A 55,868-nucleotide genomic window follows, 5' to 3' on the forward strand; every position below is an offset into this window, starting at 1 on the left:
GGCCGCGAGGCCCTGGACGGCGACGCGGACCAGGTTCACCTCGGGCTGCTGGGCGGTGAGCTGCACGCCGGCGGTCTGGGTGTGGAAGCGCAGCATCAGCGACTTGGGGTTCTCCGCGCCGAACTCCTCCTTCATCACCCGCGCCCAGATCCTGCGGGCCGCGCGGAACTTGGCGACCTCCTCCAGGATCGTCGTGCGGGCCACGAAGAAGAAGGAGAGGCGGGGCGCGAAGTCGTCGACGTCCATGCCGGCCGCGACCGCCGTGCGCACGTACTCGATGCCGTCGGCGAGGGTGAAGGCGATCTCCTGCGCGGGGGACGCGCCGGCCTCGGCCATGTGGTAGCCGGAGATCGAGATGGTGTTCCACTTCGGGATCTCGGCCTTGCAGTACTTGAAGATGTCCGCGATCAGCCGCAGGGACGGCTTGGGCGGGAAGATGTACGTCCCGCGGGCGATGTACTCCTTCAGCACGTCGTTCTGGATCGTGCCGGTCAGCTTGTCCGCGCTGACGCCCTGCTCCTCGGCGACGAGTTGGTAGAGCAGGAGCAGCAGGGCGGCGGGGGCGTTGATCGTCATGGACGTGGAGACCTTGTCCAGCGGGATCCCGCCGAACAGCACCCGCATGTCGTCGATCGAGTCGATGGCCACGCCGACCTTGCCGACCTCGCCCGAGGCGATCGGGGCGTCGGAGTCGTGGCCCATCTGGGTGGGCAGGTCGAAGGCGACCGACAGGCCCATCGTGCCGTTGGCGATGAGCTGCTTGTAGCGGGCGTTGGACTCCGTCGCCGTGCCGAAGCCGGCGTACTGGCGCATGGTCCAGGGGCGGCCGGTGTACATCGTCGGGTACACGCCGCGGGTGAAGGGGTACGTGCCCGGTTCGCCCAGTTTCTCGGCCGGGTCCCAGCCTTCCTGGGTGTCGGGCCCGTAGACCGGTTCGATGGGCAGTCCGGACTCCGACTCGCGCGCCATGTGTGATGCCTCCCGCTGAGCATGTGTTCGATGTGCTCGAACTACCCGTCAGTTACTCGCCAGTACAGACCAACCCTCCGACGGACTGTATCGGCGGGCGCGCGCCCCGGTGGAGGGGCACACGCTGGGACCTTGCTCACAACCGCGTTGCGGTCCCGGTCACAACGATGCCGTGCCGTTCGCGGCGCGTCATCCGCGGGGAACATAGTTCGTGAAGTCCGTGCGGAGCCGCGAGACGACGGGGGGCCGTGATGCCTGCGTGGGCCATGGGGAACGTGCGGTGCGGGAAGGGGGCGGTCGCCGCGGCCCTGGGCGCCGTGCTCGCGGCGGGCGGCTGCACGGTACAGGGCCCCGGCATCGACGGCCCGGGGAGCCCGCCGCTGCCCGGCACCGCCGGGACGCCGTCGCAGCGCGGCCCGTCCGACGGCCGTCCGCCCGGCGCCCCGCCCGCCGGGGCCCCGGGCCGGGTGCTGTGGGCGCCGGGCGACTCGGGCCGGGACGTGCGCGAGCTGCAGGCCAGGCTGCGGCAGGTCGACTGGCTTGTCGACGGGCCGACGGGGACGTACGACGACCCGACCGAGCGGGCGGTGCGCGGCTTCCAGGGCAAGCGCGGACTGCCCAGGACGGGGCGGACGGACACCGTGACCTGGCGGCGGCTGCTGGCGATGACGCGCGAACCGGGCAAGTGGGAGCTGTACCTGATGGGCGGGCAGCCCGCCGCGGCGCCCGACCCGCGCTGCCTGACCGGGCGGGTGCTGTGCATCAGCAAGTCGAGCCGGACCCTGCGCTGGATGGTCGACGGGCGGACGGTGTCCACGATGGCGGTGCGGTTCGGCTCGCGGTACACGCCGACCCGCGAGGGCGTCTTCCACGTCTACTGGAAGTCCCGCGACCACTGGTCGACGCTCTACGACTCCCCGATGCCGTACGCGATGTTCTTCAGCGGCGGCCAGGCCGTGCACTACTCGTACGACTTCGCCGCCCGCGGCTACGCCGGGACCTCGCACGGCTGCGTCAACGTGCGGGACGAGGGGGCGATCGCGGAGCTGTACGCGCGGGTGCGCGACGGCGACAAGGTGGTCGTGTACCCGTGAGACCGGGAAGCGGGGAATGGGCGCGGGCGGGACCGGGGGAACGTGTCCCGCCCGCGCCAGGTGCACGAGCCGTAGGTACGGGGGGAACCCCGGCTCGGTGCGAAAGCCGATGACCAGTCGGCTCACTCATTACTGCGCCGGAGCCCCGAAAAGTGTCACACCCCGGCGGAAGAATTTCCGTGCACCGGCAAAAGCGCAGGTCAGGGAGCCTTCGTCTGAGCGGGGGGCTGCTGGGGCGCGGAGCCCGGACGCCGGTCCGGCGGGGGCGCGGGCGTCCCCGTGGCGCGCGCGGGGCGGGGAACCGTCGTGCCCTGGGCGCGGGGCGCCGGCCGGCGGGCGGTGTCGCCCTCGCCCCGCGCGCCCCCGCCCTGCTTCCGGCCTCCGTCCTGCTTCCGGCCGCCGTCCTGCCCGCCTTCGCCGCGGTCGCCGTTGTCGTCGCGTCCGTCGCCGTCGTCGTCGCGTCCGTCGCCCTTGGTGTCGCCCGGAGTGCCGGCCTCGTCGCCCCGGCCGTCGGCGGCCTGCCCGGACTCGCGGCCGGGCGCCGTACGGCCCCGGCCGTCGTCCGCCGTCGGGCCGCCGCTACCGCCGCCGGTGCGGTCGCGGGCCGCGGAGTCGGCGGCGGCCAGGATGTTCCGGCAGTACGCCGCCACCCGCGCGTCCCCGCCGGCCGCCTGCGTCAGCGCGCGTCTGCGCACTCCGTCGAGCGGCTTGCCGGTGCTGATGTCGCGGCAGGACGCGGTGAGTTCGCGCCGCCGCTCGCCCGAGGCGCCCGCCGCGCGGCCGCCGGCGTCCGGGACGTGTTCGCCGGACGTGGCGCCGGGGGCGGCCGACCGGGCGGAGGGGCCGGGTGTGGCGCCGTCCGGGCCGGTTCCCTCGCCCGGACCGTCCAGCGGTGTGGGCGACCCGAGGGTGCTGTCCGGCGTCGCGGCCGCCGAGACGGAGGCCGCGGGGGCGTCCGGCCCGTCGCCGCCGAACGGCGTCGGCAGGACTCCGGTTCCGGCCGCGACCGCGACCCCGCCGACCATCCCGGCGGTCAGCGCGGCGGCCAGACCGAGGCGCAGGGAGCGGCCCCAGCCAGGTCGCCCGGCGCCGTCGCCGCGGGTGCCGAGGCGGACCAGCCCGGCGTCGGAGCCGAGGCGTCCCGAGGCGGCCGGGGCGCCGGCGGGCACCTGGGTGCGCTCGGCGCGCGCCGAGCGGAAGGCGGCCAGCGCGGCGGCCTCGCCGGGCAGTTCCCCGCCTGTCCGCCGGGGGTGCGCGGCGAGTGCGTCCAGTGTTCCGGCGAGCCGTTCGGCCCGCTGCCGGACCACGGGGTCGACAGCTTGCAGTGGCTCTCCGCGCAGCAAGATCTCCGCCGTTTCGCGGTCCAGCCACCTGTCCTGCTCGTCGGCCATCACATGTCCTTCTGCGTCCGCGTACGCGTATGCGTCACAGTCGCGGACGTCACCGCGCGGCCGCGCGGTTCTCGCTGGGGCGGCAGGGCGTCGAGGCCCCGCGCCGATTCCGGATCGCCGCCGAGCAGCTCGGCCAGGCGCTTGAGCCCGCGGTGCGCGGCGGTGCGGACGGCGCCGGGGCGCTTGCCCAGCGTCTCGGCGGCGCTCTTGGCGTCGAGGCCGACGACCACGCGCAGGACGACCGCCTCGGCCTGGTCCTGGGGCAGCCGGGCGATGAGCGACAGGGCCCGGTCGGTGGCCAGGGCCTCGATGGCCTCGCCGGCGGTGTCCGACTCGGCGGGCTTGCCGGTCAGCTCCGTCTCGTCCCCGCCGATCGCGGGCCGGCGTCCGCGCATGCGGATGTGGTCCAGCGCACGGTTGCGGGCGATACGGGCGGCCCAGCCCCGGAACCGGTCCGCGTCGCCGTCGAACCGCTCCAGGTCGCGGGCTATCTGCAGCCACGCCTCGGAGGCCACGTCCTCGGCGTCCGGCTCTCCGACCAGTGTCCGCACGTAGGCGAGCAGCCGCGGGTGCACCGTGCGGTACACGGTCCGGAACGCGGTCTCGTCCCCGCCCTGTGCCGCACGCACCGCGGCGGTCAGCTCCGCGTCGTCCCCCAGCACCGAACGTGCCCTTCTCTGCGCCTCAACCGGCGCCGCTCTCGCGGACGCGGTTCTCGCCGTCGTGGTTCCTCAATGGATGGTCGCGGTGGCCTCTCCCCTGTGTGACGCGGGAGGGAGCCCCCGCTGGTCGGCGCGAAAGGCACGTTACGTCTTCAAACCACCGCCCGTCCATGTCCTCATCGCATTGCCGTACAAGACGCAACTAAGCCGTGACGCGCTGGGTGTGACAGAAAACGCAGTGCCGGCGCTGTAGGGAGTACGGGCCGCCGCGCGGCCCGTGCCGCGCGACGGCCGGGGCCTCTCCTGTGGGGGGTGGCGGCCCCGGCCGTTGCCTCGGCACCGCCGTCGCCCACGGCGCGGCGCTACTCGCCCTCGCCGCGGTCCCGCTCCGCCTTCTGCCCGCCGTCGTCGCCGTTCGCGGGCGCGGTGCCGGGGCTGCCGCCGGTCCTGGCGGGCTCGGACACCTGGTCACCGGCGGAGCCGGGGTTCTCGGGGGTCTCGGGGCCCGCGTCGTTCTGGGGGTTCTCGGTGTCGCCCGCCTTCTCCCCGCTCTCCGGGTTCTCCGCCTTCTCCCCGTTCTCCGCGTCCTCACCCGCCGTGGCGCTCTCCCCCTCCGCGCGCTGCCGGGCGCAGTAGGCCTCGACCCGTCGTTCGCCGCCCGCCGCCGCGACCAGCCGCTGCCAGGCGGCGCCGTCCAGCACCCCGTCGCGGTCCTCGGCCCGCTCGTAGGCCCGGCAGAGGGACTCTGTGCCGTCGCCTTCCGCGGTGCCCGGTGCGGTCGCCGGTCCGCCGGGGCCGGTGGTGGCGCCGGAGGACTTGGTGGCGGGGAGGGGCGTGGCGGGCGGGCGGTCCCCGGTGCCCGTGCCGGGGGCGGTGGGCGAGGGCCCGCGGTGCCTGTCGTCGGCGGCGTCCGGGGCGGAGGAGCCGGCCACGCCGATCGCGGCGTACGCGACGCCGCCGAGGGTGAGGCTCGCCAGCAGGACGGAGAGGGTCGTCTTCAGGGAGCGCCGGGCGCGTCGCCGCCGCCGGGGCCGCCAGTCGTCCCGTCGGCGGACCCGGGCGGTGCGCGCGGCCCGGTGCGCACCGGCGTCCCGCGCGCTCCGGAAGGCGGCCACCGCCCGCCGCTCGCCCTCGGCGTCCACGGGGACACCGCTCAGCGCGGCCAGGAGCAGGGCCTCGGCACGGAGGATCCCGGCACGCGGGTCATCGTCGCGCGGGGGCCGCGAGGCGCCGGATTCCGAGGGCGCTCCCACGCGGGAGCCCTCACCCGGCGCGGCATCGGCGTCGGACGGGGTGGGCCGGCGGGCGAGGGAGCCGCCGTCGCTCTGTTGTGCACCCATGTCCGCTTCCGTTCCCGCTCTTCCCGCCGGGCCGCCGCCGTCGGCGCCCCTCATGTCGACTCCCCCAGCGTCCTGGTCCCCTCATCCGTCACACCGTCGCCGGTGCCCAGCTCCCGGGCCAGCCGCTTCAGCCCCCGGTACGTCGCCGTGCGCACCGCGCCGGGCCGCTTGCCGAGGACGCGCGCGGCGGCGGGCCCGTCGAGGCCGACGACGACGCGCAGCAGCACGGCCTCCGCCTGGTCGCGGGGCAGCCCCCGCACCAGCCCGAGGGCCGCCCGGGTGGACAGCGTCTCCAGCGCCTGGTCGTGCGTGGAGTGCGGTCCGGGCAGGTCCAGCAGGTCCTGTTCCAGCCCCGACGAGCGCGGCCGCACCTTCTGCCGGCGCAGGTGGTCCAGCGCCCGGTGCCGGGCGATGGTCGCCGTCCAGCCCCGGAAACCGGCCCCGTCGCCGCGGAAGCGCCCCAGGTCGCGGGCTATCTCCAGCCAGGCGTCGGAGGCCACGTCCTCGGCGTCGTCCCCGACCAGCCCGCGCAGATAGCCGAGCAGGCCGGGCTGCACGAGCCGGTAGGCGACCGCGAAGGCGGCCTCGTCGCCCTCCTGGGCCCGTGCCACGGCCGCGCCCAGTTCCCCGTCGTACGCCTGTACGCGGCGGGGTTCCCCTCCCTGGCCCAAGAACCGTCCTCGTTCGTACCGGACTCTCGGCGCGCTCGGTGAGCCCGCCCCCACGGTCATCAGCGTCGGCCCGCGCGGAAGTGTCACAGCGCGCGGCCGGCGCCCCCTCCCCGGTGCCCGCCGGTCGACGGCCGGACGCGCCGGGCCCTGCCGTGCAGCGTCAGGTAGAAGGTGTGCAGCGACTCCTCGGGGGCGCCTGCCACCAGGCGGTTGTGCACCTTGCCGAGCGGGTTCCAGACCCGCCCGTCCGGCATCCGCACCCCGACCGGCTGGCCGAAGTACGCCCGCTGGTCCGCGTCGAAGTCCACCCACACCGCGCCCGCCCGGCGCACCAGGACCTCTCCGACGTACGCGCCGAGCCCGAGCAGCGCGCCACGCGCCCCCTCGCCGCCCGCACCGCCCCTGCGTACCCCGTCGACCAGGGAGTCGACGATCCGCAGGCTGGCCGGGGAGTAGTCCAGCGGCAGCCGGTCGCGGGCGGTGGCCCGGCCGACGAACGCCGCGGCGCAGGTCCGCATGTCCCGTGCGCGCGGCGGCCCGCCGCGCCCCTTCTCCCGCTGCTCCAACCGGACCACCCGCCCCTTCGCTCGGTACGGGGAACCGTCGGCGGCCCCCGCTGGTCCAGCGGACGGGGCGTCCGGGGCGTCACCGGCCCGCCGTCGCCTCCCGGCACAGCAGGCGCAGCGAGCCGTCCCCGGTGAAGCAGCGTCGCGCCTCGTCGATCGGGTCCCACAGGCGGCCGTCGGGGGTGCGGACCCAGTGGTCGCCGCCGGCCGACCACCACTCGGCGCCGGTCTCCCGCACGATCACCTCGCCGGCGTAGGCACCGAGTCCGCGCAGCGCGCTCTCCACCGCGGCGTACGGGGCGCCCTCGCCGCGGATGCCGTCGATCACGCGGTCGACGCGCCACAGGCTCTGGGCCGAGTAGTCCAGGCGCAGCCGCGCGCCCTCGCGCATCATCGCCACGGCGTCGGCCGCCCACCGCACCGGTCTGGCGGCGGCCCCGGGCCGGTTCTCCCGCCGCCGGCCCACCTGTGCCCCGGCGCCCGGCCTCGCGGCGCTTAACTCCGAGGCGTTCGTCTCACTGGTCCCAGTCGTCGTCACATCCGCAAGAGCGTCGCCCGGCGGCGTTTCGTCACACGTACCGGCCGGTGGTCCGGCAACCGCCGCAGGACCGCCCCACCTCCCCCTCAACCCCCGCGGGACGGTCACAGGCCGGGGGCCGGGGGCGGTCAGCTCCGGCCGCGGGCGCCGCGTGCCCTGCGGGAGACGACCGCGCGCAGGACGCGGCGGCCCTCCGTGGACACGTCGACGGCTCCGCGCAGCCCTGCCACGCCGTGGCCCGCGAGCAGTTCCAGCACGGCGATCTGGCGGCGCAGCTCCCCGGCGGCGAGCGGTGACGCGTCCCTGGCGGGGGCCGTCCCGGCGCGGGAGGGCGCGGAGCCGGGGAGCGCGGGGTCGAGGATCCGGTGGATACGCAGCGAGGCCACGGAGCAGGCGTCGGCCCAGGCCCGCAGCTCGGCGCCGGTGCGGTCGGCCGGGGCGGCGGCCAGCATCCGCCGGGCGAGCAGGACGGCCTCGTCCTCCCCGGTGGCGCCGGGCCCGGCGAGGCCGTCGCGCGCCCGTCCCAGCGCCTGTGCCCAGGCGTGCCCGTCCCCGGCGGGGCCGGTGCCCGCGAGGGCGGCCCACAGCGGGCGCAGCACCTCGTCGTCGCCGTCGAGCAGCGGCAGGCAGCGGTCCAGACAGGCCAGTCCGCTCGCCGCGAGCCCGCGGTCGTCGGCCCGCGCGATCAGTTCCACCAGGCTCATACGGCGCCTCCTCGTCCCGGCGGCCGCGCCCGTGCCCGGCCGCGGAGCCCGCGTTTCCCCTTACTGCGCGCTCCGGGCCGCGAGTGTCACAGCGGCACGGCGCCCGGGTGGTCGGAGTGGGTGGTCGGAGGACGCGATGGCCCGGCACCCGGGCGCCGAGGAGGAGGCGGACGCGGGTGCCGTCGGCGGAGAGGTCCGGAGCACGCGGCGGGACGGGGCGATCCGCGCCCGTCCGCGCGGGGTCAGTCGAGCCGGTTCGCCAGCGCCTTGAAGTCGGCCCAGGACAGCTCGGGCTTGTCCGGGTCCCACAGCTTCTGCACCGTCGCGGCGAGCGGCAGCCGGATGCCGGCGGCCACCTGGGCCTGCGTCTGGGCGTTCGGCAGGTCACCCCAGACGGCGAAGCTGCCGCCGAGTATCTGGGCGTCGTACTTCGCGTCGACCGCCGTGGTGCCGCGCAGCACGCGCGGGGTCCACTGCTCGTAGATGCGCTCGCCGGTCGGGTAGACGAAGGTCTGCGGCTCGCCGAGGACGTAGTAGAGGAACTCGTCGTTGTAGTTGAGGACCTTCCGTCCCGCGCTCAGGTACGCCGCCGGCGGCCGGGCGCCGATCTCCTTGCCGGTCCAGTAGGCGACCTGGATGTCCTTCAGCGGTTCGACGGAGGTGTCCTTGAAGAAGCCGTCGTTCCAGGCGCGCGGGGTGCGGTCGTGGGCCATCACGGTCTTCGCGCGGCCGTTGAGCCAGCCCGTGGTGAGGTCGGCGACGGTGCCGCCGGAGCCGTAGGCCTCGCGGGCCGCGGCGGCCAGGGTCGGGTAGGACGCCTCGGGGTCCGGCACGACGAGCGCCTGGTACTCGTCGGCGCCCAGGTGGAACTGGGAGCCGGGGAACAGGTCGGCGTACTCGTTCAGCAGGTCGTCGACGATCCGGGCGGCCTCCGGCTTGGAGATGTCGATGGCGCCGCGCGTCGCCCTGCCCTGCGCGTTGCGGAGCTGGAGGTCGGGGTGGGCGGCGATGACGGCGCCGAGGTGGCCGGGCGAGTCGATCTCGGGGACCACGGTGATGTGCCGGGAGGCGGCGAGGTCGGTGATCTCCTTGACCTCGGTCTTGGTCAGGTGGTCCGAGGAGACGACCTCGGGGTGCGAGTCGGACTCGATGCGGAAGGCCTGGTCGTCGGAGAAGTGCAGGCCGAGTTCGTTGAACTTCAGGTCGCCCAGCTCGCGTATCCGGTCCTTGATCCAGTCGGCGGTGTAGTGCTTGCGGGCTATGTCGAGCATGAACCCGCGCCGCGGCTTGGCCGGCTCGTCCTTCACGACGCCCTCGGGCGCGGTGCCGCCGCCGTCGACGGCCTGCTTGAGGGTGCGGGTGCCGTAGAAGACGCCCGCCTCGGCCGGCGCGCTGACGGTGACCCGGCCGCCGCCCACGGTCATGGTGTACGACTCCGGGTTCGCCCCCTTGTCGGCCTCGACCTCCAGCCGCAGGTCCCCGGCGCGCTCGTCGTCCTTCTCACCGGCGTACGCCATCCCCAGCTCGCCGGCTATCAGGCGCCCCTCGTCGGCGAGCGAGGCGTCGGTGACGACGACCCGGTGGCCGGAGGCGGGCCGCCAGCCGGGGCCGCGGGCCGGCGTGTGCTGCCGTACGGCGGGTATGGTGCCCGGTTCCTTCGACAGGGGGTAGGAGCGGCTGGGGCTGGGCGAGGTGGAGGGCGCGGCCGCGGCTTCGGAGGACTTCGCGGCCGGTTTCCCGGACCCGCCGTCGCCGTCGGTGGCCCACAGGCCGACTCCCACGCCGAGCGCCGCGACCGCCGCGCCGGCGATGACGGCCCGCTGCCTGACCTTGTGCGCCGGAGACCGGCGTGCGTGCTGGCTCACATCGCCAACCTACGGCCGCGGTCTCCACCATGCGTCCACCACATGTTCCGAAACTCTCCCGTTCGAGTGAAATTCGGGCACCGTACGGACAAGCGATGCCCTCCCTCGATAACGTGACGCCACTTCTTCGCACAATTTCCCGCCGACACACACGTGACGCCCACAAGGACCCACGCTGCCTGTGCACCGTCTCCCAGACCTTCCCGGCCGAGTCGCCGCACCGGTACCGGTGCAAACCCGCACCGCACCGGTCAGCCGCTCCGCACTGGAGCGCTTCAACGACGCCCCCGCCGACGAGGCCGTCCGCACCCTCCTGGCCTGCCTCGACAGCCGCCCCTGGGCCGAGCGCCTGGTCTCCCACCGCCCCTACCCGGACCTGCCGTCCCTGCTGGCGGCGGCGGACGAGGCGGCGTACGACCTGCCCCCGGCCGATCTGACCGGCGCACTGACGGCGGAGGCCCTGCCCGCCCTGCCGCAGGACACCTACGCGGCGGCCCACACGGCCCTGAGCGCGGCCACCGCGGCATACGAGGCCCGTTTCGGACACGCGTTCGTCATCTGCCTGGACGGCATGCCCGCGGACGAGGCCCTGGACCACGCCCTGGCGGGCATCCGGTCACGATTGGCGAACGATCCGGACGAGGAGCGCGCGGTCGCGGCGGACGAACTCAGGCGCCTGGCCAGAGGCCGGCTGACCGCCGCCCTCCAGGGCCGCGGGGCCGTGACGTCGGCCGCTTCGCCGCGCGGGCCCGACGAGCCGGCGACGGCCCACGCCCGGCAAACCGCCCACACCCCCACCAGCCGGTCCGGCCACTAGCCCGCCCGCTGCTCCTTTGAGTGCAACTTTGATCACATAGGCAGGCCCCCTGTAAGAGCCACGGACAAGCGTCGCTACGATGCTGGGGGCCGGTGGACCGTACCCGGCCGGGCCCGACCGACACGAGAAAGCCGGCGCGGCCCCAATCCCCGCTCCCGGAGGAAACTTCCGTGCCGGCTGGAACGCTGTACCGCGGCCGGGAAGGAATGTGGTCCTGGGTGGCTCACCGAGTCACCGGCGTCCTCATTTTCTTCTTCCTGTTCGTCCACGTGCTGGACACCGCTCTCGTCCGTGTGTCCCCCGAGGCCTACGACAACGTCGTGGCCACGTACAAGTCGCCGATCGTCGCGCTGCTGGAGTACGGCCTCGTCGCCGCCATCCTCTTCCACGCGCTCAACGGTCTGCGCGTCATCGCCGTCGACTTCTGGGTCAAGGGCGCCCGCTATCAGAAGCAGATGCTCTGGACCGTCGTCGCCCTGTGGCTCGTGCTGATGCTCGGGGCGATCTACCCCGTCCTCGGCCACGCCGCTCGTGAACTGTTCGGGAGCTGACGCGCATGTCCACCTCTGAGAAGACCGCTTCCGGGATCGGCCCCGTCGAGGGCGCCTCGCTCTACACGGTCGACAACCCGGCGCCGCTGATCGAAGCCCCCCGTCAGCGCACCAAGAAGACGCCGAAGTCCACGCGCGGCAACTTCGAGCTGTACGGCTGGCTGTTCATGCGCCTGTCCGGCGTGGTCCTGGTCGTCCTGGTCGTCACGCACCTGCTGATCCAGCTCGTGCTGGACGGCGGCGTCTCCAAGATCGGCTTCGCCTTCGTGGCCGGCCGCTGGGCCTCGCCGTTCTGGCAGGTCTGGGACCTGCTGATGCTGTGGCTCGCGATGCTGCACGGCTGCAACGGTCTGCGTACGGTCATCAACGACTACGCGGAGCGCGCGAACACCCGCCTGTGGCTCAAGGGCCTGCTCTACACGGCCACGGTGTTCACCATCCTGCTGGGCACGCTGGTGATCTTCACCTTCGACCCGAACATCCGCTAGGCACGGGGCTGCGAGAATCATGAAGATCCACAAGTACGACACCGTCATCGTCGGCGCCGGCGGCGCCGGTATGCGGGCCGCCATCGAGGCGACCAAGCGCAGCCGCACGGCCGTCCTGACGAAGCTCTACCCCACCCGCTCCCACACGGGCGCCGCGCAGGGCGGCATGGCCGCCGCGCTGGCCAACGTGGAGGAGGACAACTGGGAGTGGCACACCTTCGACACCGTCAAGGGCGGTGACTACCTGGTCGACCAGGACGCCGCCGAGATCCTGGCGAAGGAGGCCATCGACTCGGTCCTCGACCTGGAGAAGATGGGCCTGCCGTTCAACCGGACGCCCGACGGGACGATCGACCAGCGCCGCTTCGGCGGTCACTCCCGCAACCACGGCGAGGCCCCGGTCCGCCGCTCCTGCTACGCGGCCGACCGCACCGGCCACATGATCCTCCAGACGCTGTACCAGAACTGCGTCAAGGAGGGCGTGGAGTTCTTCAACGAGTTCTACGTCCTGGACCAGCTCATCACCGAGGTCGACGGCGTCAAGAAGTCGGCCGGTGTGGTCGCCTACGAGCTGGCCACCGGCGAGATCCACATCTTCCAGGCGAAGTCCGTGATCTACGCCTCCGGCGGCACCGGCAAGTTCTTCAAGGTGACCTCCAACGCGCACACGCTGACCGGTGACGGCCAGGCCGCCGTGTACCGGCGCGGGCTGCCGCTGGAGGACATGGAGTTCTTCCAGTTCCACCCGACCGGCATCTGGCGCATGGGCATCCTGCTGACGGAGGGCGCCCGCGGTGAGGGCGGCATCCTCCGCAACAAGGACGGCGAGCGCTTCATGGAGAAGTACGCGCCGGTCATGAAGGACCTCGCGTCCCGCGACGTCGTCTCCCGCTCCATCTACACGGAGATCCGCGAGGGCCGCGGCTGCGGTCCCGAGGGCGACCACGTCTACCTGGACCTCACCCACCTCCCGCCGGAGCAGCTCGACGCCAAGCTGCCCGACATCACGGAGTTCGCGCGGACCTACCTCGGCATCGAGCCCTACACGGACCCGATCCCGATCCAGCCCACCGCGCACTACGCCATGGGCGGCATCCCGACCAACGTCGAGGGCGAGGTCCTCGCGGACAACACCACCGTCGTGCCGGGCCTGTACGCGGCCGGCGAGGTCGCCTGCGTGTCGGTGCACGGCGCCAACCGCCTGGGCACCAACTCGCTGCTCGACATCAACGTCTTCGGCCGCCGCGCGGGCATCGCCGCCGCGGAGTACGCCCAGAAGGCGGACTTCGTCGAGCTGCCGGAGAACCCGGAGTCCCTGGTCGTCGAGCAGATCGAGCGGCTGCGCTCCTCCACCGGCAACGAGCGGGTGGCGACGCTGCGCCGCGAGCTCCAGGAGACCATGGACGCCAACGTCATGGTCTTCCGCACCGAGCAGACGATCAAGACGGCCGTCGAGAAGATCGCCGAGCTGCGCAAGCGGTACCAGAACGTGGCGATCCAGGACAAGGGCCGCCGGTTCAACACCGACCTGCTGGAGGCCGTCGAGCTGGGCAACCTGCTCGACCTGGCCGAGGTGATGGCGGTGTCCGCGCTCGCCCGCAAGGAGTCCCGCGGCGGTCACTACCGCGAGGACTACCCCAACCGCGACGACGTCAACTTCATGCGCCACACCATGGCGTACCGCGAGGTGGGCGACGACGGCACCGAGTCCATCCGTCTGGACTACAAGCCGGTCGTCCAGACCCGCTACCAGCCGATGGAGCGTAAGTACTGATGGCTACCCCTGTCATGGAGAAGAGCGACAAGGCCCCCGAGCCCGGTTTCGCCGACTCCCCCTACATCACCGTCACCGTGCGGGTCCGCCGGTTCAACCCGGAGGTCTCGGCGGAGGCGACCTGGCAGGACTTCCAGCTCGAGATCGACCCGAAGGAGCGCGTCCTCGACGCCCTTCACAAGATCAAGTGGGACCTGGACGGCACGCTGACCTTCCGCCGTTCCTGCGCCCACGGCATCTGCGGGTCGGACGCCATGCGGATCAACGGCAAGAACCGGCTGGCCTGCAAGACGCTGATCAAGGACATCAGCCCCGAGAAGCCGATCACGGTCGAGCCCATCAAGGGGCTGACGGTCCTCAAGGACCTGGTCGTCGACATGGAGCCGTTCTTCCAGGCGTACCGGGACGTGATGCCCTTCCTGATCACGAAGGACACCAACGAGCCGACGCGTGAGCGCCTCCAGTCCGCCGAGGACCGCGAGCGCTTCGACGACACGACGAAGTGCATCCTGTGCGCCGCCTGCACGTCCTCGTGCCCGGTGTTCTGGAACGACGGGCAGTACTTCGGCCCGGCGGCCATCGTCAACGCCCACCGCTTCATCTTCGACTCGCGCGACGAGGCCGGAGAGCAGCGGCTGGAGATCCTCAACGACCGCGACGGCGTCTGGCGCTGCCGCACGACCTTCAACTGCACGGACGCCTGCCCGCGCGGCATCGAGGTCACCAAGGCGATCGCCGAGGTGAAGCGGGCGCTGATCACGCGCCGCTTCTGACGTCCGTCGGTGCGACGCCGTAGTCCGCAGGGCCCCGCTTCCCCAGGAAGCGGGGCCCTCCGGCATATGCCGCACCCTCGGGTGGCGGGCCGACGAAGGGCCTCGCCGGTCCGCCTTCCGGGCTACCGCGTCGAGATCATCGGAGGCCGGCTCCTCGTGACCCCACCGCCGGACGGCCCGCACCCCGTCGTTCTGACCGAACTGATGATGCCGTTGGCGGCGTCCGGCCTGCACGGCGCCGACTCCAAGGTCGTCCAGGGCATGGGTCTGTGGCTGCCCACCGGAGCCGAGGACTACGCCATCCCCGACCTCACGGTGGTGGACGCGGACTTCGACGACCACCTCGTCGAGAACAACTGCCACGACCCGGTCCGCTTCCGTCTGGTCCTGGAGACCTGCGCACCAAGGTCGCCGCCTACGCCGGCGCCAAGATCCCCGTCTACGTCGTCGTCGACCGCCGGCACGAGCGCCTGCACGTCCTCAGCGACCCGGACGGGGCCGACTACGCGACCCACCGAGTCCACTCCCCCGGCGAGAAGGTCACCCTCCCCGGCTCCCTCGGCGGCGACGTCACCCTGGACGTCGCCGAGGTCCTTGCGGCCGGACGGCGGAAGTCCGCGCACGGCGAGGGCCGACATCGGCCGTTCCGGGCCGTGGGCTCCCTAGCCTGACGCCATGTCAGATGACGAGTCGTACGAACTGCTCGGGTTCGACAACGTGCTGCTGCCCGTCGGGGACCTCGGTGAGGCCGTCGGGTTCTACGAGCGGGCCGGGTTCCCGGTCGCCTACCGGCTCGACGAGGCCGGGATCGCGCTGCTGAAGGCCGGGGGCGAGACACCGGGACTGCTGCTGCGGGCGGAGGAGGAGTTCGGGCCGCGTCCGCCGATGTGGCCCTCGGCCCGGGTGTGGCTGGAGGTGCCCGACGCCCGCGTCGCGGCCTCGGCCCTGCGCGAGGCCGGCATCGCGCCGATGGACGAGCCCTTCCCCGTGGCCACCGGCTGGACCGTCGAGTTCGCCGACCCGTGGGGCAACGTCATCGGCCTCACGGACTACTCCAAGCGCCCGGAGCTGGGCCGCCGCCCGTGACGCGGACCACTCCCCCCTTGAGTTGAACGTGTTCAAAAGCAGGTCTACAGTCTCTCACGTCAGCGTTTTGAACGCGTTCAAGAAGGGGTGGGGCATGGACCGCACCGTCATCGCCTACGTCATCTACCTGGTCGTCAGCATCGGTCTGACCGTCTGGGTGGCCCGCACGCTCAGCCGCAACGGCCGGGTCTTCCTCGCCGACGTGCTGCACGGCAACGAGAAGCTCGCCGACGCCGTCAACCACCTCCTGGTCGTCGGCTTCTACCTCGTCAACCTCGGCTTCGTCGCCCTGTACCTGAGCGGCGACGAGACGATCACCGACACCCGGGGGATCTTCGAGGCGCTGTCGACCAAGCTGGGCGTGGTGCTGCTGGTGCTCGGCGTGATGCACCTCGGCAACGTGTACGTGCTCAACCGCATCCGGCGGCGCGGGGTGATGGAGCGGGAGCAGGTGCCCCCGGTGCCGCCGCAGGGCTGGGTGGCCCCGACGGCCGGGGCCTGAGCCGATGGCTCCCACCGGGACGGCCGGCGCCCCCGTGCGCCGGCTCACCGTCCTCTACGACGCGGAGTGCTCCCTGTGCACCCATGTACGGGACTGGCTGCTGCGGCAGCCCCTGCTGGTGCCGATGGAGCTGGTCCCCGCCGCCTCCGAGGAGGCCCGGCGGCGGTTCCCCGGCCTGGACCACGGGGCCTGTCTGGAGGAGGTCACCGCCGTCGGCGACGCCGGGCAGGTCTACCGGGGCGCCGCCGCCTGGGTCGTCGTGCTGTGGGCGCTGCGCGACCACCGGCGGCTCGCCCACCGGCTCAGCACGCCCGCCGGGGCCCGGCTGGCCCGGGGGGCCGCCCTGGCCGCGGCCCAGTGGCGCCGGGCCGGGCAGTGGGGCGGCGGGAGCTACCGCCGCGCCGACGGGTGGGTGTACGACCCGCGGCTCGGCTGGTCGTACTCCCCACCCGGCTGTGGCGACGGTGCCTGCACCACTCGTTAGGCTCTGGTCGTGCCTGCGAAGAACGACGGCCCCGACGACGGTGCCCCCCTCAGCAAGTCCGAGCAGACCCGCGCGCTGATCCTGGAGACGGCCATGCGGCTGTTCCAGGAACGCGGCTACGACCGGACGACCATGCGGGCCATCGCCCAGGAGGCCGGCGTCTCCGTCGGCAACGCGTACTACTACTTCGCGGGCAAGGAGCACCTGATCCAGGGCTTCTACGACCGGATCGCCGCCGAGCACCAGGCGGCGGTCCGCGAGGTGCTGGCACGGGAGACCGACCTGGAGGCGCGGCTGGCGGGCGTGCTGAAGGTGTGGCTGGACATCGCGACGCCGTACCACGAGTTCGCGGTGCAGTTCTTCAAGAACGCCGCCGACCCGGACAGCCCGCTCAGCCCCTTCTCCCCGGAGTCGGAGCACGCCCGCCTGGAGGCCATCGGCGTCCACCGGCAGGTGCTGGCGGGCGCGAAGACCAAGGTGCCCGAGGAGCTGCGGGACATCCTGCCCGAGCTGATGTGGCTCTCCCAGATGGGACTCGTCCTGTACTGGATCTTCGACCGCACCCCGGGCCGCGAGCGCAGCTACCGGCTCGCCGAGCGCGGCGCCCGGCTCACCGCGCGGGGTGTCGCGCTGGCCCGGTTCCGGGTGCTGCGCCCGCTGGTGCGCGAGGTGCACGAGCTGTTCACGGACTTCCTGCCCGGGATGACGAGGGCGCTCCCGGACCCCGCGAGGAGGCCGACCCCGGCCGGGAAGGGCACCGGGACCGGTCAGGCCTGACGGGACGCCAGCTCGATCACCGTGATGTCCGACGGCGCCCCCACACGGGTGGGCGGTCCCCAGGCGCCCGCGCCCCGGCTGACGTAGAGCTGGGTGTCGCCGTAGCGTTCCAGGCCCGCCAGCGTCGGGTTGGCGGCGCCCGCGATCAGGTTGCCGGGCCAGAGCTGACCGCCGTGGGTGTGGCCGGAGAGCTGGAGGTCGACGCCGTGGTCGACGGCGTCGTGGATCTGCACCGGCTGGTGGGCGAGGAGCACGCAGGCGCGGGCCCGGTCGCGGTCGCCGAGGGCCCTGGCGTAGTCGGGGCCCTGTCCCTCGTCCTCGCCGGCCACGTCGTTGACGCCGGCCAGGTCGAAGTGGGGCAGCTCGGTGCGGGCGTTCTCCAGCGGGATCAGGCCGAGCCGTCGCACCTCGGCGACCCACTGCTCGGCGCCGGAGAAGTACTCGTGGTTGCCGGTGACGAAGTACGCGCCGTGCCGGGCCCGCAGTCCGGCCAGCGGGGCCGCCGCCGGGCCGAGGTCCTTCACGCTGCCGTCGACCAGGTCGCCGACGACGGCGATGAGGTCGGGCTGCGTGGAGTTGACGGTGTCGACGACCGTCCGCGCGAAGCCGCGGCCCAGGACCGGGCCGAGGTGGACGTCGCTGACGACGGCGATGCGGAAGCCGTGCGCCGCGCGCGGCAGCTTGGCCAGCGGCACGGTGACCCGCTTCACCTTCGGCCCGCGCAGCACGCCGTACGTACCGTGCCCGACCGTTCCGACGGCCGCCGCGACCGCGGCACCGGCGACGACGCGGGAGACGAACAGGCGGCGCGAGGGGACGGCGAGGGCGCTCGCGGACGTGGTGCCGGGCGCGTCGGCGGGCGGCCCGTCCGCCGGGGCCGGCGGCACGGGGTCCCCGGCGGGCGTCCTCGGCGGTGCGGACCCCGCCGGTACGCGCTCGGGGTCCGGGGCCGGCAGCTCACCCGGCCCGGCCGCCCGCGCGGCCGCCCGCCGTTCCAGGAGGCGGCGCAGCAGCGGTCGTACGGCCTCGCCCGCCAGCACCGCCAGCAGCAGGTAGACCGAGAGCGCCAGCCACAGGAAGCCCGGCCAGGCCAGGACGCGCTGGAGCCAGAACGGGGCGCCCGCGCGCTCGGCGACCAGCGCGCCGACGGCCAGCGCCCAGCCGCCGGCGATCAGCACGGCGCCGGCGCGGCGCACCGTGCCGGGCCCGCGGGTCGTGTCGCGGAACAGGCGCCGCCACACGTACCAGTTGGCCGTCACCAGGACGCCCACCACGGCCAGTGCGACGAGCGCGAAGACGACCACCATGCCGTCGGATCCCCTCGGTTGTGACGTCGGTGACGTTATGACGTTCGGCGCAGTGCGCGCACTGAGCGCAACCCGATGACCCCGACGACCGTCCCCAATACGAAGGAGACGACGGCGAGCAGCAGGTGGACCCAGAAGTACCCCGTGGGATCGCCGTCCTCGAAGGCCAGCCCGCTGGCGTCCTTGACCAGGTTTTTGACGAAAGTGATCCAGATGATCCAGCTCCACACCCCGAAGGCGAGCAGGAACCAGGAGACGGGGCGGCTGAGCTTCATGACCCCAGTATCGCCGCCGCCCGTCCCGTTCCGTGCCCGGGGTGGGGTGGGGGCTGGGCCGGTGCGGCGTCCGGGCGGTACGTTCTCGCTCGTGCCCGCACCCAAGAAGACCGGCAGGCGATCCGCGCTGGTCGCCTCCGCCGCCCTGACCGCCCTGACCGCCCTGTCGTCCCTCGTCGTCACCGCGCCCGCCGCGCACGCGGCCCCGGGCCCCTCGGCGAGTCCGTCGGCGAGCCCCTCGGCCACTCCCCCGGCGAAGATGTCGACCGTGGGCGGGGCGCGGCTCGGGCTGCCGGGCACACAGGTCGATCTGGCGGGCGGGGCGCCGGTGCTGCCCAAGGACCTCACCGCCCGCTCCTGGATCGTGGCCGACGCCGAGTCCGGCGAGGTCCTCGCCGCGCACAACGCGCACTGGCGGCTGGCCCCGGCGAGCACCCTGAAGATGCTGTTCGCGGACACGCTGCTGCCCAAGTGGCCGGGGACCACGCGGCACAAGGTGGCGGTGTCCGACCTCGCGGGCGTCGGTGCCGGGTCGAGCCTCGTCGGCATCAAGGAGGAGGAGACCTACACCGTCCACGACCTGTGGCTCGGGGTGTTCCTGCGCTCCGGCAACGACGCCGTGCACGTGCTGTCCGCGATGAACGGCGGTGTCGACAGGACCGTCGCGGAGATGAACGAGCACGCCGCGGAGCTCCAGGCCCTGGACACGACCGTGGTGAGCCCCGACGGCTACGACGCGCCGGGCCAGGTCTCCTCCGCGTACGACCTGACGCTGTTCGCCCGCTCGGGGCTCCAGAAGAAGGACTTCCGGGAGTACGCGTCGACGGTCCGTGCGAAGTTCCCCGGCGCCACGACCAAGGACAAGAAGGGCAAGACGTCCCGCGAGGCCTTCGAGATCCAGAACACCAACCGGCTGCTGGCGGGGGACTCGGACATCGGCGTCTACCCCGGCATCGCGGGCGTGAAGAACGGCAACACGACCAACGCCGGCGCCACCTTCACCGGGGTCGCCGAGCGCAACGGCAAGGTGCTGCTGGTCACGGTCATGAACCCGGCGAAGGCCGGGCACAACGAGGTCTACAAGGAGACCGCCCGGCTGTTCGACTGGGGGTTCCGGTCGGCCGGCAAGGTGAGGCCGGTGGGTGAGCTGGTGCCGCCGAGGAGCGCGGTGGCGGCGAGCCCGGGGCCCGGCGTCTCCGCGGACCCCGTCGACGGCGGCGGTGCCGTGGGGGCGAAGCCGGTGGCGGGCGCCACGGCGGCGGACGGCTCCAGCGGTGTCGGCATCGCGGCCGGCATCGCCGCGGGGGCGCTGGTGCTGCTGGGCGGCGGGGTGTTCCTGGTCAACCGTCGCTGGCCGCTGCCGGAGCTGGTGCGTCGCCGGTCCCGTCGCTGAGTTCCTCGGCCTTGCTGCCCGTGGCCGTCCAGGCGGCGCAGAACAGGACCAGCTTGGTGGTGAAGTTGATCCACAGCAGCAGGGCGACGGGGACGCCGAAGGCGCCGTACATGCTCTTCGCGGCGACACCCTGCATGTAGCCGCTCAGCAGCAGCTTCAGCAGCTCGAAGCCGACGGCGCCGATCAGCGCGGCCACCATCAGACGGCGGCGGGCCGGCTGGACGCCGGGCAGCAGGGTCAGCACGTACAGCAGGAGCAGGAAGTCGGCGAGGACGGCGACGGCGAAGGCGGCGATGTGCAGCAGGACGCTGCCGAAGCCGCCCTCGGCGATGCCGAGCTGGCGGATGATCCAGCCGACCAGTGCCGAGGCGACCGTGGAGATGCCGACGGTGACCAGGAGCGCGCCGCCGAGCCCGACGAGGACACCCGCGTCCTTGCCCCGGCGCAGCACCGGGTTCTCCTCCTCGTCCGGCAGCTCCCACACGGCGCGCAGACAGCCCCGGGTGGCGTCGACCCAGCCCATGCCGGTGAACAGCAGCAGGAAACCGGCGATGAGGCCGACGGTGCCGGCGTTGTCGACCAGGCCCTGGATGTCGAGCTGGTCGGAGATGCCGGGCACCTGCTCGGCGATCTTGTTCTGGAGGGTGTCCTGCTGCTCCTTGCTGAGCAGGGCCGCGGCGACGGCTGCGGCGAGGCTGAGCAGGGGGAAGAGCGCGAGGAAGCTGGTGAACGTCATCGCGGCGGCCAGCCGCGTCCACTTCACCCGGTCCAGCCGTTCGTACGACCGCCACGCGTGCGTGGTCATCAGCCGCGCGATCCACGGCCCCACCACGGGCAGCTTCTTCAGCCAGTCCATGATCCGACTCTGCCCCCGGTCGTCGGGTTCCATGACCCCGGCGTCCGGCCGGGGGTCTCCCGGGCGCGGAAGACCAGTGTTCTGGTTCCCCAAAAACGCAGGACGGTGGCCAGCGCCATGCCGATTCCCGCCCCGGAGACGGTGTCGGCGCGCTGCGAGGTGAGTCCGAGGCCGTAGTGGCTGACGGCGAGGCACAGCAGTTGGACGGCGGCTCCGGCGGCGTTGACCGCGAAGAACAGGGCGTACGGGCGCAGGCCGCGCGGGCGGGTGTGCCGGTAGGTGCCCAGCGCGTTGCCCGCGTAGGCCACGGAGCAGCCGGCGACGAAGGAGAGGGCCTTGGCGGTGAGCGGGCCGAGGCCCACCGGTCCGCGCAGCACGGTGAACAGGCCGAGGTCGACGGCGTAGGCGAGCAGGCCGGCGCAGGCGAAGCCCAGCAGTTCGCGCCGGCCCGCTACCAATTGGCCACCGCCAGGCCGTACATCGCCATCCACACGACGCCGATCAGGGCGAGGGCCCGGTCGCGCAGGACGACGTCCTCGGGTTCGCCGGCGGTGCCGCGGTCGGCGAAGACGGCGTAGCGCAGGACGGCGAGGATGAAGGCGACCATGGAGAGCTGGCGCCAGGGCAGCACGCTGGTGTGCGGGACACCGCCCTCCTCCATGGCCCACAGGCAGTAGCCGAGGACGGCGACGCCGGCCGCGAGCTGCCAGACGAAGCGGAGGTAGCCGGTGGTGTACTCGGTGAGCAGCGCGCGGGTGGCGCCCGCCTTCCCGGCCATCTGCACGGCCTCGGAGTAGCGCTTGGCGGAGACCATGAACAGGGCGCCGAAGCCGGTGGTGATGAGGAACCAGCGGGACAGCGGGATGCCGAGCGCGAGTCCGCCGATCATGGCGCGCATCAGGAAGCCGGTGGTGACGACGACGAGGTCGACGACCAGGACGTGCTTGAGGCTGACGCAGTACGCCAGTTGCATCGCGAGGTAGGCGGTCAGCAGGGCGGCGACGGGGGGCGGGCAGAGCCAGGCCGCGGTGAGGGGCGCGAGGACGCCGAGGGCGCCTCCGGCCGCGTAGGCGACCGGTACGGGGACCTGTCCGGCGGCGACCGGGCGGTGCCGTTTGACCGGGTGGGCGCGGTCGGCCTCGGCGTCGCGGGCGTCGTTGACGAGGTAGACGGCCGAGGCGCAGGCCGTGAACAGGACGAAGACCAGGGCGAGCTGGGACAGGGCCTGCCGGGAGAACAGGTCGCCGGCGGCGGCCGGGGCGGCGACGACCAGGACGTTCTTGACCCACTGGCGGGGACGCGCGGTCCGCAGCAGACCGCCGGCGAGGCCGCCCCGGCGGGGAGGTGCGGGCCGCGGGCGCTGCTCGGGGGCGCGCTGCCGCAGGACGGCCGTCTCGGTCACCGGGTGCCTCCCCGCATCCAGTCGGCGCCCAGACGGGCCGTGAGCGCGCCGAGGGCGGCGCCCGCGACGACGTCGGTCGGGTAGTGGACGCCGGCGACCAGCCGGGACGCGCACACCGCGGCGGCCAGCGGCCAGACCGCGCGCACGCCGAGGGTGCCGAAGACGACGGCGGCGGCCACGGCGGACGCCGCGTGGGAGCTGGGGAAGGAGTGCCGGCCGGCGGTGCGGACCAGGGGCCGGACGTGTGCGGGGCGCGGACGGCGCACGACGCGCTTCACGCCCATGCTGGTCAGGTGCGCGCCCGCGGTGAGCGCGGTGCCGCGCAGCCAGGCCGTGCGCCGGCCGCGGTCCGCGGCGGCTCCGGCGAGGCCCCCCGCGAGCCACAGCGCCCCGTGCTCCCCGGCCCAGGACAGGGCGCGCGCGCAGGCGGCCACGCGCGGGTCCGTGCCGCAGGCTCTGAGCGCCGTCACGATCCGGTGGTCCATGTCGTCGAGGTCGTCCATGTGGACTCACTGTTCACGCAGACGGCCCGGTAAGTCCGACATGATCGAGCGACATACCATTAATCACCCGTTTCGGGGAGAGAGTGAATGTTCCGTAACTGATCGCCCGGACACGGACGATACGGTCACCGGCATGTCTGCCGACACCGTTCCCGTCGCCGAGTGGGGTCACGTCACCGGCTGGGGCCGTACCGCTCCCACCGTGGCCCGTCTGATCCGGCCGCGGACGTACGAGGAGGCCGCGACGGCCGTCCGGGAGTGCGGGGCGCGCGGCAGCATCCCGCGCGGGCTCGGGCGGGCGTACGGCGACGCCGCGCAGAACGCGGGCGGTGCCGTGCTCGACATGACGGGCCTGGACCGGATCCACGCCATCGACGCCGACGGCGGCACGGTGCTGTGCGACGCGGGCGTCTCCCTGCACCGGCTGATGGAGGTGCTGCTGCCGCTCGGCTGGTTCGTGCCGGTGACGCCCGGCACCCGCTACGTCACGGTCGGCGGGGCGATCGGCGCCGACATCCACGGCAAGAACCACCATGTGTCCGGGTCCTTCGCCCGGCACGTGCTGTCCCTGGAGCTGCTCACCGCCGACGGCGCGATCCGCACCGTGGAGCGGGGCACGCCGCTGTTCGACGCCACCGCCGGCGGCATGGGCCTGACCGGGGTGATCCTCACCGCGACCGTGCGGCTCCAGCCGGTCGAGACCGCGCTGATGTCGGTGGACACCGAGCGCGCCGCCGACCTCGACGACCTCATGGCCCGGATGACCGCGACCGATCACCGCTACCGCTACTCGGTCGCCTGGATCGACCTCCTGGCGCGCGGCCGGTCGACCGGGCGCGCGGTCCTCACCCGCGGCGACCACGCCCCGCTGGACGCGCTGCCGGCCCGTGCCCGCCGCGAGCCGCTGGCCTTCCGCACCCCCCGTCTGCCGGCCGCTCCCGCCTTCCTGCCGGAGGGGCTGCTCAGCCGCACCAGCGTGGGCCTGTTCAACGAGCTGTGGTACCGCAAGGCCCCCCGCTCGCGCAGCGGGCAGCTGCAGCGGATCTCCACGTTCTTCCACCCGCTGGACGGCGTGCCCCACTGGAACCGGATCTACGGCCGCGGCGGTTTCGTGCAGTACCAGTTCGTCGTCGGCCACGGACGCGAGGAGGCGCTGCGCCGGATCGTGCGGCGCATCTCCGCGCACCGCTGCCCGTCCTTCCTGGCCGTCCTCAAGCGGTTCGGCCCGGCCGACGCGGGCTGGCTGTCCTTCCCGGTGCCGGGCTGGACGCTCGCGCTGGACGTCCCGGCCGGGCTGCCGGGGCTCGGCGCCTTCCTCGACGAACTGGACGAGGACGTCGCCGCGGCCGGCGGCCGGGTCTACCTCGCCAAGGACTCCCGGCTGCGGCCCGAGCTGCTCGCCGCGATGTACCCGCGCCTGGACGACTTCCGCGCCCTGCGCGCCGAGCTGGACCCGCGCGGGGTGTTCACGTCCGACCTGTCCCGGCGCCTCGCCCTGTGACCCCCTCTGGAGCTGTCGTGAAGGACGCCTTCGGCCTCCCCCAGTCCCTGCTCGTCCTCGGCGGCACGTCCGAGATCGCCCTGGCCACCGCGCGCCGCCTGATCGCCCGCCGCACCCGCACCGTGTGGCTGGCCGGACGTCCCTCCCCCGCCCTGGAGGCGGCGGCCGGGAGCCTGCGCGAGCTGGGTGCCGAGGTGCGCACCGTCGCCTTCGACGCGCTGGACCCCGAGTCGCACGAGTCGGTGCTCGGCAAGGTGTTCGCCGAGGGCGACGTCGACCTGGTGCTGCTCGCGTTCGGCATCCTCGGCGACCAGGCGCACGACGAGCGCGAGCCGCTGAACGCCGTGCGGGTCGCGCAGACCAACTACACGGGCGCGGTCTCGGCGGGCCTGGTCAGCGCCCGCGCGCTCCAGGCACAGGGGCACGGTTCTCTGGTGGTGCTGTCGTCGGTGGCCGGGGAGCGGGCCCGCCGGGCCAACTTCATCTACGGGTCCAGCAAGGCCGGCCTGGACGCCTTCGCGCAGGGCCTGGGCGACGCGCTGCACGGCACCGGCGCGCACGTCATGGTCGTACGCCCGGGGTTCGTGCGGTCGCGGATGACCGCCGGGATGGAGGAGGCACCGTTCGCGACGACGCCCGAGGCGGTGGCGACGGCGATCGAGCTGGGGCTGCGGCGCCGGTCGGAGACGGTGTGGGTGCCGGGAGCGCTGCGGGTGGTGATGTCGGCGCTGCGGCATCTGCCGCGGGCGGTGTTCCGGCGACTGCCGGTGTAGGGCCCTAGCGGGTGGGCAGGGAGCCGCTCTCCACACGTCCGGCCTGCGGCGGTACGACGGCGCTGCCGAAGGGGAACTCCCGCAGCTTGCGCCACACCCCGTCGGGGCCCTGCTCGTAGAGCGCGAAGCCGGTGCACGGCCACTGGGCCTCGTAGTCGGCCAGCTCCTCGAAGGCGCGGTCCATCGCGGCCTCGTCGATGCCGTGCGCGACGGTGACGTGCGGGTGGTACGGGAACTGGAGTTCGCGCGGGACCGGCCCGGAGGAGTCCCGGACCCGCTTCTGGAGCCAGGAGCAGGCCGCGGCGCCCTCGACGACCTGGACGAAGACGACGGGCGAGACCGGGCGGAAGGTGCCGGTGCCGGACAGCCGCATCGGGAAGGGCCGGCCGCGGGCCGCCACCTCCGCCAGGTGCGCCTCGATCGCCGGCAGTGCCGCGCCGTCGACCTCGGTCGGCGGCAGCAGCGTGACGTGCGTGGGGATGCCGTGCGCCGCGGCGTCGCCGAAGCCCGCGCGCAGCTCCTGAAGCCGGCTGCCGTGAGGCTCCGGGACCGCGATCGACACGCCGATCGTTACGGTCCCCACGTCGTCTCCCTGTCGTTCTGTCGGTGCCGCCCGCCCACCGGCGCGCGACGGTGGCCGCCGGTGCGGCCACCCGGTTATCGACTGTACGGCCACGACCCTGTCCCGGGCAGGCGCAACCGGAGTGATGTGCAGCGCTACGGCGGCGTGCCGGGCGCTCGGGGTGGTGCCTCGGGTCAGTGCTTGGCGGGCAGGAAACCCACGCCGTCGTACGCCCGCGCGAGGGTCTCGGCGGCGACGGCGCGCGCCTTCTCCGCGCCCTTGGCCAGCACGGAGTCGAGCGTCTCCGGGTCGTCGAGGTACTGCTGGGTGCGCTCCCGGAAGGGCGTCACGAAGTCGACCACGATCTCGGCGAGGTCCGTCTTGAGAGCGCCGTATCCCTTGCCCTCGTAGCGCTGCTCCAGTTCGGGGACGGCCGTGCCCGTGAGGGTGGAGTAGATCGTCAGCAGGTTGCTCACGCCGGGCTTGTTCTCCCGGTCGAAGCGGATCACCGTGTCGGTGTCGGTGACCGCGCTCCTGACCTTCTTCGCCGTGGCCTTCGGCTCGTCGAGCAGGTTGATCAGGCCCTTCGGGGTGGCCGCCGACTTGCTCATCTTGGCGGTCGGTTCCTGAAGGTCGTAGATCTTCGCCGTCTCCTTCAGGATGTAGGCGCTCGGGACGGTGAAGGTGTCCCCGTAGGTCTGGTTGAACCGGTCGGCGAGGTCGCGGGTCAGTTCGAGGTGCTGGCGCTGGTCCTCGCCGACGGGGACCTGGTCGGCCTGGTACAGCAGGATGTCGGCGACCATCAGCATCGGGTACGTGAACAGGCCGACGGTGGTGCGGTCGCTGCCCTGCTTGGCGGACTTGTCCTTGAACTGGGTCATCCGGGACGCCTCGCCGAAGCCGGTGATGCAGTTCATCAGCCAGCCGAGCTGGGCGTGCTCGGGCACGTGGCTCTGCACGAACAGCGTGCAGCGCTCCGGGTCGAGTCCGGCCGCGAGGAGCTGGGCGGCGGCGAGGCGGGTGTTCTCGCGGAGTTCCTTCGGGTCCTGCGGGACCGTGATCGCGTGCAGGTCGACGACCATGTAGAACGCGTCGTGGGTGTCCTGCATGTCGACCCACTGGCGTACGGCGCCGAGGTAGTTGCCGAGGTGGAACGAGCCGGAGGTCGGCTGGATACCGGAGAGCACGCGGGGTCGGTCATTCGCCATGCCCACCATTGTCTCAGAGAGCACGGGGGGCTCTGTGCGTGGGCGACCGCGGGAAGCGGGGCCGGTCGCGCCGCGCGGCGGCGGCCGCGGACCGGCCCCGCGGTCCTCACCGGGCGCCTCAGCCCAGGTCGATCTCCGGGTACAGGGGGAAGCCCCGGACCAGGTCCGTGGCCCGCTGGGCGATTTCGTCCGCCACCTTGCGGTCCAGCACGTGCGAGGCCTTGGAGGGGGCGCCCGACTTGACCGTGCCCGGTTGCGTGGTCGTCAGGACGCGGTCGATCAGGCCCGCGACCTCGTCCATCTCCGCCGTGCCGAGGCCCCGGGTGGTCAGGGCGGGGGTGCCGACGCGGATGCCGGAGGTGTACCAGGCGCCGTTGGGGTCGGCGGGGATGGCGTTGCGGTTGGTGACGATGCCGGAGTCGAGGAGCGCCGCCTCGGCCTGGCGGCCGGTGAGGCCGTAGGAGGACGCGACGTCGATCAGGTTCAGGTGGTTGTCCGTGCCGCCGGTCACCAGGGTGGCGCCGCGGCGCGTCAGGCCCTCGGCGAGGGCGCGGGAGTTGTCGACGATGCGCTGGGCGTAGTCCCGGAACGCGGGCTGCCGGGCCTCGGCGAGGGCGACGGCCTTGGCGGCCATGACGTGCGGGAGCGGGCCGCCGAGGACCATCGGGCAGCCGCGGTCGACCTGCTCCTTGAGGGAGTCGTCGCACAGGACCATGCCGCCGCGCGGGCCGCGGAGCGACTTGTGGGTGGTGGTCGTCACGATCTGGGCGTGCGGGACCGGGTCGAAGTCGCCGGTGAGGACCTTGCCCGCGACCAGGCCGGCGAAGTGCGCCATGTCGACCATGAGCGTCGCGCCGACCTCGTCGGCGATCTCCCGCATGATCCGGAAGTTCACCAGGCGCGGGTACGCGGAGTAGCCGGCGACGATGATCAGCGGCTTGAACTCGCGGGCCTGGGCACGCAGGGCCTCGTAGTCGATCAGGCCGGTGGCCGGGTCGGTGCCGTAGGAGCGCTGCTCGAACATCTTGCCGCTGATGTTCGGGCGGAAGCCGTGGGTGAGGTGGCCGCCGGCGTCGAGGGACATGCCGAGCATGCGCTGGTTGCCGAAGGCCTGGCGCAGCTCGGCCCAGTCGGCCTCGGTGAGGTCGTTGACCTGGCGGGCGCCCGTCTTCTCCAGGAAGGGCACCTCGACGCGGGCGGCGAGGACGGCCCAGAAGGCGACGAGGTTGGCGTCGATGCCGGAGTGCGGCTGGACGTAGGCGTGCCGGGCGCCGAAGAGTTCCTTCGCGTGCTCGGCGGCCAGGGACTCGACGGTGTCGACGTTGCGGCAGCCGGCGTAGAAGCGGCGGCCGACGGTGCCCTCGGCGTACTTGTCGCTGAACCAGTTGCCCATCGCCAGCAGGGTGGCCGGGGAGGCGTAGTTCTCCGACGCGATCAGCTTGAGCATCTCGCGCTGGTCGGCGACCTCCTGGCCGATGGCGTCGGCGACGCGCGGCTCGACGGCGCGGATCACGTCGAGGGCGGCGCGGTAGGCGGTGGAAGCGGGGGTGGGTTCCGCGGACACGGGGACCTCCGGACGTAGTGGTCGGCGTTCGGGTCGGCCCAGGCGCACGGCTCTCGTCACTCGGGCCGCTCCCCGATGGTCGGTCCCATCCCAGCGCGCCAGTCACGGCCCGTGGCCAGCCTACCGGTGCCCGGGGACGGGTGCGGCGGGTGTCCGCCATGCGGGAGTGCGGGACCGCTAGAGGATCACGTGGGGCAGGAACCTCGCGTACTCGTCCGTCACCAGGCCCGACGACTCCCTGATGCCCAGGCCCGCCGACTCGTTCTCCACCACCCAGGCGCCGAGGACGACCCGGTTGCCGTCGAAGTCGGGCAGCGGGGCCAGTTCCTGGTAGCAGCAGGGCTCGTCGCGGAGCACGGGGGGCGTGCCGGGCTCGTGGATCGTGACGCCGGCGCCCTCGCGGCCGAGGAGGGGCTTGGCGACCCAGCCCGTCGTGGCGGCCAGCTCGCGCGGGCCGTCCAGATAGGCGGGCAGGAGGTTCGGGTGACCGGGGTACAGCTCCCACAGGACGGCCAGCAGGGCCTTGTTGCTGAGCAGCATCTTCCAGGCCGGCTCGATCCACAGGGTGGTGCCGGTGCCGCCGCCGTTGTCGAGGGTGTCCAGGACGTGGCCGGCGAAGCGGTCGGTGGTGAGCCACTCCCAGGGGTAGAGCTTGAAGATGCTGCGGATGAAGCGGAGCTTGTTGTCGACGAAGCGGCCCGAGAGGCGGTCCCAGCCGATCTCCTCCATGGAGATCCAGTCGGTGGCCAGCCCGGCCTGCTCGGCGGTCTCCTTGAGGTAGGCGACCGTCATCAGGTCCTCGCCCAGCTCGTCGTCCGAGGAGTGCGCGAAGTACAGGGGGCTGCCGGGCGGGAGCAGCGCGGCCTGCTTCTTCCAGGCGTCGATCAGCCGCTCGTGCAGGGAGTTCCACTGGTCGGCGCCGGGGAAGCGCTCCTCCATCCAGAACCACTGCGGGGAGGCCGCCTCGACCAGGGACGTCGGGGTGTCGGCGTTGTACTCCAGCAGCTTGGCCGGGCCGGTTCCGTCGTAGCGCAGGTCGAAGCGGGCGTAGACGGACGGGAGTTCGGCGCGCCGCTGCCAGGCCTCGGTGACGGCGCGGACCACGCGCGGGTCGGTGATGCCGAGGTCGGCGAAGCGGCCCTCGGCGACGATGTGCCCGGCGGCCGCCAGGCACATGCGGTGCAGTTCCTCGACGACCTCCTCCAGTGCCTCCACCTCGTCCAGCGGGAACACGTAGTAGGCGCTCTCGTCCCAGTAGGGGCGCAGGGAGTCGTCGGGGTAGCGGGTCAGCGGATAGATGAGGCCCTGTTCCTCGACGGTCTGCTGCCAGCCGGGGCGGGGGGTGGTGGTGCGGCGTTCCACGGGGGTCAGCCGCCGCCGCTGCCGGAGCCCGAGCAGCCGAAACCGCCCCGGTCGACGGCCTCGTCGCGGCTGAAGGTGCCGTAGTCCGCCCAGCCCCTGGAGACGTCGGCGTCGTAGTACCAGTCGGCGTTGACGCGGGAGGTCTTGCGGCCGCCCGCGACCGACGTGCTGCCGGAGGCGCCGGACTTGCAGTTCTTGTCGGCGACGACCTTGTAGCCGTTCAGGTAGTCGTAGCTGTCGCGGTCCACGCAGCGGCGGTCGGGGTCCGAACCGCACGCGCTGAGGGCCGCGGCGAGCACTCCCATGCCGCCGAGCACCACGGTGCTCGACCGCAGCCGCCGCCGGGTGTCTGCCATGTCCTTGTCTCCCCGTTGTCCACGCAGGTGTACGACAGTTGGGCCGTTCGAGTGTACGGACCGTGCCGCCGGTGGACTCTACGGCAGCGCCCGGCACAGCGCGTCGAGAGCCCCCGCCCAGGCGTGGTCGGGCGGGGTGCCGTAGCCGACGACCACCGCGTCCAGGGGTTCCGTCACGGCCTCGGGATGCCGGAAGAGGGACAGCGCGTGCAGGCCGAGGCCCTGCCAGGCAGCCGCCCGGACCACCTGCCGCTCGGTGCCGGGCGGCAGCCGCAGGACGGCGTGCAGACCGGCCGCGATCCCGGTGACCCGCACGTCGGGGGCACGGTCGGCGAGGGCCGCGACCAGGGCGTCCCGGCGGCGCCGGTAGCGCAGGCGGGCGGAGCGGACGTGGCGGTCGTACGCGCCGGAGGTGAGGAACTCGGCCAGGGTGAGCTGGTCCAGCACGCCGCTGGTGTCGAGGCCTCCGCGGCTCGCCGTGAGGTCGTCGGCGAGGCCCGGCGGCAGCACGGCCCAGGCGAGCCGCAGGCCGGGGGCGAGGGACTTGCTGGCGGTGCCGAGGTAGACGACGCGGTCGGGGTCCAGGCCCTGGAGGGCGCCGACGGGCTGGCGGTCGTAGCGGAACTCGCCGTCGTAGTCGTCCTCCAGGACCAGGCCGCCGGTGCGCCGCGCCCAGTCCACGACGGCCGCCCGCCGGTCGGGGTGCAGGGGCACGCCCATCGGGAACTGGTGGGCGGGGGTGAGCAGGACGGCGCCCGCGTCGTCCGCCGCGCCGGGGTCGGTGCCGCGTGCGTCGAAGGGCAGCGGCACCGTGCGCAGCCCGGCGGCCGTCAGCAGGTCGCGGTGCACGTGGAGGCCGTACGACTCGACGGCGACGGTGTGCACGCCGCGCGCCCTCAGCACGGCGGCGAGCAGGGTCAGGGCGTGCGCGAACCCGCCGCAGACCACCAGGCGTCCGGGGACGGCGCGCACGCCCCGGGCCCGGGCGAGGTAGGCGGACAGGGCGGTGCGCAGCTCCGGGCGGCCGCGGGGGTCGCCGTAGCCGAGGGCGTCGTGGGGGGCTGCGGTCAGGGCGCGGCGGGCCGCCCTGAGCCACTCGGCGCGCGGGAAGGAGGCCAGGTCGGGGGTGCCCGGGCGCAGGTCGTAGGCGGGGCGGGTGCGGGTACGGGGGCCGGGGGCCTCGCCGCTCGGCGGGGCGACGGCGCGGTCCGCGACGCGGGTGCCGGAGCCCTGGCGCGCGGTGAGCCAGCCCTCGGCGACGAGGTCGGCGTAGGCGTCGGCGACGGTGTTGCGGGCGATGCCGAGGTCGGCGGCGAGGGTGCGGGAGGAGGGCAGCCGGGTCCCGGCGGCCAGGCGGCCGGTGCGTACGGCCTCGCGCAGGGCGTCGGTCAGCCCGCGCCGCAGGCCCGGACCGGCCGGTTCCAGGTGCAGGTCGATGCCGAGAGTGGCCCAGGGTTTCGCCATGGAAATGGACCATACCCGTGGGCTGCTTCGTTCCTATGGTCGAGGCATGACGACGCACACCGATGACCCGAAGAGCACGGAGTACGCCTCCGAGCTGCCCGTACGCCTGGAGTGGGCCAAGCACGCCCCGGACGTCTACAAGGCGATGATCCGGCTGGACACGGCGGCGCGGAAGGGACTGGACCCGGCCCTGTACGAGCTGGTGAAGATCCGCGCGTCCCAGATCAACCACTGCGCGTTCTGCCTCGACATGCACACCAAGGACGCCCTCGCGGCCGGCGAGAGCGTGGAGCGGATCGTGCAGCTCGGCGCCTGGGAGGAGTCGCGGCACTTCTACACGGAGAAGGAGCTGGCGGCGCTGGAGCTGACGGAGGCCGTGACCGTGCTGACGGACGGTTTCGTCCCCGACGAGGTCTACGCGAAGGCCGCGAAGCACTTCGAGGAGCCGGAGCTGGCACAGCTCATCGCCGCCATCACGGTGATCAACGCGTGGAACCGCTTCGGCGTGACCTGCCGCCTGACCCCGGGGCACTACCGGCCGGGGCAGCACGGATGACGGTCCGTACGAACCTGCTGGACCGGGAGGTGGGGCAGGCGATGTCCGCGCTCAGCGCGGCGGCGAAGAGGGGGCTGGGCGACACCGTGCTCGCCGAGCTGGTGATGATCCGGGCCTCGCAGCTCAACCACTGCGCGTTCTGCCTGGACATGCACCTCGCGCTGGCCCGCGAGGGCGGGGAGAGCGAGCAGCGCCTCGGCCTCCTGGACGCCTGGGAGGAGGCCGACGGCCTCTACACCGAGCGGGAGCGGGCCGCGCTCGCGCTGACCGAGGCGGTCACCGTGCTGACCGGGGGCACCTCCCGGACGGAGTCCGGGGGAGGCTTCGTGCCCGACGCGGTGTACGAGAGGGCCGCGGCGCACTTCACGGACGGCGAACTCGCCCACCTGGTCGGGCTGATCGCCGTCATCAACGGCTGGAACCGGCTGATGGTCAGCCGCAGGATCCCTCCGGGGGGTTACACGCCATGAGCAAGGCCGGCGTCTTCCGCGCCCTGCACCACGGCCGGGTTCCGGGGGATCCCCTCGTCCTGCCCGGCCCCTGGGACGCGGCGAGCGCCCGGGTGTTCGCCGAGGCCGGTTTCCCGGCGCTGGCGACACCCAGTGCCGCCGTCGCCGCCTCGCTCGGTCACGAGGACGGGCACACCCCGGCCGACGAGATGTTCGCGGCCGTCGCGCGGATCGCCTGGGCCGTCGACGTACCGGTGTCGGCGGACGTGGAGGACGGGTACGGGCTGGCCCCCGGGGAGCTGGTGGAGCGGCTGCTGGCGGCGGGTGTCGTGGGCTGCAACCTGGAGGACTCCTCGGGCGGGGTGCTCAGGGATCCGCACGAGCACGCCGAGTGGCTGGCCGGGGTGCGGGCGGCGGCCGGGGACCGGCTGTTCGTCAACGCCCGGGTCGACACCTTCCTCAGGGGCGTCGCCGACCCGGACCGGGCGATCGAGCGGGCCGCGCTGTACGTCGCCGCGGGCGCCGACTGCGTGTATCCGATCGGCGCCCCCGTGGACGCGCTGCCGCTGCTGCGGGCCGGCATCCAGGGGCCGGTCAACGTCCTCGCCCGGCCCGGGGAAGGCCCCTCGCCCGCCGAACTCGGCGAACTCGGGGCCACCCGGGTCACGTTCGGGCCGGGTCTCCAGCGGCTCATGGAGCGGGCGCTGCGGGAGATCGCGGCCGGGCCGGCGAGGTGAGGGTCAGGGCAGCCACTTCCGCCAGACGGACTCGTGGCTGTCCACCCACTTCTTCGCCGCCTCCTCGGGCCGCATCTTCTGCTCGGCGATCATCAGGGAGACCTCGTTCTGGTCCTCCGTCGTCCACCTGAAGTTCTCGAGGAACCGCGCCGCCTCGCCGCCGTCCTTCGCGAAGCCCGCGTTGAGGTACTTCTTCAGCGGGGTGACCGGGTAGGCGCAGTCGACCTCGGCCGGGTCGGCGTCGCAGCCCTCCTCGTACGGCGGCAGCTTCACCTCGGTCATCGGCACCTTCTCGAACAGCCACTGGGGGGTGTACCAGTAGGTCAGGAAGGGCTTCTTCTCCTTCGCGAACTGCTTGATCTGGGTGATCTGGGCGGCCTCGGAGCCGGCGAAGACGACCTGGTAGTCCAGGCCGAGGTTCTTCACCAGCGCCTTGTCGTTGGTGACGTAGGACGGGGAGCCGTCCATGAGCTGGCCCTTGCCGCCGCTCTCGGCGGTGCGCAGCAGACCGGCGTACTTGTCGAGGTTCTTCCAGTCCGTCACGTCCGGGTGCTTCTCGGCGAAGTAGGTGGGGACGAACCAGCCGATGTGCCCGGTGACGCCGAGGTCGCCGCCGGGGGCGATGGTCTTCTTGTCCTCGACGTAGCGCTGTTCCTGCTCGGGGTGGCCCCAGTCCTCCAGCATCGCGTCGACCCGGCCCTGGCTGAGCGCGTCCCAGGCGGGGACCTCGTCGACCTGGACGGTGTCGACGCGGTAGCCGAGCTCGTGCTCCAGCAGGTACTGGGCGACGGCCACGTTGGCCTGGGCGCCGACCCAGGACTGCACGGACAGGGTGACGGTCCTCGCGCCCTGCGCGTTCGCGAACGGGGACGCCTGCTCGGTCATGTCGGCGGCCCCGCAGCCGGTGGCCAGCAGCAGGACGGCGGCGGCCGCCGTGGTCCGCTTGCGGAACATCTCAGGCTCCCTTCTTCGTACGGCGCTCGGCCGGCTGGGTGACGCGGTCGAGCGTCAGACCGAGGCAGACGATCGCCGCGCCCGCCACCAGGCCGGCCGCCAGGTCGCCCTGGGCCAGGCCGAAGACGACCTGGTAGCCGAGCGCGCCGCCGCCGACCAGGCCGCCGATGATGACGACGGCGAGGACCAGGACGACGCCCTGGTTGACGGCGAGCAGCAGGGACCGGCGGGCCAGCGGGAGCTGCACCTGGCGCAGTTGCTGGCCGCTGGTGGCTCCGAGGGAGCGGGCCGACTCCAGGGCGGCCGGGTCGACCTGGCGCAGTCCCTGGGCGGTGATGCGGACGACGGCCGGGAGGGCGTAGACGACCGCGGCGGCCACGGCGGGCGCGCGGCCCACGCCGAACAGGGCGACGACCGGGATCAGGTACACGAACTGCGGCATCGTCTGGAACACGTCCAGGACGGGCCGCAGCAGGCGTTCGAAGCGGTCGCTGCGGGCGGCGGCGATGCCGGCCGCGAATCCGACGACCAGGGTGACGGCGACGGCCGCGAGGACCTGGGAGAGGGTGTCCAGGGACGGCCGCCACACGCCGAGCACGCCGATCGCGGCCAGGGCGAGGACGGCGGTGAGGGCGGAACGCCAGGTGCCGATCAGCCAGGCCAGGGCGGCGGTGATCAGCAGCACGGACCACCAGGGCAGCCACTGGAGGCCGTCCCGCAGCGGATTGAGCACCCAGGTGGTGAAGTGCGCGGCCCAGTCCCCGGTGCCGCCGACGACGGGGACGCCGGAGTAGAGGTGGGCGGTCATCCAGTCGACGGCCCGGTTGACGGGCTCGGCGATGTTCACCTCCCATGCCTCGGGCCAGTCGAGCAGGCCCGCGAGACGTCCGGCGAGCGCCACCGCGACGGCGGCGGCGAGCGCGTGGAGCCAGGTCACCGGGGACTTGCCGGCCTCGCCGAGCCGCTCCCCGGCCGCGCCGGTGACGCGGTCCAGGACCACGGCGAGCAGAACGATCGGGATGCCGGCCGCGAGGGCCGCACCGACGTCGACGGAGGCGAGCGCCTGGTAGACGCGGTCGCCGAGGCCGCCGGCGCCGATGACGGAGGCGATGACGGCCATGGACAGCGCCATCATGATCGTCTGGTTGAGGCCGAGGAGGAGTTCCCTGCGGGCCAGCGGCACACGCGCGGTCAGCAGCCGCTGGCGGGCCGTGGTGCCGAGGGACTCGACGGCCTCGAGGACCTCCTTGTCGGCGCCGCGCAGGCCGCGCGAGGTGAGCCGGGCCATGGGCGGGGCGGCGTAGACGACGGTGGCGAGGACGGCGGCGGGGACGCCGATGCCGAAGACCAGGACGACCGGGAGCAGGTAGGCGAAGGCGGGGAGCACCTGCATGGTGTCGAGCACCGGGCGCAGCACGCGGTCCATCCGGTCGGACAGGCCGGCGGCGAGGCCCAGCAGGGCGCCCACGACGACCGAGGCGAGGACGGCGACGGCCATCAGGGCGAGGGTCTGCATGGTCGGCACCCACATGCCGAGCAGCCCGCAGGCGAGGAACGCGGCGGCCGTGCCCAGCGCGAGCCGCACGCCGGCCACCCGCCAGGCGACGAGCGCGCCGGTCGCGGTGACCCCGGCCCAGCCGACGGCGAGGAGGGCGAGGTAGACGGCGCGTACGGCGACGACGACGGCGTTGCTGACGTGCCCGAGGAAGTGGAGGAACAGCGGGTGGCTGTCGCGGTTGTCGATGATCCAGTCGCTGGCGCTGCCGAGGGGGCCGGAGACGTCGACCGTGAGGGCGGCCGGCCAGGCGGCGCCAGGCCACCGGGTGACGGCCAGGGGGACGAGCACGGCGGCGAGGATCGCCAGCGTGAGGAGCTTGCGCGCCGCCGGGCCGGTCAGGATGCGCGGCGGCGACGGCTTGCGGGGCGCTGCGGTGATCGTCGCCATCACACCGGCTCCTGGCTGGTGCTGCCGGCCGGGACGGGCGGCTCACGGCGCTTCTCGGCCGCCGCCGCGCCCACCGGCGGTGCCCCGGCGGCACGGCTGTCCGCGGCCAGGTCGCCGGGAGCGGTGCCGTCCATGCCCGCCACGACCGACAGGAGGGCGTCCGAGTCGATCACGCCCAGGCAGCGGCCGTCGTCCATCACGCGGGCGGGCGAGCCGGCCCGCGCGACGGCCTCGATGGCCTCCGACACCGTGGCCTCGGGGCGCAGGGCCGGGCCGGTGCCGGCCTCGTCGGAGGAGGCGGGGCGCATGGCCGTACGGACCGTGAGGACCTGTTCGCGCGGCACGTCGCGGACGAACTCGCGGACGTGGTCGTCGGCGGGCGAGCCGACGATCTCCTCCGGGGTGCCGAGCTGGACGACGCGGCCGTCGCGCATGAGGGCGACGCGGTCGCCGAGCTTGAGGGCCTCCTGGAGGTCGTGGGTGATGAAGACCATCGTGCGGCCCTCCTCGCGGTGCAGCCGGACGACCTCCTCCTGCATGTCCCGCCGGATCAGCGGGTCGAGCGCGCTGAACGGCTCGTCGAACAGCAGCACCTCGGGGTCGACGGCGAGGGCGCGGGCGAGGCCGACGCGCTGGCGCTGGCCGCCGGAGAGCTGGCCGGGGCGGCGGTGCTCGAGGCCCTCCAGGCCGACCTTGGCGACGACGGCGGCGGCGCGCTCGCGGCGCTCGGCGCGGCCCACGCCCTGGACCTCCAGCCCGTAGGCCGCGTTGTCGAGGACCGTGCGGTGCGGGAGCAGGCCGAAGTGCTGGAAGACCATCGCGGCGCGGTGGCGGCGCAGTTCGCGCAGCCGGGACTTGTCCATGGCCCGGACGTCCTCGCCGTCGATGGCGATGGTGCCCGCGGTCGGCTCGATCAGCCGGGTCAGGCAGCGCACCAGGGTGGACTTGCCGGAGCCGGACAGGCCCATCACGACGAAGACCTCGCCCTTGCGCACGTCGAAGGAGACGTCGCGGACGGCGGCCGTGCACCCGGTGCGCGAGCGCAGCTCGGCCGGGTCGAGGGCCGCCAGCTGGGGGTCGGCGGGGACGCGGGCGGCCCTGGGGCCGAAGACCTTCCACAGGCCGTCCAGGGAGAAGACCGGGGGCCGCTCGGACACGGTGGTGCCGGCGGGGCCGGCCGTGGTAGCGGTCATCGGGCATCACCGCCGATCAGCTCGACGGCGCGCTCCCCGACCATGAGGACGCCGATCATCGGGTTGACGGCGGGCATGGTCGGGAAGACGGAGGCGTCCGCGACGCGGATTCCCTCCAGTCCGCGGATGCGCAACTCGGGGTCCACCACGGCCAGTTCGTCGTCGGCGGCGCCCATCTTGCAGGTGCCCGCCGGGTGGTAGACGGTGTGCGCCGCCTTGCGGGCGTACTCGCTCAGTTCCTCGTCGCCGGTGATGTCCGGGCCGGGGCAGACCTCGCGCTTCAGCCAGCCGGCCAGCGGCTCGGACGCGGCGATCTCGCGGGCGATGCGGATGCCGTCGACGAGGGTGCGGCCGTCGTAGTCGTCCTCGTCGGTGAAGTACCGGAAGTCCAGGGCCGGCTTGACCTCGGGGTCGGCGCTGGTGAGGTAGAGCCGGCCGCGGCTCTTCGGCTTGGGGATGTTCGGGGTCATGGAGACGCCGAACTCCGGCCGCTCGTAGCCGAGGCGCTCCGGGTTGTCGGTGAACGGGATCTGGTAGAAGTGGAACATCAGGTCGGGGCCCGGGTGTTCGGGGTCGCGGCGCACGAACAGGCCGGCGTCGGAGTCCATCGCGGAGTTCTCCGGGATGGGGCCGTCGGTCTCCCAGACGATCACCGACTCGGGGTGGTCGAGCAGGTTCTCGCCGACGCCGGGCAGGTCGAGCACGACGGGTATGCCGAGCTTCTCCAGGTCGGCCCGGGGACCGATGCCCGAGTGCAGCAGCAGGCGCGGGGAGTCCACGGCACCGGCGCACAGCACGACCTCGTTGCGCGCCCGGACCAGGATCTCCTCGCCGTCCTTGGTGCGGACGTGGACGCCCTCGGCGCGGGTGCCGTCGAGCTGAAGCCGGTGGGCCCAGGTCTCCAGCATGATCGTGAGGTTGTCGCGCTCGTCCATCACCGGGTGGAGGTAGGCCACCGAGGCGGAGGAGCGCTTGTTGTCCTGCGGGTGGTAGGCGAGGTCGAAGAAGCCGACGCCCTCGGTGAACGGCTTCTTGTTGAACCCCTCGACGCGGGGCACCTGGAGGGCCTTCTGCGCGGCGTCGACGAAGTCGCGGGCGATGGCGTTCCGGTCCTTCTCGTCGACCGGCACGATGTTGTTCTTCAGCCGGGCGAAGTACGCCTCCATCTGCACCGCGCCCCAGCCCTTGGCACCGGCGGCCTCCCACTCGTCCCAGTCGGACGGCAGCGGCTTGAAGGCGATGAGGGTGTTGTGGGAGGAGCAGCCGCCGAGCACGCGGGCGCGGCTGTGCCGGATGTGCGAGTTGCCGCGCGGCTGCTCGGTGGTGGGGTAGTCGTAGTCGAGTTCGCCGCCGAGCAGGCCCATCCAGCGGCGCAGGGTCAGGACGTCGTCGCGGCCGACGTCGCTGGGGCCGCCCTCGATGACGGCGACGGTGACGTCGGGGTTCTCGGTCAGGCGGGAGGCGATGACGGAGCCTGCGGTGCCGCCGCCGATGACGACGTAGTCGTAGACGTGGGGGGTCTCGGACACGGGGGTACTCCAGAAGGGCGTGGGGGACGGGACGAAGGGTGCGGGCGGTCAGCCGGCGAACCAGCGGACGGGCTTCGGCGCGAGGTTCTGGTAGACGTGCTTGGTCTCGCGGTACTCGGCGAGGCCGGCGGGGCCCAGTTCGCGGCCGACACCGCTCTTGCCGAAGCCGCCCCACTCCGCCTGCGGCAGGTAGGGGTGGAAGTCGTTGATCCAGACGGTGCCGTGCCGCAGCCGGCCGGCGACCCGGCGGGCGCGTCCCGCGTCGGCGGTCCAGACGGCGCCCGCGAGTCCGTACTCGGTGTCGTTGGCGAGGGCCACGGCCTCGTCCTCGGTGCGGAAGGTCTCGACGGTGAGGACCGGTCCGAAGACCTCCTCCCGGACGACCCGCATCCGCCGGTGGCAGTGGTCGAGGACGGTCGGCTCGTAGAAGTAGCCGCTCCGCGGGCGCTCGGGGGACGGCTCGGGCCGCTTGCCTCCGCAGCGCAGCACCGCGCCCTCGGCGAGGGCGGAGGCGACGTACTCCTCGGTGCGGGCGCGCTGCCGCTCGGAGACGAGCGGGCCGCACTCGACGCCGGGCTCGGTGCCGCGGCCGAGGCGGATCCTTGCGGCGCGGCGGGCGAGTTCGGCGACGAAGCGTTCGCGCACCGACTCCTCGACGATGAGGCGCCCGCCGGCGGAGCAGACCTGGCCGCTGTGGATGAAGGCGGCGTTGAGGGCCTGGTCGACGGCGGTGTCGAAGCCCTCGTCGGTCGCGCAGGCGTCGGCGAAGACGACGTTGGGGTTCTTGCCGCCGAGTTCCAGGGCGACCTTCTTGACGGTGGCGGCTGCGGCCCGGGCGACCTCGATGCCGCTGACCAGGCCGCCGGTGAAGGAGACGAGGTCGACGTCGGGGTGCTCGGCGAGCCGGGCGCCGACCGTGTGGCCGGGGCCGGTGACGATGTTCGCCGCACCGGCGGGCAGTCCCGCCTCCGCCAGCAGGCCGATCAGGGCGACCGTGGTGAGCGGGGTGATCTCGCTGGGCTTGATCACGAAGGTGTTGCCTGCGGCGAGCGCCGGGGCGATCTTCCAACTGGCCTGGAGCAGCGGGTAGTTCCAGGGCGTGATCATCGCGCAGACGCCGACGGGCTCGTGCACGACGACGCTGTGGACCTCGGGGGTGCCCGCGTCGACGACCCGGCCGGGGGCCTCGCCGGCGACCAGGTCCGCGAAGTAGCGGAAGGCGTCGGCGACGCAGTCGATGTCGACCCGGCCCTCCTCGACGGTCTTGCCGGCGTCGCGGCTCTCCAGCAGGCCGAGTTCCTCGCGGTCGCGCACCAGCAGTTCGGCGACGCGGCGCAGCACGGCGGCACGTCGGGCGACCGGGGTCCGCGGCCAGTCCCCGGTGTCGAAGGCGCGCCGGGCGGCGGCGACGGCGAGGTCGGTGTCCTTCTCGTCGCCCTCCGCGACCACGGCGAAGGGCAGGGCGTCCGCGGGATCGAGGATCTCGCGCGTGGCTCCGGAGGCCGCTTCCCGCCACTCGCCGTCGACGTGGATGGTCCGGTGCTCCCGCTCCGCCAGGGTTTCCGTTCTGTTCGCCATGATCCGGTATTGCCTTCCGTTCCTGTTCCGTGCCCCTGTGTCACACGCGTGTCACCCTCGGGGACCGGGAGCCCCTGCCCCCTGGCCCCGGTTGCATGCGCAATCGGTCACCGAAAGTGCGCCGGGTCACGGGCAGGGGAGGACAAACGGACAGGAAACGAACCGGCCGGTGAGCGCAGGGTGCGGAAACGGAGACGGGCCCCGCTCCGGCCGAAACCGGAACGGGGCCCGTGCGGGGCCGTGGCGAACGGCCCGTCGAGCGGGGGGACTAGATGAGGCCGAGACCGCGGACCGCCTCGCGCTCCTCCGACAGCTCCTTGACGGAGGCGTCGATGCGGGCGCGGGAGAACTCGTTGATGTCCAGGCCCTGGACGATCTCGTACTTGCCGTCCTTGCAGGTGACCGGGAAGGAGGAGATGAGGCCCTCCGGGACGCCGTAGGAGCCGTCCGACGGGATGCCCATGGAGGTCCAGTCGCCGTCGGCGGTGCCGTTGACCCAGGTGTGGACGTGGTCGACGGCGGCGTTGGCGGCGGAGGCGGCCGAGGACGCGCCACGGGCCTCGATGATGGCCGCGCCGCGCTTGGCGACGGTCGGGATGAAGTCGTCCGCCAGCCACTTCTCGTCGTTCACGACCTCGGCGGCGTTCTTGCCGGCGACGGTGGCGTGGAAGATGTCGGGGTACTGCGTGGCGGAGTGGTTGCCCCAGATGGTCAGGCGCTTGATGTCGGCGACCGACGTGCCCGTCTTCTTCGCGAGCTGGGTCAGCGCGCGGTTGTGGTCGAGGCGGGTCATCGCGGTGAAGCGCTCGGCCGGGACGTCCGGGGCGGCGGCCTGGGCGATCAGGGCGTTGGTGTTGGCGGGGTTGCCGACGACGAGGACCTTGATGTCGTCCGCGGCGTGGTCGTTGATGGCCTTGCCCTGCGGCTTGAAGATGCCGCCGTTGGCCTCCAGCAGGTCGCCGCGCTCCATGCCCTTGGTGCGCGGGCGGGCGCCGACGAGGAGGGCGACGTTGGCGCCGTCGAAGGCCACGTTCGGGTCGTCGCTGATCTCGATGCCCTGCAGGAGCGGGAACGCGCAGTCGTCCAGCTCCATCGCGGTGCCCTCGGCGGCCTTGAGCGCCGGGGTGATCTCCAGGAGGCGGAGCTTGACCGGCACGTCCGCGCCGAGAAGCTGGCCGGAGGCGATGCGGAAGAGCAGGGCGTAACCGATCTGGCCGGCCGCGCCGGTGACGGTGACGTTCACGGGAGTGCGGGTCATGGCGTTCTCCGTATGACAGCAGGCGGTGGGGCGTCCCTGCCCCGGGGTGCGGATCCCGCTCGCTCCGGCTCGTGACCGTCCCGCCGTGACGATCGATCACCGGTGCGGATGGATCACCGACGGATGATCGATCTCTTGGCGTCAAGAGAGATCCAGCGGTCAGGCTATCGCGCCCGCGGTGTCCGGGACGTCCGGGTCGGTGTGGCCCACCCCACAGCACCGTCCGCGGTCACCCGGAGGGGGCAGACGGGGACACGAAGAGGCGGCCGCCTGTCCGGGAGAGGGGGGACGAAGCGACCGCCGTCCGGGGATACCGTTGCCGGACTCCCGTGGGGGTACTGTCCGCGTGCCCGGGAGGCCGCGGGCCATGCCGGGTCCGTCGGGATTTTTTCTTCTCAGGTCCCGTCCCCGGTCCGCGCGGCGGGCCGGGGGCACGGACGGGCGGGGATCATTCCGTGCAGCCCTCGCCCCCCGCCGCCAGGGTCACGCACGCCGTGGCGTCGGTGCCGTTCTTCACCGCCACCATCGGGGTGTACGCGGCGGTGTCGCCGGGACCGGCGACCTTGCCGCTCTGCTCGCTCCCGCCACCCACGCCGATCCGGACCTCGTCGCCCTGTCCGGCCTGGCTGACGCGGGCCCAGGCGGCGCCGCAGGTCTTGCTGTAGCGGACCTCGACAGCGGCCGTGCCGACGGTGGCGGTCGCGGTGGTGGTCACCAGGTCGCCGCCGCAGCCCATGGTCTCCGGGTCCTTGCCGGTGCACGTCTCGCCGCTGCACTTCACGCCGGGCGGCAGCACGGGGCCGGCGCTCGCCGTGGGCGACGAGGACGGCTTGGCGTCCTCGTTCTTCTTGTCCTCGCCCTGGTCGATCACGTAGAACGCGGCGGCGATGACGACGAGGACGCCGATGACGCCCACGACGAAGGAGCCCGTCCGCCTGCCGCCCCCCGGGGAGCCGCCGCGCCCGCCGGAGCCGGCCCGCGGGGGCCCGCCGTACGGGCCGGGACCGGCGGGGCTCCCCGGCACCGGCGCGGTGGCGGGACCGGCCGCGGCGGGAGCGGCGCCGGCGCGCGGACCGCGGTCACCGGTCGGCGCGGGACCCCGGTAGCCCGCCATCCCCCAGGAGTTGCCGTCGAAGGGCCCGCCCGGGGACGGGTACGAGGGGCCGTCGGGCACGCTTCGGCCGCGGACCGGACCGGCGGCCGAGTCGGGGCTGTCGGCGGCCGTCGGCTGCGCGGGCACCGTCGTCGGCGGCAGCGTGGGAGCCGCCCCCGCGGGACCCGCGCCCCCCGGCCCGGCCGTGGCGCCGCCACCGGACCGCCCGGACCTGCCCCGGCCGCCGCCGGGGTCCGCCGGGGGCCGGCCCGGCTCGCCGAGCGCGGCGCGCGCCTGGGAGATCCGGATGGCCTCCATGGTCATGTCGTGGCGCATCTCGGAGCGGCTCCAGGCGCGCTCGGCCAGCTCCCACAGCGTGGTCAGGTGCATGGGGTTGGTCCCCGTCACCTCGGCCAGGGCGACTATCGCGCCCTTGGGTGCGAGCAGCCGGCCGTTCAGATACCGCTCCCAGGACGTCTTGCTGTAGCCCGTGGCGTCGGCCAGCGACGCGATGCTCAGCTCACTGCGGTCCACGAGCCGGCGCAACTGACCGGCGAACTCCTTGATCTGCGGATCGAGTTCCTCCGGCAAGGCCTTCCAACGAGGCATTGCTTCCCCCTCTTCCCCCCCCGAAGACGTGTTGCTTCTTGACCCGCTCGGTCCCGCGTGGTCCTCGCGGGCGGCGTCCCGCGCCGGGGCCCCGTTCCCGGCACCCACGGGGATGCTCCCGGTCAGGGCCGCGGTTCCGGGGTGAGGGCGCGCAGGAGCGCGCGGACGCCCGCGAGCGTGCACGGTCGCACGCCCGCCGGTCGGTGGTCCAGTGTCCCATCGGTCTTCGGCGCAACGAACGGAACCCCTGCCCCCGCATGGGGCCCCCACCCCGTCGTACGGATATGTCCCCGGCCGTCCCCGGTCGACCACGCCGGCCCCGATGCCGAACGGATCGGGAGCACATGCGCGAACTTGTCGGCACATCGGAGCACGGAACGCACATGTACGGTCACGACCGGCACAAGGACCCGGCCATTCACGGACTCCGTAGCGGAACGGTCACTTCCGTGCCACAGCGCCCCGTCAGGCGTTGAACAGGGAGTTCCGCGTGCAGGAGGGTTGGTCGCGGCGGCGGCCCGTTCTCCCACGGGGGTGGAGGACGGGCCGCCGTTCGAACGTTCCGGTCACTGACTGACCGTGAAGTGCAGGGTGTCCTTCAGGAACGGGATCTCCAGCCACGGCTTCGGCTGGGCCATCAGCGCCAGCAGGGCGATGGCGAGGCCGAGCACCGCGTACGTGGTGATGTCCGTGAAGCGCGAGCGCACGGCCAGCATGCCGACGCCGGGCAGCACCCAGCGCAGCGCGGCGCCGATCAGCAGCGCGACGCCGATCAGCAGCGTCCCGATGCGGAACACGTCCAGCGCGGTCAGCAGCAGGCCGACCGCGACGAGGGCGGCCACGGTGAGGATCGGCCACTGCCGGGCGGGCGCCGGGGCGTCACGGGGTGCCGCCCGGCCGCCGCCCTCGGGCCGCGCGGTGTCCCGCGTGAACAGCGGGAAGCGCCGGGTGACACGCCGTGGCCTGCCCTCGGCGTCGGGGGCGCTGACGGCGTCCCGGACGGTCAGCTCGCCCTCGGGCCCCTGCACGTCGCCCCGGGCCCCCTCGGGTCCCGGCGTCCCGTCGGGACCCTCGTGTCCCCGGGCCTCCGGCCGGCCCTCGGTGTCCTTCTCCTCCGCCGGCACCGCGCTGCGCCCCTCAGCCGGCACTGCGCTCCGCCGCCTCGACCACGTTGACGAGGAGCTGGGCCCGGGTCATCGGGCCGACGCCGCCGGGGTTCGGGGAGATCCAGGCGGCGACCTCGGCCACGTCCGGGTGGACGTCGCCGACGATCTTGCCGTCGGCGTTGCGGGAGACGCCGACGTCCAGGACGGCCGCGCCGGGCTTGACGTCCTCGGGGCGGACCAGGTGCGGGGAGCCGGCCGCGGCGACGATGATGTCGGCGCGCTTGAGGTGGGCGGACAGGTCGCGGGTGCCGGTGTGGCACTGGGTCACGGTGGCGTTCTCGCTGCGCCGGGTGAGCAGCAGCGGCATCGGGCGGCCGATGGTGACGCCGCGGCCGACGACCACGACCTCGGCGCCCTTGATCTCCACGCCGTAGCGGCGCAGCAGGGTGAGGATGCCGTTCGGGGTGCAGGGCAGCGGGGCCGGTTCGTTGAGGACGAGACGCCCGAGGTTCATCGGGTGGAGGCCGTCGGCGTCCTTGTCCGGGTCCATCAGTTCGAGGATGCGGTTCTCGTCGATGCCCTTGGGCAGCGGGAGCTGGACGATGTAGCCGGTGCAGGCCGGGTCCTCGTTCAGCTCGCGGACGACCGCCTCGATCTCCTCCTGCGTCGCCGTGGCCGGCAGTTCGCGCTGGATGGAGGCGATGCCCACCTGGGCGCAGTCGCGGTGCTTGCCCGCGACGTACTTCTGGCTGCCGGGGTCGTCACCGACCAGGACGGTGCCGAGGCCGGGCGTGACGCCCTTCTCCTTCAGCGCCGCCACACGGGCGGCCAGTTCGGACTTGATCGCGGCTGCGGTGGCCTTGCCATCGAGAATCTGGGCGGTCATGCCCCCATCCTCGCGGATGACCGGCCCCGTGTTCCAATCCGGTCGTCGCGCGGGCGCCGCGGGACACGTCCCTTTCCGTCCCGCCATGATCACGGATGTTGCACTTGCACAACAGCGGGCGGTCGCGGCTGGACAAGTAACGACCGGGTCAAGAACGATGGAGCGGCACAGTGCCGCGGACAGTACCGGGGGGACGGACCGCATTCTGTAGATCTTCCTCCGAACCGTGCCGCGCGTCCCCGCACAGCACATCGGAGGAAGGACCGCCATGAGTTTCGGCGACCCGAACAACCCCTACGGGCCCCCGCCCCAGCAGCAGCCGGGCGCACCGGGCTACGGCTACCCCCAGCAGGGCCCTCCCGCCTACCCGCAGCAGGGGCAGGGCGGCTACGGCTTCCCGGCGGCCCCGCCCGTGCAGCAGCCGTACGGCGGCGGCTACGGGGCGGGCCCGGCGCAGATGCCGGGCATCACGCGCGCGGCGCAGGTCATGCTCGGTGTGATCGTCCTCGCGCACCTGGTCGTCGCCGCGATCTACGGCGTGGCGCTGTCCAAGTGGGACGAGACGATGCTGGAAGCCGGCATCACCGGGGACTCCGAGGCGGAGCGGTACGCGGACCTCGGCAAGGGCGTCGTCGTCTTCTTCCTGGCCCTGGCGACCGTCTTCGCGCTGCTCGGCCTGGCGCTGCTCCTCCAGTACGCCAAGGGCGGCAACGGCGTCCGCGTCTGCTCGATCGTCTACGGCTCGTTCGCGATCGTCACGGGCATCTTCACGCTCGCCGTCTACGGCCTGGGCCTGCTCGTCATCATCGTCTCCATCCTGCTGATCGTGTTCGCCGCGAAGCGGGCCAGCGCCGAATGGTTCAAGCGACCCCGGTACTGACGCCCCGGCGGCGGCCGACCGTTCGCGCCGATCAATCCACAGGGCCGTGTCTCACCCGTACGAGGGGGACACGGCCCTGGCGCGTCGCCCTAGTCTGGCGTGGGTAGCCGTCAGGCACGGGGAGACGCACCTTGTACAGCATCATCGTCGTACCTCCGCCGACCACGGAGGCCGAACGCGACCGCAGCCGCCCGCAGTTCCGGCTCGCCCCCGGACAACGGCTCGCCTTCGGGCGGTCCGTGCCCGAGGGCGGCCTGCTGATCGGGCACGACGGGGTGTCCCGCAGGGCCGGTGAGATCACCGCCCGCGGCACCTTCTGGACCCTGAGCAACCTCTGCGCCCACCAGACGTACGTGGTGGAGAACCCGGAGGGCGCGGGCGAGCACATCAAGGTGGCGCCGGGGCGGCTGGACGCGCCGGTGCCGTTCGAGTTCTCGCGGATCGTGCTGCCCGCGGCCGGTGATCTGCTGCCGGTCGAGGTGTGGGCGCCGCGCCACGACTATCTGCGCGACGAGGCCGGCGCCGACGGCGAGCCGACCGCGCCCGCCTTCTCCGTCGACCGCACCAAGCGGTACTTCGCGGTCCTGGCCGCGCTGTGCGAGCCCCGGCTGCGCGGCGCGCCGCACGCGCCGCTGCCCACGATGGACCAGGTCGTCGAGCGGCTGCGCCCGTCCTGGCCGGCCGCCTCGCGTACGTCGGTGCAGTGGAACATCGACTACCTGGCCGTGAAACTGCGCCTGAAACCGGGCCCGGAGACGGCGGAGCCGGGTCCGCGGCTGAACGGCAAGAAGGAGTCGCTGGTCTCGCTGGCGCTCCGCTTCGACCTGGTCCGCGAGGACGACCTGGCGGTGCTCGCCGCGCCGTCCGCACGGCCGCCGCGGTGACCGAGCCCTACGCCGTGCCGGTGCCCGAGGGGTACCGGGTGGGCGTCTGGGAGGTGCGCGAGCCGATCGCCACGGGCGCCTTCGGCAGCGTGTACGCCGCCCGTCGCACCGGCGACGGGGGCCGGCCCGGCCTGCCGCGCACCGCCGCCCTGAAGTTCCTGCCCACCGGCACCGGCACCCCGCGTCAGCTCACCCACCTGCGCGAACTGATCGAGCGCGAGGTCGAGTTGCTGCGCCGGGTGCGCCGGCCCCGGCTGATCCGGATGTACGAGACCCTCACCGTCGACGACCCGGACCGCCCCCGGCTCGACGGAGCGACCGTCCTGGTGCTGGAGCGGGCCGAGGCGTCCCTCGCCGCCCGGCTGGCCGCGGCGCCCCGGCCGGCCGAGGGGCCCGCGCTGCTGGCCCAGGTGTGCGCGGGGCTGGCCCAGTTGCACGGGGCGGGCTGGGTGCACGGGGACCTCAAGCCGGCCAACGTGCTGCTGATGGCCGACGGTTCGGTCCGGCTCGCCGACTTCAACATGGCGGCCGAGCTGGAGGGCACGCACGCCTACACGCCCGCCTTCTCCACCCCGGACTACACCCCGCCCGAGCTGCTGTGGTCCGAGATCGGCGAACGGGGCCGCCGGATCCGCCCGTCCGCCGACGTGTGGGCCTTCGGCGTGCTGGCCCACCTGGTCCTCACGGACAGCTTCCCGCTGCCCGGCGGCACCCCGGCGGCCCGCCGCGACGCCGCCGTCGCCTACGCCCGCGGCGCCGACGAGCTGCGCCTGTCGCCGGTGCTGGCGGACGCCTGGCGGGAGATCGTGCGCGCCTGTCTGACCCGTACGCACGCGGGACGCGTCGGCACGGACGCCCTGCTGCGGCGCGTGGAGGCGGCGGCGGACGGCTCGGGCGGCTCCGGTGCGGGCGTGGGGGCGGCGGCCGTACGCCGGTCGCGGGCGCTGCCCCGGCGGGCGGTGCTCGCCGCGTCGGCCGCCGGGCTGACGGGGCTCGCCGCGCTCGGGTACGGCATCGCCACCCGGGCCGACGGCGGCCGCGACGCCGGCGGCCCGCGTCCCGGCGGCCGGGCCTCGGACGTGCTGCCCGCCGCCTCCTACGGCGCGGCCGAGCTGCGTACCGACCGGGGGGTGCCGGCCGCCTACCGCCTGCTGATCGTCGAGACGGCGCACGACTGCGGCCGCGAGGAGGTCACCCCGGCGCTGATCGCGGCGATGCTCAAGGTGGAGAGCGACTTCGACCCGGACCTCGCCGACCCGGTGAGGAACGAGTACGGGATCGCCCGCTGGACCCCTCAGGTGCTGCGCTGGTGGATGAACGCCGACGGGAAGCCCGGCGAGACCGTGCCCGAGCCGCCCTTCCCGCCCGCCGAGTCCGTCCCGGCGATGGGCCGGTACCTGTGCTGGATCGCCCCGCGCCTGGACGCCGGCCTGCCCGGCGACCGCCGGGTGCTGGTCGCCGCCGCCTACCGGACGTCGTACGCCAGGGTGAACGACGCGGGCGGGGTTCCCCCGAAGTACCGCGCCTACGCCGACCGCGTCGCCCACCACCTGAAGGAGTACACGCCGCGCGGCCGGACGTGACCCTGTGAGGTGCGAGGTACCGGGCGGTGCGCGCGGCGGGCACGGTGTGAGCACACCGCCCCGGCGGTACCGACCACGATCTTCATGGGGGAAGAACAGTGAACATCCTCAAGCCCGTCACCCTGCTCGTCGCGGCCACGGCCCTGGCCGTCGGCGGCTCCACCGTCGCGGCCACCGCCGCGGACCCGGCCGGCACCCGTGTCACCGCCCTCCAGCAGGCGGCCGACCAGGTGCTGGCCGGCCACCCGAAGGCACTGGAGGTGACCGCCGACGCGGTCCGCTACGAGGGGCTGACCGTCACCGAGGCGCCCGCCGGCCGGGCCGCGCGGCAGGACCTCGCCTGCGACTACGGCCACCTGTGCATGGTGGTCGCCGGCACCAAGTTCGACTTCTACACGTGCCAGACCTGGAACGTGAAGAACTGGACGGGCGACGGCCCGTTCACCAACAACCAGACACCGGGCACGGTGGCCCGGTTCTTCAACCGGGACGGCAGCGTCCGCTGGACGTCCACGGCCTACCAGGCGGGGACGGCGACCTGGGACCCGATCTGGTCCGTGCGCCCCTGCTGACGCCCGCCGAAGCGCCCGTGCCCCGGACCGCTGACGGTCCGGGGCACGGGCGTGTGTCCGGTCAGTGGAAGAAGTGCCGCGTCCCGGTGAAGTACATCGTGACGCCGGCCTTCGCCGCGGCCTCGACCACCAGCTCGTCACGGACGGAGCCGCCCGGCTGCACCACGGCCCTGACACCGGCCCCGGTGAGGATCTCCAGGCCGTCGGGGAACGGGAAGAACGCGTCGGAGGCGGCGTACGCCCCCTGCGCGCGCTCGGCGCCCGCGCGCTCCACGGCGAGCCTCGCGGAGTCGACCCGGTTGACCTGGCCCATGCCGACGCCGACCGAGGCGCCGTCCTTGGCCAGCAGGATCGCGTTGGACTTCACCGCGCGGCAGGCCTTCCAGGCGAACGCCAGCTCGGCCAGCTCCGCCTCGGACAGGGCCTCGCCGGTGGCGAGCGTCCAGGTGGCCGGGTCGTCGCCCTCGGCCTGGAGGCGGTCGGCGACCTGGAGCAGGGCACCGCCGTCGATCGGCTTGACCTCGACCGGGTGGGCGGGCGTCTCCGGGCAGCGCAGCACGCGGATGTTCTTCTTCTTGGTGAGGGCCTCCAGGGCGCCGTCCTCGTAGTCCGGCGCGACGATGACCTCGGTGAAGATCTCCGCGACCTGCTCGGCCATCTCCTTGCTGACCGGCCGGTTCACGGCGATCACGCCGCCGAACGCGGACAGCGGGTCGCAGGCGTGCGCCTTGCGGTGCGCCTCGGCGACGTCCGCGCCGACGGCGATGCCGCACGGGTTGGCGTGCTTGATGATGGCGACGCAGGGCTCGGCGTGGTCGTACGCGGCACGGCGGGCGGCGTCCGTGTCCGTGTAGTTGTTGTACGACATCTCCTTGCCGTGGAGCTGCTCGGCCTCGGCCAGGCCGCCGGTGCCCGCGGTGTAGAGCGCGGCGGGCTGGTGCGGGTTCTCGCCGTAGCGCAGGGTGCGGGCGCGCTCCAGGCTGGTGGCGAGGAAGGCCGGGAACTGCGAGTCGTCGGCCGGCGCGTAGGAGGAGGCGAACCAGGAGGAGACCGCGATGTCGTACTCGGCGGTGTGCCGGAAGGCCTCGGCGGCCAGCCGCTTGCGGGCGGCGAGGTCGAAGCCGCCGTCGCGCACGGCGGCGAGGACGTCGGCGTACCGCCCGGGGCTGGTGACCACGGCGACGGACGGGTGGTTCTTGGCGGCGGCGCGGACCATCGACGGGCCGCCGATGTCGATCTGCTCGACGCACTCGTCGGGGGTGGCGCCCGAGGCGACGGTCTCGCGGAACGGGTAGAGGTTCACCACGACCAGGTCGAACGGCTCCACACCCAGCTCGCCGAGCTGCTGCCGGTGGCTCTCCAGGCGCAGGTCGGCGAGGATGCCGGCGTGCACCCTCGGGTGCAGCGTCTTGACCCGCCCGTCCAGGCACTCGGGGAAGCCGGTCAGCTCCTCGACCTCGGTGACGGGGACACCGGCGGCGGAGATGCGGCCGGCGGTGGACCCGGTGGAGACGAGCTCGACGCCCGCCTCGTGGAGCCCGCGGGCGAGCTCTTCCAGGCCGGTCTTGTCGTAGACGCTGACGAGCGCCCGTCGGACGGCCCGCTTGTTGCTCTCGGCGGTCACTGGATAACTACCTTTCGTCCCTCAATGCGATAGCCGTTGCGGGCGAGCCGCCCCACGACATCGACGAGCAGCCTTCGCTCGACTTCTTTGATGCGCTCGTGCAGAGCGCTCTCGTCGTCCTCGTCCCGGACCTCCACCACGCCCTGCGCGATGATCGGCCCGGTGTCGACGCCGTCGTCGACGAAGTGGACGGTGCAGCCGGTGACCCTGACGCCGTACGCGAGCGCGTCCCGCACACCGTGGGCTCCGGGGAAGCTGGGGAGGAGGGCGGGGTGCGTGTTGACGAACCGCCCGCCGAACCGCGCGAGGAACTCCTTCCCCACGATCCTCATGAACCCGGCCGAGACGACGAGGTCCGGCTCGTGGGCGGCGACGGCCTCGGCGAGCGCCACGTCCCACTCCTCGCGCGTCCCGTAGTCCTTGACCCTCGTCACGAAGGTCGGCAGCCCGGCGCGCTCGGCGCGCGCGAGGCCCTCGATTCCGTCGCGGTCCGCGCCGACGGCGACGATCTCGGCTCCGTAGGCCTCGACGCCGACGGCGGCGATCTCGTCGAGGAGCGCCTGGAGGTTGGTGCCGGATCCGGAGACCAGCACGACGAGGCGCTTGGCCACGGGCTTGGCGGCCACGGTGGGGCCCTTTCTCGGGGAAGCGGATCAGTGCGGTCGGCCCGCGCATCCGCCGGTTTGTGCAGTCCTACGAATGCTTCGCGCCCCGGGATACGGGGAAGTCTACGAAGCGGCCGACCGTCAGCAACGATACCGGCACACGGGACGGCCCCCTCGGGACGGGGGCGGGGCCGGACGGTAGCGTCTGCGGGGGCAAGGACCGGGAACGCGGCCCGTGTGCCACGCGTTGACCGGTCGTGGCCCCGAGTCCGTACCCGCCCATCCGTTGTCGTCAGTTCGCTATCGCCAAGGGGAAGACGCTCACTTGATGCCGGACCGCAGCCTGCGACTGCTCACGCTCCCCCAGCAGTCGGCGCAGCCAGGGGAGCGCAGCGCCGTACTGCTGCGGGAACGCCCCTCCTCGCCGCCCGACGCCTCTCCGGGCCGCGGGGACGGCGACGAGCGGGGCGGCACGTCCCAGGACGACAACCCCTTCGCCCCGCCCCCGGAGGGCACGCCGGACCGGCCCTGGCAGCCGCGGCACCCGTCGGACGGCGACGGCTCCGAGGGCGGGCAGGGCCAGGGCGGGCGCTCCGGGTGGGGCGGCCGGTGGAGCGACCGCCAGCCCGGCCGTTCCTCCGGCGGTTTCGGCGAGCGCCCCGGCGGCTCCGGCCCCGAGGGCCAGGGCGGCGGCCCGCGCTGGGACCCGACGGACCCTGCCCAGCGGCGCGCCCGCTATGCCCTGCTGTCCGGCATGTGGGCCCTGTTCTTCGCGCTCTTCACCTGGCAGTACCTGGCGCTGCTGCTCGGCGCCCTCGCCCTGTACTGGGGCATCAGCTCCCTGCGCGCCAAGCCCCGCACCGCCACCGATCCGGACAACCCGGCCCCGGCAGCCCCCCAGGACGCCCGCCCCCAGCGGACCGCGGCCATCAGCGGCCTGGTCACGTCCTCCCTGGCCGTCCTCCTGGTCGCCGCCTCCTTCTCGGCCCAGCTCGTCTACAGCGACTACTACACGTGCCGCAACGACGCCCTGACCAACGAGGCCAAGCAGACCTGCAGCAAGCACCTCCCCGAGCAGCTCCGCGGAGTCCTGGACACGGACGGCTGAGGCGGTCCGGGCCGTCCGGCGTTCGGGGACGAGGCGTTCGGGGACGAAGCGGCCGGGGACGAAGCGGGCCCGGAAGCGGCGGCTCCCGGGGTCGGGACGGGAAGGGGGCGGCGGGGGCGAAGAACCCCGACGGCCGGACGGCACCGCCCGCCCCTCACCCCTCCGGAGCCGCCTCCCCGCCCCCGGCCGCCCGCCGCAGCGCCGCGGGCACCCGCACCCACCCCCACCACCGGGACCACCGCGCCCCGCCCCCGGCCCCCCTCCCCCGGCACAGCCACCACCGCCCCACCAGCGCCACCGGCACCCCCGCCACCGCCGCCCAGGCCACCATCGCGCCCCCGGCCTGCCACCACACCGGACCGAACCGCGCCAGCCCGCCGTTGCCCAGCGGTCCGCCGGCCAGCACGGCCAGCAGAGCGACCAGCCCCCCGCTCAACAGGGCCGCGACCCACACGGCGACCACCGTCCGCCGCACGGACCACGGCCCGGCTCCCCGCCCCTCTGCGTCCCGCACCGCGGCCTGGTCCCCCGCGGCGTCCCCGACCGCGGCGCCCTCGCCCACCGCGGCGACCCGCGCCGTGAACCACCCCACCGCCGCCCCCGCCGCCAGCGGCACCGCACCGGCCGACCAGTGCAGCGCCGTCCCCGGCCCCGCGTCCGGCACCGCCGCCAGCAGGGGGAACGGCGGCAGCAGCGGAGCCGGAGCGGACGCCAGGGGGCTCACGACGTGCCCGGTGCCGAGGACGAACCCCGGCCCGAGCCCGTACACCGCCCCCCAGACGGCCGCGTTCGGCACCAGCGTCAGACAGAGCAGCAGCACGGCGAACTGCCCCGACCAGCCCTCGGTCAGCCGCAGGAAGGCCCCGCGCGCGGCGCCCCCGTGCCACACCAGCGAGACGGCCAGCAGCAGCGCCCCGCCCCCGACGAGCACCGCCACCCCGGCGCCCGCGGCGCGCGTCGAGGTGCCCAGGCGCGCGTCCGGCTCCACCATCAGTTCCCGCAGCCCGCGGGGCAGCACACGCAGCGCCCGCCCCACCGGCCCGCCCGGGCGGCCGAACGCCGTCCACACCCCCGCGCCCGCCGCCGCCATGGTGACCAGCGGCAGGCAGACGGCGGTCCAGCCCCAGGAGGGCCGCAGCTCCCCGCCCGCCGCGTAGCCCACGACGGGCACGGCGACGGCGAGGTAGCCGAGGACGACGCCCGCCCAGACGAGGGGCGCGGAGACGGGAGGCGGCCCGGCGTACGGGCCCGCGCCGTCCAGCCGCACCCCGGCGCCCGCGCCGACCGTGACGCCGACGCCGCCCCCGGGATCCGTGGCGTCCCGGGCCGCCCGGTGCAGCAGCCACACCGGCAGGGCGAGCAGCATCAGCGGCGTCACGCCCATGGGCGCGGGGACGCCGGAGAGCGTGTCGGTGCGGATCAGCTCGGCGCCGTGCGCCAGCACCCAGAGCGAGGTGGCGGTGCGCATCGTGGCGTCCGGTCCGGCGTCGGGGTACGGCGAGGTGATCCACAGCAGTGTCACGAGCGCGGCGAGCGCGGCCAGCCCCAGCGCCGCCGCGAACGCGCCGCCCAGCAGGCCGGCGGACAGACCGGGCGCCCGGTCGTGCCACTGGGCGCGGAGCTGGGACAGCAGGGCTCGGCGAACGTTCGTCTGGGTCACGCCGCCATGCTGCCAACGACACGCGCTTTACCGGCGTAACGGGCGAAGAACCGCTGTGTCGCCCAATATACGTTTATGTACTTTTTCGTACTGAGGGGTGTCCTGTGACGCGGAATCCCGCAACCCCGCTCCCTCCTCCCAAGGCGCGCCGACGCCTGCGGGAGAACGCCGCGCTGACGCGGGATCAGCTCGCCGCGCGGGTGGGCGTCACCCGCGCGGCGGTCCGCGAGTGGGAGAGCGGCCGCTCGACACCGCGCGGCCGGAAACGGGAGGCGTACGCGAGACTGCTGAACACCCTGGCCGACGAGGCAGCGGCCCGGCGGCCGGAGCCGGAGGCCGTATCGGGACGGAAGGAGGCGCCGACACCGGCACCGGATCCGACGGCGGATCAGGGGGCGCGGCACGACCGGACTCCGGCGTCCGTGCCGGTGCTGGTGGCCGTCGGCGCGGGACCGGAGCGGACGGCGCCGGACCGGGCACCGGCACCGGCCGGCGGCGCCGCGCCCCCCGCCGGCCCGGTCGCGGCGGCCGGGGAGCACCCCGCGTTGACGCCCGCTCAGGCCTTCGACGCGCTCTACGAGTTCGCCGCCCCCGCCCTCGTACGCCAGGCGTATCTGCTGACCGGCCGCCGGGAGCTGGCCCGGGAGTCGGTGGAGCGGGCGTTCCAGCTCGCCTGGGAGCACTGGCCCGAGGTGGCCCGCGACCGGGACCCGGCGGGCTGGGTGCGGGCGGCGGCGTACGAGTACGCCCTCTCGCCCTGGCACCGGTTCCGGCCGCGCCACCGGCAGCCGGAACCGCCGCCCGCCGACCCCGCCGACCGCACCCTGCTGAACGCCCTGCTGCGACTCCCTGCGCCGCACCGCCGCACGCTCCTGCTGTACGACGGTGTCGGCCTCGGCCTGCCCGAGACGGCCGCGGAGACGGAGGCGAGCACCCCGGCGGCGGCCAACCGGCTGCTGCACGCCCGCGAGGCCCTCGCCGGCCAGGTGCCCGAGCTGGCCGACCCTCAGGTGCTGCACCGGCGGCTGGCCGAGCTGGCGTCCGTCGAGCGGCTGCGGGCGTCCGGGACGGCGGAGGTGCGCACGGGCAGCGAGCGCCGGGCCCGGTTCTGGACCCGGGCCGCGATCGCGTTCACGGTCGCGCTCATCGGAGCCACGGCCCTGACGCTGCGCACGGCTCCGACGCGGTACGAGCCGCCCGTGCCGCCGGGCGAGACGGTGCGCGGCGTGCCGCCCCGGGTGGCGCAGGGCCCGCTGTCGGACGAGGAGCGGGAGCTGCGCGAGAAGCTGCGGGACCAGGTGCAGGACGGACCTCAGCGGCTGGTGCCCGAGCCCGGGTGACGCCGGGTGTGCCCCCGCAGACGGCGCGGGGGGCCCCCCCCCGGGGGGGGGGGGCCCCCCCCCCGGGGGGCGGCGGCTCAGCCGGCGCGGATCTCGCGGGCGCGCGTGGGCGGCGCGGGCGGGGGCGTGCCCACCATGAAG

Annotated in this window: 55 protein-coding genes, 1 pseudogene and 1 riboswitch (1 of these 57 running past the window's edge); of the genes and pseudogenes, 23 read left to right on the forward strand and 33 right to left on the reverse strand. The window is 73.8% G+C overall.

Features of this window, described 5'->3' with window-relative positions:
• Positions 1 to 969, reverse strand: partial view of a methylmalonyl-CoA mutase family protein gene (locus tag ACH499_RS16365; protein WP_356198082.1) — the 5' portion only. Its footprint begins 612 nt before the window's first position; the window shows 969 of its 1,581 coding nt (coding positions 1–969); the start codon lies at positions 967 to 969; its stop codon lies beyond the left edge, outside the window.
• 266 nt (positions 970 to 1,235) lie between these two features.
• Here ACH499_RS16365 and ACH499_RS16370 point away from each other — a divergent pair, with 266 nt between their 5' ends.
• A complete protein-coding gene (locus ACH499_RS16370) occupies positions 1,236 to 2,063 on the forward strand; it encodes a L,D-transpeptidase family protein (protein ID WP_399016434.1) in 828 nt (275 codons plus the stop codon).
• A 200-nt stretch (positions 2,064 to 2,263) separates the two neighbouring features.
• Here ACH499_RS16370 and ACH499_RS16375 read toward each other — a convergent pair whose 3' ends face one another.
• From ACH499_RS16375 to ACH499_RS16410, 8 genes are all read right to left on the reverse strand, one after another.
• A complete protein-coding gene (locus ACH499_RS16375; protein ID WP_399016372.1) occupies positions 2,264 to 3,454 on the reverse strand; it encodes a hypothetical protein in 1,191 nt (396 codons plus the stop codon).
• Positions 3,454 to 4,116, reverse strand: coding sequence for an RNA polymerase sigma factor (locus tag ACH499_RS16380; RefSeq protein ID WP_356198075.1), 663 nt, complete (start codon positions 4,114 to 4,116; stop codon positions 3,454 to 3,456). Before ACH499_RS16380 ends, ACH499_RS16375 begins: the two co-directional genes overlap by 1 nt.
• 362 nt (positions 4,117 to 4,478) lie before the next feature.
• A complete protein-coding gene (locus ACH499_RS16385; RefSeq protein WP_399016374.1) occupies positions 4,479 to 5,456 on the reverse strand; it encodes a hypothetical protein in 978 nt (325 codons plus the stop codon).
• Between the two features lie 50 nt (positions 5,457 to 5,506).
• On the reverse strand, positions 5,507 to 6,127 hold the full coding sequence (locus ACH499_RS16390) for an RNA polymerase sigma factor (protein WP_356198069.1): 621 nt from the start codon (positions 6,125 to 6,127) through the stop codon (positions 5,507 to 5,509).
• Positions 6,128 to 6,210: 83 nt separating this feature from the next.
• Complete coding sequence (locus ACH499_RS16395; RefSeq protein WP_399016436.1) at positions 6,211 to 6,645, reverse strand: hypothetical protein; 435 nt, start codon at positions 6,643 to 6,645, stop codon at positions 6,211 to 6,213.
• A 127-nt stretch (positions 6,646 to 6,772) separates the two neighbouring features.
• Positions 6,773 to 7,159 (reverse strand): hypothetical protein, encoded by a 387-nt coding sequence (locus ACH499_RS16400; protein WP_356198176.1) that lies wholly within the window; start codon positions 7,157 to 7,159, stop codon positions 6,773 to 6,775.
• Between the two features lie 200 nt (positions 7,160 to 7,359).
• Positions 7,360 to 7,935, reverse strand: coding sequence for a hypothetical protein (locus tag ACH499_RS16405; protein ID WP_399016377.1), 576 nt, complete (start codon positions 7,933 to 7,935; stop codon positions 7,360 to 7,362).
• A gap of 242 nt (positions 7,936 to 8,177) precedes the next feature.
• On the reverse strand, positions 8,178 to 9,800 hold the full coding sequence (locus tag ACH499_RS16410; RefSeq protein ID WP_356198063.1) for a glycoside hydrolase family 20 protein: 1,623 nt from the start codon (positions 9,798 to 9,800) through the stop codon (positions 8,178 to 8,180).
• 175 nt (positions 9,801 to 9,975) lie between these two features.
• On the opposite strand from ACH499_RS16410, the gene ACH499_RS16415 reads away from it, so the two are divergent.
• From ACH499_RS16415 to ACH499_RS16460, 10 genes and pseudogenes are all read left to right on the forward strand, one after another.
• Entirely contained in the window at positions 9,976 to 10,617 is a 642-nt protein-coding gene (locus tag ACH499_RS16415) for a 2-oxo-4-hydroxy-4-carboxy-5-ureidoimidazoline decarboxylase (protein ID WP_399016438.1), read from the forward strand.
• 170 nt (positions 10,618 to 10,787) lie between these two features.
• Entirely contained in the window at positions 10,788 to 11,168 is a 381-nt protein-coding gene (gene sdhC / locus ACH499_RS16420) for a succinate dehydrogenase, cytochrome b556 subunit (RefSeq protein ID WP_356198057.1), read from the forward strand.
• 5 nt (positions 11,169 to 11,173) lie between these two features.
• A complete protein-coding gene (locus tag ACH499_RS16425) occupies positions 11,174 to 11,656 on the forward strand; it encodes a succinate dehydrogenase hydrophobic membrane anchor subunit (RefSeq protein WP_356198055.1) in 483 nt (160 codons plus the stop codon).
• Positions 11,657 to 11,675: 19 nt separating this feature from the next.
• On the forward strand, positions 11,676 to 13,430 hold the full coding sequence (gene sdhA, locus ACH499_RS16430) for a succinate dehydrogenase flavoprotein subunit (RefSeq protein WP_356198052.1): 1,755 nt from the start codon (positions 11,676 to 11,678) through the stop codon (positions 13,428 to 13,430).
• Complete coding sequence (locus ACH499_RS16435; protein ID WP_356198049.1) at positions 13,430 to 14,203, forward strand: succinate dehydrogenase iron-sulfur subunit; 774 nt, start codon at positions 13,430 to 13,432, stop codon at positions 14,201 to 14,203. Before sdhA ends, ACH499_RS16435 begins: the two co-directional genes overlap by 1 nt.
• Positions 14,204 to 14,269: 66 nt before the next feature.
• Positions 14,270 to 14,874: pseudogene (locus ACH499_RS16440) on the forward strand (Uma2 family endonuclease).
• 4 nt (positions 14,875 to 14,878) lie between these two features.
• Positions 14,879 to 15,289 carry a VOC family protein gene (locus tag ACH499_RS16445; RefSeq protein WP_356198046.1) on the forward strand — a complete coding sequence of 137 codons (411 nt, stop codon included), beginning with the start codon at positions 14,879 to 14,881 and terminating at the stop codon, positions 15,287 to 15,289.
• Between the two features lie 94 nt (positions 15,290 to 15,383).
• Positions 15,384 to 15,791, forward strand: a complete 408-nt coding sequence (locus tag ACH499_RS16450) for a hypothetical protein (RefSeq protein WP_356198043.1) — start codon at positions 15,384 to 15,386, stop codon at positions 15,789 to 15,791.
• A gap of 4 nt (positions 15,792 to 15,795) precedes the next feature.
• Positions 15,796 to 16,275, forward strand: coding sequence for a thiol-disulfide oxidoreductase DCC family protein (locus ACH499_RS16455; protein WP_399016381.1), 480 nt, complete (start codon positions 15,796 to 15,798; stop codon positions 16,273 to 16,275).
• Positions 16,276 to 16,284: 9 nt separating this feature from the next.
• Positions 16,285 to 17,052, forward strand: coding sequence for a TetR/AcrR family transcriptional regulator (locus tag ACH499_RS16460; protein WP_399016383.1), 768 nt, complete (start codon positions 16,285 to 16,287; stop codon positions 17,050 to 17,052).
• On the opposite strand, the gene ACH499_RS16465 is transcribed toward ACH499_RS16460, so the two are convergent.
• On the reverse strand, positions 17,043 to 18,359 hold the full coding sequence (locus ACH499_RS16465) for a metallophosphoesterase (RefSeq protein ID WP_399016384.1): 1,317 nt from the start codon (positions 18,357 to 18,359) through the stop codon (positions 17,043 to 17,045). The two genes, ACH499_RS16460 and ACH499_RS16465, sit on opposite strands and share 10 nt — an antisense overlap.
• 35 nt (positions 18,360 to 18,394) lie before the next feature.
• The gene (locus ACH499_RS16470) at positions 18,395 to 18,634 is read right to left on the reverse strand and encodes an SCO4848 family membrane protein (RefSeq protein ID WP_356198032.1); all 240 of its coding nucleotides are present in this window, start codon (positions 18,632 to 18,634) and stop codon (positions 18,395 to 18,397) included.
• Positions 18,635 to 18,725: 91 nt separating this feature from the next.
• On the opposite strand from ACH499_RS16470, the gene ACH499_RS16475 reads away from it, so the two are divergent.
• Positions 18,726 to 20,027: a D-alanyl-D-alanine carboxypeptidase gene (locus ACH499_RS16475; RefSeq protein WP_356198030.1), complete on the forward strand. Its 1,302-nt coding sequence runs from the start codon at positions 18,726 to 18,728 to the stop codon at positions 20,025 to 20,027.
• On the opposite strand, the gene ACH499_RS16480 is transcribed toward ACH499_RS16475, so the two are convergent.
• From ACH499_RS16480 to ACH499_RS16495, 4 genes are read right to left on the reverse strand one after another with little or no spacing between them, the layout of a single operon-like run.
• Entirely contained in the window at positions 19,975 to 20,883 is a 909-nt protein-coding gene (locus tag ACH499_RS16480; protein WP_356198027.1) for a YihY/virulence factor BrkB family protein, read from the reverse strand. The genes ACH499_RS16475 and ACH499_RS16480 overlap by 53 nt on opposite strands.
• Complete coding sequence (locus ACH499_RS16485) at positions 20,871 to 21,341, reverse strand: GtrA family protein (protein ID WP_356198024.1); 471 nt, start codon at positions 21,339 to 21,341, stop codon at positions 20,871 to 20,873. Before ACH499_RS16485 ends, ACH499_RS16480 begins: the two co-directional genes overlap by 13 nt.
• Complete coding sequence (locus tag ACH499_RS16490; protein ID WP_399016387.1) at positions 21,335 to 22,285, reverse strand: decaprenyl-phosphate phosphoribosyltransferase; 951 nt, start codon at positions 22,283 to 22,285, stop codon at positions 21,335 to 21,337. The genes ACH499_RS16485 and ACH499_RS16490 overlap by 7 nt, the downstream gene beginning before the upstream one ends.
• Positions 22,282 to 22,788, reverse strand: coding sequence for a phosphatase PAP2 family protein (locus ACH499_RS16495; protein ID WP_356198019.1), 507 nt, complete (start codon positions 22,786 to 22,788; stop codon positions 22,282 to 22,284). The genes ACH499_RS16490 and ACH499_RS16495 overlap by 4 nt, the downstream gene beginning before the upstream one ends.
• A gap of 133 nt (positions 22,789 to 22,921) precedes the next feature.
• On the opposite strand from ACH499_RS16495, the gene ACH499_RS16500 reads away from it, so the two are divergent.
• Both ACH499_RS16500 and ACH499_RS16505 read left to right on the forward strand, forming a co-directional pair.
• On the forward strand, positions 22,922 to 24,289 hold the full coding sequence (locus ACH499_RS16500; RefSeq protein WP_399016389.1) for an FAD-binding protein: 1,368 nt from the start codon (positions 22,922 to 22,924) through the stop codon (positions 24,287 to 24,289).
• Positions 24,290 to 24,306: 17 nt separating this feature from the next.
• Complete coding sequence (locus ACH499_RS16505; RefSeq protein WP_356198013.1) at positions 24,307 to 25,062, forward strand: decaprenylphospho-beta-D-erythro-pentofuranosid-2-ulose 2-reductase; 756 nt, start codon at positions 24,307 to 24,309, stop codon at positions 25,060 to 25,062.
• 4 nt (positions 25,063 to 25,066) lie between these two features.
• On the opposite strand, the gene ACH499_RS16510 is transcribed toward ACH499_RS16505, so the two are convergent.
• From ACH499_RS16510 to ACH499_RS16535, 6 genes are all read right to left on the reverse strand, one after another.
• Positions 25,067 to 25,645, reverse strand: a complete 579-nt coding sequence (locus ACH499_RS16510) for a 2'-5' RNA ligase family protein (protein WP_356198010.1) — start codon at positions 25,643 to 25,645, stop codon at positions 25,067 to 25,069.
• Positions 25,646 to 25,818: 173 nt separating this feature from the next.
• Positions 25,819 to 26,832, reverse strand: coding sequence for a tryptophan--tRNA ligase (gene trpS / locus ACH499_RS16515; protein WP_392829405.1), 1,014 nt, complete (start codon positions 26,830 to 26,832; stop codon positions 25,819 to 25,821).
• Positions 26,833 to 26,950: 118 nt separating this feature from the next.
• Positions 26,951 to 28,396, reverse strand: coding sequence for a glycine hydroxymethyltransferase (locus ACH499_RS16520; protein ID WP_399016391.1), 1,446 nt, complete (start codon positions 28,394 to 28,396; stop codon positions 26,951 to 26,953).
• Between the two features lie 29 nt (positions 28,397 to 28,425).
• Positions 28,426 to 28,512: riboswitch (ZMP/ZTP riboswitch) on the reverse strand.
• 61 nt (positions 28,513 to 28,573) lie between these two features.
• On the reverse strand, positions 28,574 to 29,758 hold the full coding sequence (locus ACH499_RS16525; protein WP_399016393.1) for a glutathionylspermidine synthase family protein: 1,185 nt from the start codon (positions 29,756 to 29,758) through the stop codon (positions 28,574 to 28,576).
• A 5-nt stretch (positions 29,759 to 29,763) separates the two neighbouring features.
• Positions 29,764 to 30,114, reverse strand: coding sequence for a hypothetical protein (locus tag ACH499_RS16530; protein WP_356198002.1), 351 nt, complete (start codon positions 30,112 to 30,114; stop codon positions 29,764 to 29,766).
• A 78-nt stretch (positions 30,115 to 30,192) separates the two neighbouring features.
• Positions 30,193 to 31,578: a PLP-dependent aminotransferase family protein gene (locus ACH499_RS16535; RefSeq protein ID WP_356198000.1), complete on the reverse strand. Its 1,386-nt coding sequence runs from the start codon at positions 31,576 to 31,578 to the stop codon at positions 30,193 to 30,195.
• 46 nt (positions 31,579 to 31,624) lie between these two features.
• Here ACH499_RS16535 and ACH499_RS16540 point away from each other — a divergent pair, with 46 nt between their 5' ends.
• The 3 genes from ACH499_RS16540 to ACH499_RS16550 are packed head-to-tail and all read left to right on the forward strand — an operon-like array spanning position 31,625 to position 33,320.
• On the forward strand, positions 31,625 to 32,134 hold the full coding sequence (locus tag ACH499_RS16540) for a carboxymuconolactone decarboxylase family protein (RefSeq protein ID WP_356197998.1): 510 nt from the start codon (positions 31,625 to 31,627) through the stop codon (positions 32,132 to 32,134).
• A complete protein-coding gene (locus ACH499_RS16545) occupies positions 32,131 to 32,604 on the forward strand; it encodes a carboxymuconolactone decarboxylase family protein (RefSeq protein ID WP_399016396.1) in 474 nt (157 codons plus the stop codon). The genes ACH499_RS16540 and ACH499_RS16545 overlap by 4 nt, the downstream gene beginning before the upstream one ends.
• A complete protein-coding gene (locus ACH499_RS16550; protein ID WP_399016398.1) occupies positions 32,601 to 33,320 on the forward strand; it encodes an isocitrate lyase/phosphoenolpyruvate mutase family protein in 720 nt (239 codons plus the stop codon). Before ACH499_RS16545 ends, ACH499_RS16550 begins: the two co-directional genes overlap by 4 nt.
• Before the next feature lie 3 nt (positions 33,321 to 33,323).
• On the opposite strand, the gene ACH499_RS16555 is transcribed toward ACH499_RS16550, so the two are convergent.
• From ACH499_RS16555 to ACH499_RS16595, 9 genes are all read right to left on the reverse strand, one after another.
• Complete coding sequence (locus ACH499_RS16555; protein WP_356197990.1) at positions 33,324 to 34,274, reverse strand: ABC transporter substrate-binding protein; 951 nt, start codon at positions 34,272 to 34,274, stop codon at positions 33,324 to 33,326.
• Between the two features lies 1 nt (position 34,275).
• Positions 34,276 to 36,219, reverse strand: a complete 1,944-nt coding sequence (locus ACH499_RS16560) for an ABC transporter permease (RefSeq protein ID WP_399016400.1) — start codon at positions 36,217 to 36,219, stop codon at positions 34,276 to 34,278.
• Entirely contained in the window at positions 36,219 to 37,412 is a 1,194-nt protein-coding gene (locus tag ACH499_RS16565) for a glycine betaine/L-proline ABC transporter ATP-binding protein (protein WP_399016402.1), read from the reverse strand. The genes ACH499_RS16560 and ACH499_RS16565 overlap by 1 nt, the downstream gene beginning before the upstream one ends.
• Positions 37,409 to 38,941 carry a GMC family oxidoreductase gene (locus ACH499_RS16570; protein ID WP_399016404.1) on the reverse strand — a complete coding sequence of 511 codons (1,533 nt, stop codon included), beginning with the start codon at positions 38,939 to 38,941 and terminating at the stop codon, positions 37,409 to 37,411. Before ACH499_RS16570 ends, ACH499_RS16565 begins: the two co-directional genes overlap by 4 nt.
• Positions 38,942 to 38,989: 48 nt before the next feature.
• Positions 38,990 to 40,519 carry an aldehyde dehydrogenase family protein gene (locus tag ACH499_RS16575; protein WP_399016406.1) on the reverse strand — a complete coding sequence of 510 codons (1,530 nt, stop codon included), beginning with the start codon at positions 40,517 to 40,519 and terminating at the stop codon, positions 38,990 to 38,992.
• A gap of 268 nt (positions 40,520 to 40,787) precedes the next feature.
• The gene (locus tag ACH499_RS16580; protein ID WP_356197975.1) at positions 40,788 to 41,777 is read right to left on the reverse strand and encodes a malate dehydrogenase; all 990 of its coding nucleotides are present in this window, start codon (positions 41,775 to 41,777) and stop codon (positions 40,788 to 40,790) included.
• Positions 41,778 to 42,225: 448 nt separating this feature from the next.
• Complete coding sequence (locus ACH499_RS16585; RefSeq protein ID WP_356197973.1) at positions 42,226 to 43,479, reverse strand: DUF2690 domain-containing protein; 1,254 nt, start codon at positions 43,477 to 43,479, stop codon at positions 42,226 to 42,228.
• A gap of 566 nt (positions 43,480 to 44,045) precedes the next feature.
• Positions 44,046 to 44,507 (reverse strand): DUF3017 domain-containing protein, encoded by a 462-nt coding sequence (locus ACH499_RS16590; RefSeq protein WP_356198173.1) that lies wholly within the window; start codon positions 44,505 to 44,507, stop codon positions 44,046 to 44,048.
• Positions 44,508 to 44,616: 109 nt separating this feature from the next.
• A complete protein-coding gene (locus ACH499_RS16595; protein ID WP_356197971.1) occupies positions 44,617 to 45,471 on the reverse strand; it encodes a bifunctional methylenetetrahydrofolate dehydrogenase/methenyltetrahydrofolate cyclohydrolase in 855 nt (284 codons plus the stop codon).
• A 268-nt stretch (positions 45,472 to 45,739) separates the two neighbouring features.
• On the opposite strand from ACH499_RS16595, the gene ACH499_RS16600 reads away from it, so the two are divergent.
• The 4 genes from ACH499_RS16600 (at position 45,740) to ACH499_RS16615 (ending at position 49,390) form a co-directional block, all read left to right on the forward strand.
• The gene (locus ACH499_RS16600; protein ID WP_356197969.1) at positions 45,740 to 46,351 is read left to right on the forward strand and encodes a hypothetical protein; all 612 of its coding nucleotides are present in this window, start codon (positions 45,740 to 45,742) and stop codon (positions 46,349 to 46,351) included.
• A gap of 131 nt (positions 46,352 to 46,482) precedes the next feature.
• The gene (locus ACH499_RS16605) at positions 46,483 to 47,235 is read left to right on the forward strand and encodes an FHA domain-containing protein (RefSeq protein ID WP_399016409.1); all 753 of its coding nucleotides are present in this window, start codon (positions 46,483 to 46,485) and stop codon (positions 47,233 to 47,235) included.
• Positions 47,232 to 48,818 (forward strand): protein kinase, encoded by a 1,587-nt coding sequence (locus ACH499_RS16610; protein ID WP_399016411.1) that lies wholly within the window; start codon positions 47,232 to 47,234, stop codon positions 48,816 to 48,818. Before ACH499_RS16605 ends, ACH499_RS16610 begins: the two co-directional genes overlap by 4 nt.
• A gap of 98 nt (positions 48,819 to 48,916) precedes the next feature.
• Positions 48,917 to 49,390: a hypothetical protein gene (locus tag ACH499_RS16615; RefSeq protein ID WP_399016413.1), complete on the forward strand. Its 474-nt coding sequence runs from the start codon at positions 48,917 to 48,919 to the stop codon at positions 49,388 to 49,390.
• Between the two features lie 61 nt (positions 49,391 to 49,451).
• On the opposite strand, the gene purH is transcribed toward ACH499_RS16615, so the two are convergent.
• Positions 49,452 to 51,014, reverse strand: a complete 1,563-nt coding sequence (purH, locus tag ACH499_RS16620; protein WP_399016415.1) for a bifunctional phosphoribosylaminoimidazolecarboxamide formyltransferase/IMP cyclohydrolase — start codon at positions 51,012 to 51,014, stop codon at positions 49,452 to 49,454.
• On the reverse strand, positions 51,011 to 51,640 hold the full coding sequence (purN, locus tag ACH499_RS16625; protein ID WP_356197955.1) for a phosphoribosylglycinamide formyltransferase: 630 nt from the start codon (positions 51,638 to 51,640) through the stop codon (positions 51,011 to 51,013). Before purN ends, purH begins: the two co-directional genes overlap by 4 nt.
• Before the next feature lie 307 nt (positions 51,641 to 51,947).
• Here purN and ACH499_RS16630 point away from each other — a divergent pair, with 307 nt between their 5' ends.
• The gene (locus ACH499_RS16630) at positions 51,948 to 52,727 is read left to right on the forward strand and encodes a hypothetical protein (protein ID WP_399016417.1); all 780 of its coding nucleotides are present in this window, start codon (positions 51,948 to 51,950) and stop codon (positions 52,725 to 52,727) included.
• Between the two features lie 154 nt (positions 52,728 to 52,881).
• On the opposite strand, the gene ACH499_RS16635 is transcribed toward ACH499_RS16630, so the two are convergent.
• Positions 52,882 to 54,387, reverse strand: a complete 1,506-nt coding sequence (locus ACH499_RS16635) for a DUF6350 family protein (RefSeq protein WP_399016419.1) — start codon at positions 54,385 to 54,387, stop codon at positions 52,882 to 52,884.
• A 104-nt stretch (positions 54,388 to 54,491) separates the two neighbouring features.
• Here ACH499_RS16635 and ACH499_RS16640 point away from each other — a divergent pair, with 104 nt between their 5' ends.
• Complete coding sequence (locus ACH499_RS16640; RefSeq protein ID WP_399016421.1) at positions 54,492 to 55,727, forward strand: helix-turn-helix domain-containing protein; 1,236 nt, start codon at positions 54,492 to 54,494, stop codon at positions 55,725 to 55,727.
• Positions 55,728 to 55,868 lie beyond the last annotated feature (141 nt).

It is taken from the genome of Streptomyces sp. NPDC018947, assembly GCF_044390505.1.
Taxonomy (GTDB): domain Bacteria; phylum Actinomycetota; class Actinomycetes; order Streptomycetales; family Streptomycetaceae; genus Streptomyces.

Excerpts from the sequence above, each read along its gene's own strand:
- ACH499_RS16560 (WP_399016400.1), bottom strand. The coding sequence starts at position 36,219 with ATGGCGACGATCACCGCAGCGCCCCGCAAGCCGTCGCCGCCGCGCATC.
- ACH499_RS16465 (WP_399016384.1), bottom strand. The coding sequence starts at position 18,359 with ATGGTGGTCGTCTTCGCGCTCGTCGCACTGGCCGTGGTGGGCGTCCTG.
- ACH499_RS16495 (WP_356198019.1), bottom strand. The coding sequence starts at position 22,788 with ATGGACGACCTCGACGACATGGACCACCGGATCGTGACGGCGCTCAGA.
- ACH499_RS16470 (WP_356198032.1), bottom strand. The coding sequence starts at position 18,634 with ATGAAGCTCAGCCGCCCCGTCTCCTGGTTCCTGCTCGCCTTCGGGGTG.
- ACH499_RS16580 (WP_356197975.1), bottom strand. The coding sequence starts at position 41,777 with ATGACCCGCACTCCCGTGAACGTCACCGTCACCGGCGCGGCCGGCCAG.
- ACH499_RS16565 (WP_399016402.1), bottom strand. The coding sequence starts at position 37,412 with ATGACCGCTACCACGGCCGGCCCCGCCGGCACCACCGTGTCCGAGCGG.
- ACH499_RS16585 (WP_356197973.1), bottom strand. The coding sequence starts at position 43,479 with ATGCCTCGTTGGAAGGCCTTGCCGGAGGAACTCGATCCGCAGATCAAG.
- ACH499_RS16435 (WP_356198049.1), top strand. The coding sequence starts at position 13,430 with ATGGCTACCCCTGTCATGGAGAAGAGCGACAAGGCCCCCGAGCCCGGT.
- ACH499_RS16595 (WP_356197971.1), bottom strand. The coding sequence starts at position 45,471 with ATGACCGCCCAGATTCTCGATGGCAAGGCCACCGCAGCCGCGATCAAG.
- ACH499_RS16445 (WP_356198046.1), top strand. The coding sequence starts at position 14,879 with ATGTCAGATGACGAGTCGTACGAACTGCTCGGGTTCGACAACGTGCTG.
- ACH499_RS16545 (WP_399016396.1), top strand. The coding sequence starts at position 32,131 with ATGACGGTCCGTACGAACCTGCTGGACCGGGAGGTGGGGCAGGCGATG.
- ACH499_RS16555 (WP_356197990.1), bottom strand. The coding sequence starts at position 34,274 with ATGTTCCGCAAGCGGACCACGGCGGCCGCCGCCGTCCTGCTGCTGGCC.
- ACH499_RS16500 (WP_399016389.1), top strand. The coding sequence starts at position 22,922 with ATGTCTGCCGACACCGTTCCCGTCGCCGAGTGGGGTCACGTCACCGGC.
- ACH499_RS16450 (WP_356198043.1), top strand. The coding sequence starts at position 15,384 with ATGGACCGCACCGTCATCGCCTACGTCATCTACCTGGTCGTCAGCATC.
- ACH499_RS16375 (WP_399016372.1), bottom strand. The coding sequence starts at position 3,454 with ATGGCCGACGAGCAGGACAGGTGGCTGGACCGCGAAACGGCGGAGATC.
- trpS (WP_392829405.1), bottom strand. The coding sequence starts at position 26,832 with ATGGCGAATGACCGACCCCGCGTGCTCTCCGGTATCCAGCCGACCTCC.
- ACH499_RS16575 (WP_399016406.1), bottom strand. The coding sequence starts at position 40,519 with ATGGCGAACAGAACGGAAACCCTGGCGGAGCGGGAGCACCGGACCATC.
- ACH499_RS16630 (WP_399016417.1), top strand. The coding sequence starts at position 51,948 with ATGCCGGACCGCAGCCTGCGACTGCTCACGCTCCCCCAGCAGTCGGCG.
- ACH499_RS16600 (WP_356197969.1), top strand. The coding sequence starts at position 45,740 with ATGAGTTTCGGCGACCCGAACAACCCCTACGGGCCCCCGCCCCAGCAG.
- ACH499_RS16540 (WP_356197998.1), top strand. The coding sequence starts at position 31,625 with ATGACGACGCACACCGATGACCCGAAGAGCACGGAGTACGCCTCCGAG.
- ACH499_RS16535 (WP_356198000.1), bottom strand. The coding sequence starts at position 31,578 with ATGGCGAAACCCTGGGCCACTCTCGGCATCGACCTGCACCTGGAACCG.
- ACH499_RS16530 (WP_356198002.1), bottom strand. The coding sequence starts at position 30,114 with ATGGCAGACACCCGGCGGCGGCTGCGGTCGAGCACCGTGGTGCTCGGC.
- ACH499_RS16395 (WP_399016436.1), bottom strand. The coding sequence starts at position 6,645 with ATGCGGACCTGCGCCGCGGCGTTCGTCGGCCGGGCCACCGCCCGCGAC.
- ACH499_RS16455 (WP_399016381.1), top strand. The coding sequence starts at position 15,796 with ATGGCTCCCACCGGGACGGCCGGCGCCCCCGTGCGCCGGCTCACCGTC.
- ACH499_RS16370 (WP_399016434.1), top strand. The coding sequence starts at position 1,236 with ATGGGGAACGTGCGGTGCGGGAAGGGGGCGGTCGCCGCGGCCCTGGGC.
- ACH499_RS16405 (WP_399016377.1), bottom strand. The coding sequence starts at position 7,935 with ATGAGCCTGGTGGAACTGATCGCGCGGGCCGACGACCGCGGGCTCGCG.
- sdhA (WP_356198052.1), top strand. The coding sequence starts at position 11,676 with ATGAAGATCCACAAGTACGACACCGTCATCGTCGGCGCCGGCGGCGCC.
- ACH499_RS16550 (WP_399016398.1), top strand. The coding sequence starts at position 32,601 with ATGAGCAAGGCCGGCGTCTTCCGCGCCCTGCACCACGGCCGGGTTCCG.
- ACH499_RS16425 (WP_356198055.1), top strand. The coding sequence starts at position 11,174 with ATGTCCACCTCTGAGAAGACCGCTTCCGGGATCGGCCCCGTCGAGGGC.
- ACH499_RS16480 (WP_356198027.1), bottom strand. The coding sequence starts at position 20,883 with ATGGACTGGCTGAAGAAGCTGCCCGTGGTGGGGCCGTGGATCGCGCGG.
- ACH499_RS16385 (WP_399016374.1), bottom strand. The coding sequence starts at position 5,456 with ATGGGTGCACAACAGAGCGACGGCGGCTCCCTCGCCCGCCGGCCCACC.